The following is a 57671-nucleotide window of genomic DNA, read 5'->3' on the forward strand; positions in this document are numbered from 1 at the left end:
AGCATCTCCACGACCATGCCGAGCTGGACCTGCGACAGCGGGTACGCGTCGACCACCCCGGCCGGCAACGCGGCCCGGTCCTCGGCCGAGAGCAACGCGAACGGCGCCACGGTCGGCCCGTCGACGGTCGTACCCTCGACGGCCGCCTCCGGCACCGGACCGGCCAGCTTCTCGGCGAGTTCGGCGATGGTGCGGTACTGGAACACGTCCCGGACCGCCACCTCGAACCCGGCCGCCCGCAACCTCCCGACCAACGCCACCGCCCGGATCGAATGCCCACCCAGATCGAAGAAACTCTCCGTCACCCCAACCCGATCGAGCCCTAGCACCTCCCGCCACACCCCGGCAATCCGCTCCTCCACCGCGGTACGCGGCTCCACGAACACCGGCCCCGCATCCACCACGGCAGAATCCGGATCCGGCAACGCCCGACGATCCACCTTCCCGTTCGCGTTCAACGGCAGAGCATCCAACCCCACGAACACCGCCGGCACCATGTACTCCGGCAACCGAGACGCCACATGCCCCGTCAACCCGGCCACATCCAACTCACCCGACGAGGCCGGCACACAGTAGGCAACCAGGCGCCTGTCCGACGCCGCACCCACCGCCACCACCACCACGTCGCGGACCGCGTCGTCCTCCAACAGCACCGACCGGATCTCACCCAACTCGATCCGATACCCGTGCACCTTCACCTGATCGTCGACCCGACCAACAAACTCCACATCACCGGTCGGCAGCATCCGCACCAGATCACCCGTCCGGTACAACCGGGACCCGGCCGACCCGAACGGATCCGGCACAAACCGCTCCGCCGTCAACTCCGGCCGATTCACATAACCCCGAGCCACCCCCACCCCACCGACAAACAACTCACCCAACACACCCACCGGAACCGGGGCGAGGTCAGCGTCCAGGACGTACATCGACATGCCCGGCAACGGACGACCGATCGGCAGTACGTCGGCGCGCTGCGCGCCCTGCACCGGGTAGACGCAGGTGCCGACCGACGCCTCGGTCGGGCCGTACTCGTTGACCAGCTCCGCGTCCGGGGCGCACTCGCGCCAGCGCTCGAGGGTGTGCCGGGTGAACGCCTCGCCGGCCACCACGGTGATTCCGGCGAGCCCGCTGGCCTCGCCCGGTGCGAGCTGGTGCGCGAGGACCTCCAGGTGGCCGGGGGTCAGCTTCAGGAAGCTGAACGGACCCGCCGCCAACAGTTCGGGGCCGAGATCCGCCATGTCCAGCTCCGGACCCGCCAACCACACCCGCTGACCCGACACCAACGGCGCCCACACATTCGGCACCACCAGATCGAACGCCACCGACGAGAACAACGCCGAACCACCCACACCACGACCAGCCAACTCCCGCGCCGCCCACGACACATGGTTGACCAACCCACGATGCGACACCGCCACACCCTTCGGCCGACCCGTCGACCCCGACGTGAAAATCACGTACGCCAGACGGTCGAGATCGGTCGGGACCGAGAGCGGCGTCGCGGGCTGTTCCGCGATGGTCGGCGCGTCCCGGTCGACCAGGACCCGCACCGGGATCTCCGGGAACCGGTCGGCGTAGCCGGAGCCGGTCACCACCACCCGGGTGCCGGCGTCGGCCAGCATGTCTGCGAGCCGGTCGGCCGGGTGCGCCGGGTCGAGCGGGACGTACGCGCCGCCGGCCTTCCAGACCGCCAGCATCGCCACGAGCAGCTCCGGGCCCCGGTCCAGCAGCACTCCGACGACAGACTCCGGCACCACACCGCAGGCGCGCAGGTGCCGGGAGAGCCGGTTCGCCCGGGCGTCCAGCTCGGCGTACGTGAGCTGCTGACCGGCGCACTCGACCGCCACCGCGTGCGGGGTGGCCGACATCTGCGCGACGAAGCGCTCCGGCACGGCCGGTCCGGCCGGTTCGGCGGCGGTGCGGTTCCACTCCACCACCAGCCGCTGCCGCTCCTCGTCGGCGAGGAAGGTACCCCGGGCGTCGCCCTCCGGGTCCGCCGCCATCGCCTCCAGCACGGCCCGGTACATGGCGCCCATCCGGTCGCCGTTGGCCCGGCTCAGCACCCGGGGGTTGACCGCCATCGTCACGTAGCCGAGCCGGACCGCCACGGCGAGCGGGAACTCGGTCGGGCTGTCGTCGATGCTGGCCATGTAGTCGACGAGGTCCCGGTCGACCTGGTCGAAGTCGTGGTAGCTGAACCGGACGTCCATCAGCCGCTGGCCGTCACCGAACTCGCGCTGGATCTCCGGCATCGGGAACCGGCGGCGGGGCCAGATCTCCATCTCCCGGGCGTAGGTCCGCCCGACCAGCTCCAGCCAGGTCCGGGCGCCCCGGTCGTAGCCGAACGGCAGGCTGTTCAGGTACATCCCGTAGACCCGGTCGGCGCCGACCACCTCGGGTCGGCCGTGCAGCACCAGACCGGTCAGGAACGACTCCTCGGCGGTGAGCTGGCTCATCACCTTCAGGTGCGCGGCGAGCAGCACCGTCTTCAGCGACGCCTTCGCCCGGCTGGCCAGCTTGCGCAGGTCGGACTCCAGGTCGTGGAAGGGGACCCCGAGCATCAGCGACTCGCGCGGCGCGTCCTCGTCGCCCCAGCCGGTGGGCAGGGTGAACCGGGCGTACCGGCCGACGATGTCGCGCCAGTAGTCCCGGTCCTCCGTCGAGGCCAGCGAGCGCAGCTCGGCGCCGATGAAGTCGGCGAACCGCACCGGCGGCGCCTCGACCTCGGCCGGGGTGCGGCCGTCGCGGATCTCCCGGTAGAGGTCGAGTACCTCCATCAGCAGCGAGTGGTGGCTCCAGCCCTCGATGATGGCGTGGCACTCGGTGACCGACAGCCACCAGGTCTTGTCGTCGCAGACGTGCGCGTGCAGCCGCATCAGGGCCGGCTGGGTCAGGTCGAAGACGTCGGCCCGCTCGACCGCGGTGAACTCCCGCAGCGACCGGTCCAGCTCGGCGGCGTCCAGATGCCGCAGGTCCCGCTCGCCGACCGGCATCTCGGCGGTCGGGTACACCACCTGCATCGGCACCGAGTACGTGGTCAGGTCGATCGCGGTCCGCAGCACCTCGTGCCGGGCCACCACGATCCGGGCCGCCTCACGGAGCGCCTCCAGCGCGAACGGCTGCTCGTCACGGATCCGGAACGACGTCACGTTGTGGTACGCGTGCAGCTCCCCGTCGGAGAGCATCTCGACGACCATGCCGGCCTGGACCCGGGACAGCGGGTACGCGTCGCTGGCGCCGGCCGGCACCTTCGCCCGGTCCTCGGCGGAGAGCAGCTCGAACGGCGCCACCGGGCGCTCCTCGGCGGCCGGCGCCGACCGGCCGTCGAGGATCCCGCAGAGTTCCGCGACGGTGCGGTGCGCGAAGACGTCCCGGACGGAGACGTCCAGCCCGATCGATCGCAGCTCGCCGACCAGGGCGACCGCCCGGATCGAGTGCCCGCCGAGGTCGAAGAAGCTGTCGTGCACGCCGACCCGCTCGACCCCGAGCACGCTCCGCCAGATCGCCGCGACCCGCTCCTCGACCGGGGTACGCGGCGGCACGTAGGCCTGCTCCCCGGAGAGTGCGGCGCGGTCCGGTGCGGGCAGCGCACGGCGGTCGAGTTTGCCGTTGGCGGTCAGCGGCATCTTCTCCAGCGGCACGAACGCGGCCGGCACCATGTATTCCGGCAGGCCGCGAGCGAGGAACTCGCGCAGCTCGGCCGGGCTCGGCACCTGGTCGTCCTCGGCCACCAGATAGCCGACGAGTCGCTTGTCGCCGGGGATGTCCTCCCGGACCACCACCACCGCGTCCCGGACCACCGGGTGTGCGGCGAGCACGGTCTCGATCTCGCCAAGTTCGACCCGGTAGCCGCGGATCTGCACCTGGTCGTCGATCCGGCCCAGGAAGTCCAGCCCACCGTCGGGACGGCGCCGGGCCAGGTCACCACTGCGGTACATCCTGGCACCCGGCTCGGCCGCGAACGGGTCCGGCACGAACCGCTGCGCGGTCAGCTCCGGCCGCTTGAGATAGCCCCGGGCCACGCCGGGACCACCCACGTGGATCTCACCCGGGACGCCGACCGGCACCAGGTTGCCGTACCGGTCGAGGAGGTAGATCCGCAGGTCGCCGAGGGGGTAGCCGACGGGGTTGCCGGGGTCGCCGATGTCCTGCGGGCGTACCTGGTGGTAGGTGGAGTGCACCGTGGTCTCGGTGATGCCGTACATGTTGAGCAGGGCCGGGCGGTCCAGACCGAACCGGTCGGTCCAGGGGGCCAGCTCGGCCATCTCCAGCTTCTCGCCGGCGAAGACCACGGCCCGCAGCTCCAGGGCGGCGAGCCGGGGATCGTCGTCCCGGGCGAAGCCGACCAGGCTGCGGAACGCCGACGGGGTCTGGTTGAGCACGGTGACCCGCTCGGCGACCAGCAGCTCCAGGAACTCGTCCGGCAGCCGGGTCACCTCGCGGGGTACCACCACCAGCCGGCCGCCGTAGAGCAGCGCGCCCCAGAGTTCCCAGACGGAGACGTCGAAGGCGTACGAGTGGAACAGCGGCCAGACGTCGGCGGCGGAGAACCGGTAGTGGGTCTCGCCGACGGTCAGCAGCCGGAGCACGTTGGCGTGGGTCAGGCAGACCCCCTTCGGCCGCCCCGTCGACCCCGAGGTGTAGATGACGTAGATCAGGTTCTCCGGGCCGGAGAGCGGGGCCGGGTTCTCCGCCGGCTGCCCCGACAGGTCCTCCTCGTCCAGGTTGACCACGGTGCCGGCCGAGAAGCCGGCGACCGTACCGGCCAGGGACGACTGGGTCACGATCACCGACGCGCCCGCGTCGCCGACCATGAAGCCGAGCCGGTCCACCGGCTGCGCCGGGTCCAGCGGCAGGTACGCCGCCCCGGACTTCAGCACGCCGAGCAGGGTCGGCACCAGCTCGATGCCCCGCTCCAGGCAGACCCCGACCAGGGACTCCGGTCCGGCGCCGAGCGCGCGGAGCCGGTGCGCCAGCCGGTTCGCCCGGGCGTTCACCTCGGCGTACGTCAACGAGAGGTCCTCGAAGGTCACCGCGACGGCGTCCGGCGCGGTCGCCACCCGCTCCTCGAAGACCTGGTGCACGGTCCGGGTCGGCGCCACCGCGTCGATCCGGAACGGGTCGGCGACTCCGGTGACCTCGGCCCGCTCGGCCTCGTCGAGCAGGTCGACGGCGTGCAGCGCCCGGTCCGGGTCGGCGACGACGGCCTGGAGCAGCCGGACGAGGTGCCCGCCCAGCCGCCGCATCGTGGACGCGTCGAAGAGCGCGGTCGCGTACTCCAGGTGGGCGCGGAGGCCGCCGTCGGCGGCCTCCTGGATCTGGAGCGTCAGGTCGAAGCGGGAGACCTGGGAGAGCGCGTCCAGCGCCGAGACCGTCAGGCCCGGCATCGCGTACGCCCCGGCGCCCGCCTCGTGCATGGTGAAGGCGACCTGGAACAGCGGGGTACGGGACATGTCCCGCTCCGGCTGGAGTTCGTCGACGAGCTGCCCGAACGGCACCTCCTGGTGGTCGAAGGCGGCCAGCACGGTCTGCCGGTTGGCCGAGAGCAGCTCGCCGAAGGTGATGTCGGAGTCCCAGCGGGCCCGCATCACCAGGCTGTTGATGCCGTACCCGATCAGCTTGGACAGCTCGGGCCGGTTGCGCCCGGAGACCACCGTGCCGACCGGGATGTCGGTGCCGCCGGTGTACCGGGACAGCAGCGCCTGGTAGCCGCTGAGCAGCACCATGAACAGGGTGGCGTCGTGCCGCCGGGCGAGGTCGCGCAGCTGCCCGCCGAGCGCGGCCGGCAGTTCCACCTCGACGACCGCGCCGGCCCAGTCCCGGGTCGCCGGGCGGGGCCGGTCCGCCGGCAGGTCCAGCGGCGGTACCCCGACGAGCTGCTGCCGCCAGTAGTCCAGGTGCCGCTGGTGCTCCGCCTCCGAGCGGTTCCGCTCCCAGGCGGCGTAGTCGGCGTACTGCACCGGCAGCGGGGCGAGGGTGCTGGGCCGGCCGGCGAGCGCGGCCGCGTACAGCTCGCTGAGTTCCTCGGCGAAGACCCCGACCGACCAGGCGTCGCAGGCGACGTGGTGGAAGACCACGACCAGCAGGTGGTCGTCGTCGGCCAGCCGGACCAGCCGGGCCCGGACCGGCCACTGGGTGGCCAGGTCGAACGGGATCGACGGCTCCTCGGCGGCCCGCGCGAAGCCCCGGTGCTCCCGCTCCGCCTCGGGCAGGTCGGTCAGGTCCGTCACCGCCAGCTCGACCGGCCCGGCCGGGTCGATCACCTGGACCGGCTCGCCGCCGACCAGCGCGTAGCGGGTACGCAGGATCTCGTGCCGGCCGACCAGCTCGGTCAGCGCCCGGCGCAGCGCGGCGGAGTCCAGCGGGCCGCGCAGCCGCAGCGCCAGCGGTACCAGATATTCCCAGCTACCCGGGTCGAGCCTGCTCAGGAACCACATCTGCTGCTGCCCGAAGGAGAGCGGCAGCGGGCCGTTCCGGTCGACCCGGGTCAGCGCCGCGCGGCGACCGCCGCGCAGCCGCCCGGCGAGCCGGGCCCGCAGCAGTTCCTCCCGGGCTGCCTCGACACTGCGTTCGATCGTGCCCTCGCCCGTGCTCATCCTCTTTGCTCCTTCAGCAACGCCAGGCCGGCCAGCAGGTCGGACTCGGAAAGCTCGTCGATCTCGGCGCGGATCCGCTCCTCGACCGCCTCGGCGATCCGCGCGATCGTGGGCCGTTCGAAGACGGTCCGGACCGGAAGGTCGATCTCGAACTCCTCCTGGATCCGGGAGGCCAGCCGGACCGCGAGGATCGAGTGGCCGCCGACGGTGAAGAAGTTCGTCTGGGTACCGGCGTCGACGTCGAGCAGCTCGGCCCAGATCTCGGCGATCCGCTCCTCGACCGGTCCCTGCGGTGCGACGTAGCCGGCCGCGTCCACCTCGGCGACCGTCCGGGCCGGGGTCGGCAGCGCGCGACGGTCGAGCTTGCCGTTGGGGGTCAGTGGGATCTGCTCCAGCGGCACGAACACGCCCGGCACCATGTAGTCGGGCAGCCGGCTGCCGCAGTAGCCGACCAGCTCGGGGACGAGCGGTGGGTTGTCGGCGTCCGGTACGTAGTAGGCGACGACCCTCGGCTGGCCCGGCTCCGGCTCGTCGGTCAGCACGACCGCGTTCCGGATCCCGGGGTGTGCGGCGAGCACGGTCTCGATCTCGCCAAGTTCGACCCGGTAGCCCCGGATCTGCACCTGGTCGTCGATCCGGCCCAGGAAGTCCAGCCCACCGTCGGGACGGCGCCGGGCCAGGTCACCACTGCGGTACATCCTGGCACCCGGCTCGGCCGCGAACGGGTCCGGCACGAACCGCTGCGCGGTCAGCTCCGGCCGGTTCAGGTAGCCCCGGGCCACCGCCGGGCCGCCGACGTGGATCTCGCCGGGAACACCGACCGGGACCAGGTTGCCGTAGCCGTCCAGCAGGTAGATTCGGGAGTCGCTCAGCGGGTAGCCGATCGGGTTGCCGGAGCCGGTGATGTCCTGCGGGCGTACCAGGTGGTAGGTGGAGTGCACCGTCGTCTCGGTGATGCCGTACATGTTGACCAGTGCCGGCCGGTCACCGAACCGGGCCATCCAGGGGGCCAGCTCGGCCATCTCCAGCTTCTCGCCGGCGAAGACCACGGCCCGCAGCGACAGCCGGTCCAGCCGGGGGTTGCCGTCCCGGGCGAACCCGACCATGGCGCGGAACGCCGACGGGGTCTGGCTGAGCACGGTGACCCGCTCGGCGACCAGCAGCTCCAGGAACTCGTCCGGCAGCCGGGTCACCTCGCGCGGCACCACCACCAGCCGCCCGCCGTAGGCCAGGGCACCCCAGAGTTCCCAGACCGAGACGTCGAAGGCGTACGAGTGGAACAGCGTCCACACGTCGTCGGCGGAGAAGCCGTACCGCGGATGGGTGGTGGTGAAGAGCCGGAGCACGTTGGCGTGGCTCAGGCAGACCCCCTTCGGCCGCCCCGTCGACCCCGACGTGTAGATCACGTAGATCAGGTCCTCGGGGTGCGAGACCGGCGCCGGGTTCGCCACCGGCTGCCCCGACAGGTCCTCCCGGTCGAGCACCAGCAGGTCGCCGTCGAAGAACCCGGAGACCGTGTCGAGCAGCGACGACTGCGTCACGACCACCGGAGCGCCCGCGTCGCCGACCATGAAGCCGAGCCGGTCCACCGGCTGCGCCGGATCCAGCGGCAGGTACGCCGCACCGGACTTCAGCACCCCGATCAGCGTCGGGACCAGGTCGATCCCGCGCTCCAGGCAGACACCGACCAGCGAGCCGGGCCCGATCCCGCCGGCCCGCAGCCGGTGCGCCAGGCGGTTCGCCCGGGCGTTCACCTCGGCGTACGTCAACGAGACGCCCTGGAAGGTCACCGCCACCGCCGCCGGGGCGAGCAGCACCCGCTCCTCGAAGACCTGGTGCAGGCAGCGGTCCGGCGCACCGGTGCGGAACGGGTCGATCCGGCCGGTGCCGACCAGCTCGTCGACCGGGTCGAGGAAGTCCACCGCGCCGAGCCGCAGCTCCGGGTCGGCGGTGACCGCCTGGAGCAGCCGGACCAGGTGGCCGCCCATCCGGTCCACCGTGGAGCGGTCGAAGAGCGCTGTCGCGTACTCCAGGGCGCCGAGCATCGCGCCGTCTTCCTGGACCCGGACGAAGAGCGTCAGGTCGGTCTTGGCGATCTGCCACGCCTCGGTGAACGCGGCCAGGTCGTCGGCCCGCACCGCACCGCCGGTCAGCCCCTCGTCGTGCAGGTCGAAGGCGACCTGGAACAGCGGGGTGCGGGACATGTCCCGGTCCGGCTGGAGGTCGTCGACGAGCTGCTCGAACGGCAGCGTCTGGTGCGCGAACGCGGCCCGGCAGACCTCCCGGGTCGCCTCCAGCGCCTCGCCGAACCGCATTCCGGCGGTCAGGTTCGGCCGCAGCACCAGCGAGTTGAGGAAGAAGCCGACCATTTCCTCCAGCTCGGGCCGGTTGCGGCCGGCCACCGGGGTGCCGACGGCGACGTCCCAGCGTCCGGCGTACCGGGCGAGGAGCGTGCTGAACGCGGTCAGCATCGTCATGTACGGCGAGGCGCCGTACCGCCGGCCGAGGTCACGGATCGCGGCGGCCAGTTCGGCCGGGATGGTGAACGGGGCGAGCGCGCCCAACGGGTCGCGGCGGGCCGGGCGGGGACGGTCGGTCGGCAGGTCCAGCGGCCCGAGCCCGTCGAGGGTCTTCCGCCAGTACGCCAGCTCCGCCGCCAGCACCTCCTCGGTCAGCCAGCCCTGCTGCCAGCTCGCGAAGTCGAGGTACTGGATCGGCTGCTCCGGCAGCTCCGGGGCGCGCCCGGCAACCGTCGCCGCGCAGAGTTCCCGCAGCTCCCGCTCCAGCACCACCGACGACCAGCCGTCGCAGGCGATGTGGTGCAGGGTGAGCAGCAGCACCGATTCGCCGGCCGGGGTACGGCCGGCAGTGGCCGGGATCCGCACCGAGGTCGGCGGGGTCGGCGTCGGGGTGCCCGGGAAGCGGACCAGCAGCGCCCGCCAGACCGGGCCGGTGGCCAGGTCGAAGCCGCGCTCGAACTCGCCGCGGAACACCGTCTCCAGGTCGGCCGCGTCTGCCTCGACCACCCGCAGCTCGACCGGGCCGGGCGGGTCGACCACCTGGCGGGGCTCGCCACCGGTCTCGACGTAGCGGGTGCGCAGGATCTCGTGCCGTCCGGCCAGCGTGTCCAGCGCCCGCCGGACCGTGCTCTGGCTGACCTCCGGGCCGAGCCGGACGAAGAGCGGGGCGACCCACTCGGTGTTGCCCGGCTCCAGCCGGTCCAGGAACCAGAGCCGGCGCTGCCCGAACGACAGCGGCAGCGGCCCGGTCCGGGGCACCGGGACGATCGGCGGGCCGTCGTCGGTCGGCACCGCGATCAGCTTCGCCTGCTGCTCGACCGTGGGCGCGGTGAAGAGGCCGCGCAGCGGGACCTTGCTGCCGGAGGCCGCCCGGAGCTGGTTGGCGAGCCGGGTGAGCAGCAGCGAGGAGCCGCCGAGCGAGAAGAAGTCGTCGTGCGCGCCGACCCGGTCCACCTTGAGCAGTTCCGCCCAGGAGCGGGCGACCAGCCGCTCGGCGGCGGTACGCGGCGCCACGTACGGCGGGCGGCCGTCCTCGGCGCCGATCTCCGGGGCCGGCAGCGCCGCCCGGTCCACCTTGCCGCTGCTGTTCAGCGGGAACTCCGGCAGGGCCACGAAGGCGGCCGGGATCATCGGGTCGGGCAGCCGGTCCCGGAGGAAGGTACGCAGCCGGTCGGCGGTCGGCACCCGCTCGCCGGTGACGTACCCGACGAGCCGCTTGCCGCCCTCGGCCGCCTCCACGGCCAGCACCACGGCGGCGTCGACGTCCGGGTGGGCGACCAGCGCCGACTCCACCTCGCCGGGTTCGATCCGGACGCCGTTCACCTTCACCTGGTGGTCGAGCCGCCCGATGTACTCCAGGGTCGCGTCGGTCCGCCACCGCACCAGGTCACCGGTGCGGTAGAGCCGGGACCCCGGCGGCCCGTACGGGTCGGGGACGAACTTCTCGGCGGTCAGCTCCGGCCGGCCGAGGTAGCCCCGGGCCACCCCTACCCCGCCGGCGTGCAGTTCACCGGCGACCCCGACCGGCACCGGGTCGCCGTTTCCGTCCAGTACCAGCACCCGGAGGTTGGCCAGGGGCCGGCCGATCGGCACCGGTCCGGTCGGCAGCGCCGGGTCGTACGGGTGCGCGGTCACGTCGATGGCGCACTCGGTCGGCCCGTACGTGTTCCAGAGGGTGACCTTGAGCCCGTCGGTGAGCCGCCGGCACAGCTCGGCGTGCAGGGGCTCGCCGGCCGAGAAGAGCAGCCGCAGCGAGGTGCAGTCCCGCCAGCCCGGATCGTCGGCGACCAGCCGCAGCACCGACGGCACGCCCTGGAAGACGGTGACGCCGTACCGGTTGATCGCCCGGACCAGCGCCGCCGGGTCGCGCTCGGCGCCGACCGGGGCGAGCACCACGGCGCCGCCGCTGACCAGCGGGGCGAAGAACTCCCAGCAGGCCGCGTCGAAGGTCAGCGCGGTCTTCTGCAACACCCGGTCGGCCGGGCCGAGGCCGTGCTGCCGGACCGCCCAGTCGACCCGGTTGGCGATCGCCGCGTGGCTGATCATGACGCCCTTGGGTCGGCCGGTGGAGCCGGAGGTGTAGATCGCGTAGGCGAGGTCGTCCCCGGTCGCCGGGTTGACCGGCGCCTCGTCGGGCAGCCCGGCGAGTTCGGCCGCGATGTCGTCGAGGTGGAGCACCCGGGCGCCGGTGCCGGCCACGAGCTCGGCGTGCGCCGAGCCGGTGAGCACGATCCCGGCGCCGGTGTCGGTCAGCACCCAGGTCGCCCAGTCCCGGGGGTGGTCCGGGCTCAGCGGCAGGTAGCCGGCACCGGCCTTCCAGACGCCGAGCAGCGCGACGACCAGGTCGACGCTCCGGGGCAGGCAGACCCCGACCAGCGTGTCGGGCCCGGCACCGAGGCCGCGCAGGTACCGGGCCAGCCGGTTGGCCCGGCGGTCCAGTTCGGCGTACGTCACCTCGACGTCGCCGGCCAGTACGGCGACCGCGTCGGGCGTGGCCGCCACCTGGCGGGCGACCAGCGCCGGCAGGATGTTGGCGGACCCGGCGACGTTCGCCGGCCCGCTGGAGTCGCCGACCAGGTCAGTCCGGCTTCGATCGGGGTTCATGGGTGCTCCTCACCTCGTTGCGGGGGCGGTCAGCTCTGTGCCGCCGCCATCCGCTGGCGCAGGCTCAGCGGGCGCATGTCGGTCCAGACCTCGCCGATCCGGGCGAGGCAGTCGGCACGCGGGCCCTCGGTGCCCTCGGCGTGCCAGCCCGCGGGCAGATCCCGGTCGGCGGGCCAGATCGAGTACTGCTCCTCGTCGTTGCGGACCACCCGGTACACCCGGTCGTCGGTCTGCTCGTCAGCCATCGGAACTCCTTGTGGTTGGTCGAGGCTCCGGCCGGGGCCGGATCACCTGGGATTCGCGGTGCCGCCGGTGGCGGGCAGGAAGTCGTCGACGCGGATGCCGAGGCCCCGCTCGACGGCGGCGGCCCGGACGAACTCCGCGAGGGCGATGTCCAGGGCGCCGAGGCCGAACGGCGAGAAGACCACCGTCCGGTCGGGATCGCGGCGGAAGCCGCCGGTGCCGCGCAGGATCTGGCCGATCGGCGCGTCGATGAAGTCGCGGTGCCCCACCTGCTGCTCGGTCAGGTGCAGCGAGGTCCGCTCCCGGCAGACGTGGTCGGCGTCGTCGACCACGTTCTGGCTGGCCAGGATCGTCGCCGGGGTCAGGTCGCGCAGTGAGACGTGCAGCACGAGGGTGCCGGGGCGGGCCGGGCCGAGGTCGAGGTGCGGCTCGGCCGCCGTGGTGGCGATCGAGACCAGGTCGTGTGCCGCGACGGCCCGGCCGGCGTCGGCGGCGAGCGTCACGTGCAGGGTCGGCGAGAGGTCCGCGCACTGCCGGGCGAACGCGGCGGCCCGGGTGCAGTCGCTGTCGAAGAGGGTCACCTCGGTCAGCGTGGGCAGCGCGGCGAGCAGGAAGCGCAGCACCTCGAGGTTGATCACGCCGCAGCCGATCAGCGTCACCCCGCTCGGGCCCGACTCGCGGACCAGCAGCCGGGCCGCGAGTGCGGCACTGGCCGCGGTCCGCTTGGCCGAGATCACCGAGCCTTCGAGCAGCGCCGTCGGCGTTCCGGTGTCGAGGTCGTTGGTCACGATCGAGGCGCTGGCCCGGGCCAGTCCGCTGGCGATGTTCCCCGGCCAGGAGGCGATCCACTTCATCCCGGCGGCCGGCGACTTCCCGCCGACGTACGCGGGCAGCCCGATGATCCGGTTGCGGGGCTGGTCGGGAAAGCGGAGGAAGATCGAGTGCGGTACCGCGGTGGCACCCTCGTCGTGCAACCGGTACGCCTCGCCGACCAGCTCGATCAGCGCGAGTTCGCGCTCGGCGAGGATCTGTCGCACGTCGTCATGTCGAAGGATCAGCATCAGGCCTGATCACCCACCGGAGGCTTCCTTCCAGAGGTGCGAAACTTCACCGAAGCGGCTCCGTACCCAGTCGTCGGAATAGATCGTGTCGAGGTAGCGGTCGCCACCGTCGGGGAAGATGAGCACGCACTTCGCGTCCTCGGGGATGCTCGGAACGCGCCGCTCCAGGGCCGCCACGGTGGCCCCGGAGGAGCCGCCGGCCAGGATCGCCTCCCGGGCGGTGAGCCGGCGGCAGGCGGCGACGCACTCGAGGTCGGTCACGTGGATGACCTCGTCGGCGGCGTCCGGGTCGAAGAGTCCCGGCCGCAGCGACGCGCCGTGCCCGGGCAGCAGCCGCTCGATCGGCTGCTGCCCCTCGAAGATCATGCTGCCGACGGCGTCGACGGCGACGATCTTCGTGTTCATTCCGTGCTGGCGGACGTAGTCCGCGCAGCCGCGCAGGGTGCCGCAGGAGCTGACCGCGCAGAACAGGTAGTCGACGGAACCGTCGAGCGCGTCGACGATCTCGCCCATGGTCTGCCGGTGCGCGATCGGGTTGAGCGGGTTCGCGTACTGGTTGGGCCAGAACGCGTGCGGGGTGTTCGCCACCAGTTCGCGGACCCGGCGTACCCGCACCGGCAGGTACTCGCCGCTGTCCGGGTCGGGCCGGTTGACCACCTCGACCGACGCCTGGTACGCCCGCAGTATCGCGATGTTCTGTTCGGTCGTCTTCGCGTCCACGACACAGACGAACCGGAGCCCGAAATACCGGCAGATCTGGGCGAGCCCGACCGCCAGGTTTCCCGAACTCGACTCGACCACCACCGACCGGCCCGGCTGGAGTTCGCCACTGCGGATTTTCTCCAGCAGCATGCTCAGCGCGGTCCGGTCCTTGACGCTGCCGCCGGGATTGAACCGCTCCAGCTTGGCGAACACCTTGATTCGAGAATCGGGTACCAGGCGTTCGAGTTCCACCAGCGGCGTGTTCCCGACGGTCGCGAGGATGCCCTTCAGCGCGTGCGGTGAACCTTTTTCAACCTCCCCTTGAGGTTGGTCGTGGCCGCCGGTGAGGGCCGGCGTGCAGGCGCCGCGCTCTCCAGGTCGTAAAAGGTCCATTGGCACGGCTTTCCCTTCGCGGGTCAGTTACGTTCCCCGGAAACGTCACCGCCAGGTGCCGTTCCCACGGTTGGCGCCGGCCTGCTTCCTCGGCTCCTAGTCATCCTGCGACCCGCGGCTATACCAGCCCCATATCGAAACTATCTTCGAAAACGAACCGGGCTCCGCCACCTGAGAAAACAGGTGACGGAGCCCGGAAATAGTCCGGTGTGGACGGTTTATTCGCGTACGCCGGCCAGCTCGACCGCGCGGGACCGGAACGCGAGCCGGACCGGGACCACCGCACCGAGTACGGCCAGCGCGGCGCTGACCACGGTGATCACCGCGACGGTGCCCCACGGCACGCTGACCGGGGTGGCCCCGACGAGCTGCCCCAGGGCGAGCCGCAGCCCGGCCAGGTTCACCGCCGACGCCCCGACCGCGAGCAGCACCCCGACGCCGGCCACCAGCAGCGACTCGGCGGCGAAGACCCGCAGCACCTGTGGCGGGGTGGCGCCGGCCAGCCGCAGGATCGCCATGTCCCGGAGCCGGTCCGAGGTCGCCATCACCAGCGTGTTGACGATGGCGATGAAGCAGAAGACGATCGCGATGCCGAGCACCAGCAGCATGCCCAGCGTGCTGGCCTGGCTGTTCTCGCTGCTCTCCTCGCCGAGCCAGTCCTCGGCCGCGACCGCTCGGGCGCCCAGCCCGGCGGTGGCGCTGCCCAGGGCCGACCGGACGGCCGCCGGGTCGGTGCCCTCGCGCAGCGAGACGTAGACCCGGCGGGCCAGGCCGGTGAAGGCGTACTTGGCGGTGCCGGCGTACTTCGTGCTCAGGTAGGCGACGTCGTTGCTGCCCGAGGTGGTGTCGAGCACCGCCACCACCCGCAGCGGCACGCTGCTGCCGTCGGCCATGAAGACCTCGACGGTCTCGCCGACCCCGACTCCCCAGTCGTCGTTGACGATGATGGTGTCGTCGCGCAGCTCGGCCGGGTTGCCCTCGTCGACCGGCAGGGTCAGGGTGCCCGACAAGGCGGCCGGGTCGACCGCCAGTGCCTCGTAGTCGGCGAGCCGGGCGTCGTCCCGGACGTACACCATGGTCGGCAGCGCGGCGACCACGTCGACGCCGGGGATCGCCCGGACCCGCTCGGTGACCGCCTCGCTCACCCCGGGCGTACCGTCCGGGGTGACCACGAAGTCGGCGGTCACCTGGTTGCGCCGGCCGCTGTCCTTGGCCCGGTCGATGGTGGCGGCGGCGCCGAGCAGCGAGATGGAGAGCCCGACGGTGAGCAGCACCGGCGCGGCGGTGGCCGCGGTACGCCGCACCGAGGTCAGCGCGCTCTCCCGGACCAGCATCCCGGCGGCACCGCGGAGCCGGCCGAGCGGCCAGGTGATCAGCCGGGCGATCGGCTTCACCACCACCGGGGCGAGCAGCGCGAACGCCAGGATCGGCAGCATCAGCACCCCGATGTACCGGGTCGGCACCATCACCATGCCCGGGTTCACCACCGCCACCCAGCCGATGGTGACCAGTCCGAAGGCCAGCGCCAGCATCCCGTAGAGCCACCGGCCGGAGGTCATGGTGCGGGTGTCCACGGCGGCGTCCCGGAGCGCCTCGATCGGGCGTACGTCGCCGGCCCGGCGGGACGCCGCCCAGACCCCGGCCAGCGCCACCCCGAGCCCCACGCAGAACGCGATCAGCAACGGCACCCAGACCGCCGGCCCGGTGGAGAAGCCGACGGTGAACCACGGCGGGGCGAGCCCCAGGTCGACCATCCAGCCGGCCAGCAGCGGCGCGACGCCGAGCCCGAGCGCACAGCCGGCGATCGCGGAGGCGAGCCCGACCACGAACGCCTCCGCCAGCACCATCCGGCGTACCTGCCGGGGCGTGGCGCCGACCGTGCGGAGCAGGGCGATCTCCCGCCGCCGCTGGGCGACCGCGAAGGCGAAGGTCGAGGCGACCAGGAAGATCGAGACGAAGCCGGCGACCACGGCGGTGATCGGCAGCAGCGTCTGGGTGTTGTCGATCGCCTCCCGGTCGGCGTTGTAGCTCGGGTCCAGCACGTTGCGCCGCTCGCCGGTGAGCACCTCGGCGTCCCCGCCGACGGCCTGGCGTACCGCCTCCGGCGCCCCGTAGGAGACCAGCGCCTCGACCCGGGGCGAGAGCCGGGCCGCCTCGGCGTCGGTGAAGAAGACCGCGGACTCGAAGTCGGCCGGTGCCGTCACCCCGGCAACGGTGTAGTCGCGCGGCCCGCCGGTGGTGAAGACGGTGACCCGCTCGCCCGGCCCGGCACCGCCGCTCGGCACCACGACCTCGGTGTCGGCCTGCGGCGGCCGGCCGGCGGCCAGCGCGTACGGCGCGAACTCCGCACTCGACCAGCCGTGCCCGACCTGGTCCTCGGGGCCGCCGGCGAGCTGGGCGTAGAAGTTTCGGACCGGAACCGTGCGGCCCAGCGCGCCGACCTCGGCGGCCAGCGCGTCGGAGATGCCACGGGCCTGGATCAGCGAGCGGCTGCCCGGATCGTGCCGGGCCGGATCCCACTCCGGGTCGAGCGCGGCGACCACCACCGGGGCGGCGGCGAACCGCTGCGGTGCCCGCTCGGGCAGCCCCAGGGTGGCGCCGATCTCCAACCCCATCGCGGCGATCATGCCGGCGCCCAGGGTCAGCGCGACGAACGTCCCGACGAACGCGGCCCAGCGCACCCGAAGGGTCTGCAACGCGATGCTCAGCACGCGCCGACCTCCATGCGCGTCATCCGGGCGGCGATCGTCTCCGCCGTCGGGTTGACCAGCTCACCGGCGAGCACCCCGTCGGCGAGGAAGACCACCCGGTCGGCGTTGGCGGCGGTCACCGGGTCGTGCGTGACCATCACGATGGTCTGCTGGTGCCGGTCGACCAGGCCGCGCAGCAGCGCCAGCACCTCCCGGCTGGTGCTGGTGTCCAGCGCACCGGTCGGCTCGTCGGCGAAGAGCACCGCCGGCTTCGTGACCAGCGCGCGGGCGATCGCGACCCGCTGCTGCTGGCCGCCGGAGAGCTGCGCCGGCCGGTGTCCGCCCCGGTTGCCGAGCCCCACCTCGGCGAGTACCTCCGCCACCTCGGACCGGCTCGGCTTGCGGCCGGCCAGCCGCAGCGGCAGCGCCACGTTCTGCTCGGCGGTCAACGACGGCAGCAGGTTGAAGGCCTGGAAGACGAAGCCGATCTTGTCTCGCCGGAGCAGGGTCAGCGCGGTCTCGCTCAGCCCGGTCAGGTCGGTGCCGCCGATCACCACCCGGCCGCCGGTGGGCCGGTCCAGTCCGGCGGCGCACTGCAACAGGGTCGACTTCCCCGAGCCGGAGGGCCCCATGATCGCCGTGAAGCTGCCGGCCCGCAGATCGAGCGACACATCCTTCAGGGCGGTCACCGCGTTCTGACCCGAACCGTACGTCTTGCTCAGCGACTCCAGCCGCACAGCCTGCTCCATAGCGAGCATCCAATCACTGATCGTTAGATCGACACATGAGATACCACCCTGAGAACCCCCGGACCGGCGACCCTGAGGTGTCCCGGGTTTCGGGCGGTTCACCCCTGGTTTCGGGTGTTCCCAGGGTCACTGCCCGGGCGAGACCCCGCCGGTCCCGAACGCGAGCAGTTGTTCCAGTTGTGCGCTGTCGACAAGGGAGACCCGGTCGATCCGGCGCGTCGGGTCGGCGGTGGCCGCCTCCAGCAACCGGCGGTAGTGCCCGGTAAGCCGCTCTATGGTCGCACCGTCGAACAAATCCGTGTTGTACCGGAAGGCACCGGTGAATGAATCCTCCGCCTGGCGCAGCTCCACGTTGAGGTCGAACTGCCCCTCAAGCTGCGGTACGTCGAACGCGGCCAGCCGCAGTCCCGCGTAGGAGATCTCCGGTCCCACGACCGCGCCCTCCGGCACCAGCGGCAGCGGCGGGTCCAGCCGGTCCGCCGCCACCATCGTGAAAGCGATCCGGAACAGCGGCGACCGGGTGCTGCCCCGTGCCCCGCCGAGCATCCGGTCCAGCAGCGGGAACGGGTAGCCGACGTGGGCCAGTCCGGAGAGGAGTTCCCGGTGCGCCGCCGCCACCGCGTCGGCGAAGGTGGCCCCGGTGGCGAACGACGAACGCAGCACCAGGGTGTTGACCAGGTAGCCGACCACCTCCCGCAGCCCCCGGCCGTGCCGGGTCGCCACCGGGCAGCCGACCGCGAAGTCGTCCTGACCGCCGTACCGGTACAGGGTGGCCTGGAAGACCCCGAGCAGGAAGGCGAACGGGGTCACCCCGGCCGCCGAGGCCGCCGCCCGGACCCGGGCCGTCAACTCGTCGGGGAGCCGCAGGTGGTACGTCGCCCCGTCGAAGGTCTGCCGCTCCGGTCGGGGCCGGTCGACCGGGATCGCCCCGGCCGCCACCCCGGTGCAGCGGTTCCGCCAGTACCGTTCCAGCCGGTCCCGCCGGGGTGAGTCGAGCAGTACCCGCTCCGCCTCGACGTGGTCCAGGAAGCTGCCGGTCAGCGGCGCCCAGTCCGGGGCGCCGCCGGCCGCGATCCCCCGGTATCCGGCCAGCAGGTCCCGCAGCAGCAGCCACTGCGAGGTGGCGTCGCTGATGATGTGGTGGGTGACCAGGACCAGGGCGGCGTCGTCGGCGGAGCGGCGCAGCAGCACCACCCGGAAGACCTCCCCGGCACCGAGCCGGAACGGCACCTCGCCGACCGACCGGGCCAGCCCGAGCAGCGCCTCGTCGGTGCGGCCCGGGACGTCCCGGACCTCCAGCCACCGGGAGCCGTCCGCCGGCTCGGCGCCGGCCGGCGGAACGAACTGCCGGGGTACCCCGTCGACCTCGGCGAAGGAAGTGCCGAGCACCGGATGCCGGGCCACCAGCGCGCCGACCGCCCGGCCCAGCGCCGCGACGTCCAACGCGGACCGGACCCGGACCGCGAGCGTGATGTTGTACGCCGGGCTCTCCGGCGCGAGCTGGTAGAGGAACCAGAGCGCCTCCTGCCCGACCGAGAGCGGGTGGCCGGGCCCGGAGCGCGGATCGGCCGGCCCGGCCGGCGACTCCTCCGGGCGGATGCCCTGCACGGTCATCCCCGGGCGCCCAGCACGCCGTGCAGGTGGTTGGCGAGGGCGTTGACGGTCGGGTGGTCCCAGGCCATCGTGGGCTCCACCTCGATGTCGAACCGCTCCTCGACGTCCCCGCTCAGGGTCATCGCGTAGACCGAGTCGAGGCCGATCTCGACCAGCGGCGCGTCGGCGTCGATCTCCTCGGCCGACCGTTGCAGGTAGAAGGCGATCCGGCCGACCAGCCAGCTACGGATGGCGTCGACGGACGTGTCTTGGATGGTTCCGGACATGGTGCACTCCTTTGGCGTACGGACGGAGACGGTCAGCCGGCGAGACGCCGGTTGACGAGATCGAAGCCGCGGTTGTCCTGGTGCCGCGCCAGCAGCTCGATGAAGAGGTGCCGCTCCAGCCCGTCCGGTGCCGCGCCCGGGTCGAGGCCCAGCCGTCCGGCCAGCCGGGTCAGCGCGGCGAGCAGCCACGGGGTGTCCCGCAGGAACGGGTCGTCCTGGTTGTGCCGCCACACCCCGAGGCAGGCGGCGGCGGCCAGCACGGTCGCGTACCGGTCGGTCAGCTCGAAGCTGCGCCGGCCGGCGATCACGGTACGGTCCCGGGGCGGCAGGTCGGCGCAGACTCCGGCGAGCCGGCCGAGTTCGGCGGTGAAGAGCCCGCAGAGCCGGGCGACGGCCGGGTCGGTACCCGGTTCGGCGCCGTGTTCCCGGAGCGTGCCGGTCAGGCTGTCCACCCCCCGGGCGGAGAGCCCGAGGCCGGCGAAGTCCAGCGGGGGCAGCGCGCCGCCGAGCCGGAACAGCTCCGGCGGCGGTGGCGGCGACGAGCGCCAGCCCTGCTGGGCCAGCCGGGGCAGCTGCGGGATGATCGTCGCCTGGCAGACCGCCGCGCTGGCGTGGGTCAGCGTCGCGGCGAGCAGGTCCCGCAGGTTCTTCTGGAAGATCGCGTACGGGCCGTCCCGCAGGTACGACCGGGCGCCCAGCACCACCGAGAGCCGGTACGCCGCGTCCTGCAACATCTTCGGCACCAGGTATTTCACGGCGGCGCTGTAGACACTGGTCTGGCCCGGCAGCACGTGCAGGGCCCGGGCGACCACGGTGGCCAGACAGTCGCTGATCAGCAGGTCCAGGAAGGCGTCGACCAGGGTGGTCCGGGCGTGCGGCAGCTCGGCCACCGGCAGCCCGTACAGCCGGCGGTCGAGGGCGAACCGCAGCACCGTACGCAGTTGGGTGTCGACGATCCCGACGGCCATCCCGGGCAGTACGCCCCGGGTCACCTGGAACGCCCGCAGCACCGTCTCCATCGCGCCACCGAGGTCGCCGACGACCGCGTCGGCCGGCACCGGGCAGCCGGTGAACTCGAGCCCGCCGAGCAGCACCCCGCGCACCCCGGCGGTGCGGTAGCGGCGGAGCTGCCGCAGGTGCTCCGCCGGCAGCGCGGCCATGTCCAGCAGCAGGTGCGAGTGGCTGCGGCTGCCCGGCCGGTCGTCGGTGCGGGCGAAGAGCGTCACCGCGTCCGCCCGGCTCAGGTTGCCGACCATCTCCTTGCGACCGGTCACCAGGAAGCGGTCGCCGGTGAGGTCGGCTCGCAGCTCGGCCCGGCCGAAGTCGGTGCCGTGCGCCAGCTCGTTGTAGCCGGCCGACGCCTTGCCGTGCCGCAGCAGCAGGTCGGCCATCCAGCGCCGCTGCTGCGCGGTGCCACTGGTCCAGACCGGGGTGGCGGCGATGAAGGTGGTGACCCCGTAGCCGACCCCGAGGGTGGTGTCCCGGCGGAACACCGCGCGCAGCACCTGGGCCAGCCGGTCCGCCCGGTCGAACCGGCCGCCGAGGGCCCGGGGCACGAACTCGGCGTTCAGCCCGTACCCGTCGAGCGCCCGCTCGCCGTCGGCGAGCAGTTCGCCGCGCTCGTCGGCGGCGAGCACCGCCGGATAGCCGACCGGGTTCGTCGGATCGTGCGGATCTCCGAGGTACGTCTCCAGGTCCGGCTCGGCCTCCGGGACCGGGCCGGGAACGCGGGCGGTGTCGACGCTCATCGGGCCACCTCGGGAAGCTCTGCGGCCGGCTCGGCGGAGCGCGTCGCAGGCTCGGCCGTCTGCGGGGCCGCCTCGGCGAGCCGGGCCGGAAGCAGCGAGAAGAGCCGGCCCTCGCGGTGCTGGGCCCGCAGATCCGGCAGCAGCCGGTCGTAGTCCTCGCCGTCGTCGGCTTCGGACCCGGTCTCGGCGGCCGGGCCGAGCTGCCCGATCAGCCGGTGCAGGCAGGCGCGCAGCCAGCGGGCGTCCGCCCAGAGCGGGGCGGTCGGGCCGTCGGAGAGCCAGTGCCGGTTGCGCAGCCACAGTTGCAGGCAGGCGGCGGCGGCGAAGGCGAGCGCGTACTCGCCGGCCATCTCGAACGCCTCGGCCGGCACCTGCCGGGGCTGCGGCCGGTACGCGGCCATCCGCTCGTGCAGCCGGTCGACCAGCCCGGCCAGCGTCTCGGCCTGGGCGGCCAGGGCCTGCGGGGCGATGCCGGCGTCGACCAGTTCCAGTACCTCGGCGACGGCGACCGGCAGCCGCTGCACCACGCTGCACCCGGTCCGGGAGAGCAGCGCCAGCCGGCTCCGGTCGAAGTCGGGCAGCGGCCGGGCCAGCTCGACCGTGTCGGCGAGCCCCGGGTCGACCACCCCCCGCCGGTAGCCCCGGACCAGGCCCGGGAACTGGTTGACCAGGGTGTTCAGGTTGACCAGGGTGTTGCCGTCGAAGATGCCGACGATCCGGTGGTCGCGTTCGATCTTCTGGAACAGCCCGTCGGCGTGGTCGGCGGTGAGCAGGGCGCGGGCCCCGAGCACCTGGCCCAGCCGGGGGATGGTCCGGTCCATCATCGTCGGCACCAGGTATTTGGCGACCGCCGAGGTGACGCTCAGCTCGCCGGGGGTGGCGTGGATGCCGCGCGCGGTCAGCATGCTGGTGGCCTCGCCGATCAGCAGGTCGACGTACGCCTCGGTGAGGGTGCGGTTCGCGTGTGGCAGGTCGACCAGCGGCCGGTCGTAGAGCCGGTGCCCGGTGGCGAAGTCGAGGACCAGCCGCAGCGCCTGGTCGGCCAGGCCGAGCGACATCGCCGCGCACATGGTGCGGGTGAGCTGGACACTCTTCAGCACGATCTCCGGGCCGGCGCCGGGCGTGCCGACCAGTGCGTCGGCCGGCACCTCGGCACCGGTGAAGGCGATGCCGCTGATGTCCGCGCCGCGTACCCCGTGGGTGTGCTCCTTCGGCAGGCAGCGGAAGGTGCCGGGGGCGAGCCGCCGCTTGTCCACCATCAGCAGGCTGAAGCCCCGGGTGCCGCCGGCCGGATCGGTCCGGGCGAGGACGCAGACCAGGTCACCCCGGCTGGCGTTGTTGATCAGCCACTTCTCGCCGTCGACCCGGTAGCCGTCGCCGGCCGGCACCGCCGAGACCTCACCGGCGAGCAGGTCGCTGCCGTGCTCCCGCTCGGTCAGCGCCAGCGAGATGACGCTGCCGGCGAGCACCTCGGCACCGACCCGGCGAGCCTGTTCCGGGGTGGCGCCCACCCAGGCGGAGACGGCACCGAGGTAGGTCTTGCCGTGCCCGATCGCGACGGTCAGGTCCCGGCGGGCCAGGATCCGTACCGCGTGCAGCAGCTCCTCGTAGTCGCGCAGCTCGCCGCCGAACTCGGCCGGCACGTACCAGCGGGGCAGGCCGAGCCGGTCCAGCTCGGCGCAGATCTGCGCCGGGAACTCCTCCCGGGTGTCCAGCGCGACGCAGCGGGCGAACGAGGCCGGCCGCTCCGGGTCGTGCGGGTCGCCGAGGCCGTGGTCGAGCCGCTCGGCGAGGGCGAAGGCCGGATAGCGCATCCCGGTCACCCCCGCCCGGCCGGCACCGGCTGCGCGGCCCGCCCGGCCCGGTAGCGGTCCCGGACCTCCGGATCGAGATCCTCGTACGTCGCGTCCAGCACGCCCGAGACGAAGAGTTCCCGCATCATGGTGCGCTGGATCTTCCCGCTGGTGGTACGCCGGACCTGACCGACCCGGACGAAGACGACGTTCGCCACCCGGAGCCCGAGGATCCGGCTCAGCGTCGACTTGACCGCACCGGCCAGGCCGGCGATCTCGGCGGCGTCCCGGGCCCGGGTGCGAAGCTCCTGGACCACCACGATCTCCTCCCGGGGCGCCGGCACCGAGAAGACCGCGCAGGGCAGCCCGGCGAACGCCTCGGCGACCTCCCGGACCTCGCGCTCCACGTCGTGCGGGTAGAGGTTGCGGCCGTGCACGATCATCATTTCCTTGATCCGGCCGGTGACGTACAGCTCGCCGTCGTCGAGGATGCCGAGGTCACCGGTACGCAGGAAGCCGCCGTCGCCGTCCGCGGTCACCGCGCCGAAGGCCCGCCGGGTCGCCTCCGGGTCCCCCCAGTAGCCCCGGGTCACGCTGCCGCCCCGGATCCACACCTCGCCGACCCGGCCGTCCGGCAACACGGTGGAGGTGCCGGGGTCGATGATCCGTACGTCCAGCGCGTTGACCCGGCCGCTGCCGACCAGGGCCAGCCCGGAAGGCGTACCGGCGGGCAGCGGGGTGAAGACGTCCCGGGCCAGCTCGGCGGGGTCGACGTACGCGGTGACCGGGGCGCCGGCCGGGCGGGCCCCGGTGACGCAGAGCGTCGCCTCGGCCAGCCCGTACGTCGGCAGGAACGACTCGTAGCGGAAACCGGCCGGGGCGAACCGGTCGGCGAACCGCTCCAGGGTGGCCGGGTCGATCGGCTCGGCACCGTTGCAGGCGTACCGCCAGCGGGACAGGTCCAGCGCGGCGACCTGCTCGTCGGTGAGCAGCCGGGCGCAGAGGTCGTAGGCGAAGTTCGGCGCGCAGGCCACCTCGGCGCCGTACCGGTCGATCGCCTCCAGCCACAGCTGCGGCCGCTTGAGGAAGTCGTTGGGCCGGATCAGCACGGCGGTGCTGCCGAGATAGAGCGGCGCGATCAGCATCGCGATCAGGCCCATGTCGTGATAGAGCGGCAGCCAGCTGCAGAACCGGGTCTGGTCGGTCCAGCCGAGGGTGCGGTGCACCGAGCCGATGTTGTGCAGCACGTTGCCGTGGGTGACCATCACGCCCTTGGGGTCGCTGGTCGAGCCCGAGGTGTACTGGAGGAACGCGATGTCGTCGGGGCGGGCCGGATAGGGCAGCCACCGGTCGTCCGTCGCCGGCCCGGCCGGTCCCGCGCCGTCGGTCGGGTCCGCCGCGCCGCCGACCCCGGCCGGGGCGTCCAGGTCGGTCGCCGCGAAGGCCAGGTGGTCCAGTCCCTCCTGGAGCATCCAGTCGTCGACCGCGCCCAGGTTCCCCGGATCGGTCAGCACCACGGCCACGTCCGCGTTCCGGGCGATCGCGCTGGTCCGGTCGGCGTGGTGCCGGTAGTTCGCCGGCAGCGGCACCGGGACCGGGATCACACCGGCGTAGAGGCAGCCGAGGAAGCCGGCCACGAACTCCAACCCGGTCGGATACAGCAGCAGCGCCCGGTCACCCGGCCGGCACCGCCGGCCCAGCCAGGCCGCCGTCGACCGGGCCGCCCGGTCGAGTTCGGCGTACGTCAGCGACGTCTCGACGAACCGCTCCCCCGCACCACGGCAGAACACCACCGCCTGCCGTTCCGGCGATCCGGCCACGTTGTGCCGGACCGCCTCGACGATGCTTCCCTTGGACACGTTTGTTTCCCCGGCTTCTCCGGTACGGCATCACCACCGCGCCATCGGCGTTTCCGTGGCAGACCGTACGATCGACGTCCATATTCGGGCTATATCAACGGGCTCAGCCGCAGCCGCCGGCATGCCCCTCGTCGGTCCGGCCCGGCGCACCCACCAACGCCGGCTCCGGTGCCGACCCGCTCTCCGGCACCTGGGTCGGCTCGGCCGTACCCCGCTCGGCGTCACCGCGCTCGGCGTCACCGCGCTCGGCGTTACCGCGCTCGGCGGTAGCCCGCTTGGCGGCGACCGAGGCGGCGAACGCGGCCAGTCGGTCCACTCCCCAGAAGCGGTCGAAGCCGTGCACGAAGAACGGCACCCCGAAGACGCCGTCGCGGTAGATGTCGAGAAGCGCGCCGACGCCCTGGCGGCGTACCTCCGGATCGTCCGCCGCGCCGGAGACCTCGGCCGGGTCGAGCCCCAGCTCGGCGGCGATCTCGGCGACCGTGGACCGGTCACAGATGTTCCGCGCCTCGACCCACCTGGCCTGGTACGCCCGCGCCAGGTAGGCCGGCCCGACGCCGTGCCGCGCCGCCACCAGGTAGCCGAGGTGCGGGATCTCCCAGACCGGCTCCCGGTCCACCGGCCAGCGCAACGTCAGCCCGCGCTCGGCGGTGAGCCGCCGGACGTCGGCGAGCACGTAGAGGTGCTTGGCCCGGGACATCGCGGTGTAGACGAACTCGCCGCCGGCCTCGGCGAGCAGCCGCGAACTCAACTCGTCCGGCTCCCAGAACGGCACCCAGTCCAGCTCGGACACCAGCTCCGGGTACCGCTGGTGCAGGTCCCGGTAGGCGAGCCAGGAGTACGGGCTGCGCAGGCTGAAGTAGAACCGTGGGGTGCGGCGCACCGCCATGGGAAACTCCTCGGGTGCTTCGGGGCGGTACGCGCTACAGCGCGATGCCGCCGTCGACTTGGAAGACCTGGCCGGTGACGTAGGAGGCCCGGTCCGAGACGAGGAAACCGACCAGGTCGGCGGTCTCCTCGGCCCGGCCGAACCGGCCCAGCGGGATCCGGCCCAGCATCTCCTTGGTGACCGCAGGCGGCAGCCCGGCGGTCATGTCGGTCTCGATGAAGCCGGGAGCGACGACGTTGGCCCGGATGCCGTACCGGCCCATCTCCTTGGCCAGCGCCTTGGTGAAGCCGATGATCCCGGCCTTGGACGCCGAGTAGTTGGTCTGCCCGGCGTTGCCGGCCACCCCGGCAACTGACGAGAGCGTCACCACCGCGCCGCGCCGCCGCTTCATCATCGCGAAGACCGCGGACCGGCACACCGTGTAGGTGCCGTCCAGGTTGGTCCGCAGCACCGCGTGCCACTCGTCCTCGCCCATCAGCACCAGCGGCCGGTCCCGGGTCACCCCGGCGACGGTCACCACCGCGTCGATCGGGCCCAGCTCGTCCTCGGTGGCGGAGACGAAGTCGCGTACCTGTGCCAGGTCCACCACGTCGACCTGCCGGGTCAGTACCCGGGCCCCGGCCTCGCGGGCCGCCTTGGCCGCCAGTTCCGCCGCCTCCGCGTTGGCCTGGAAGCAGAAGGCCACGTCGAACCCGTCGGCGGCCAGGCGGCTCACCACCGCCCGGCCGATGCCCCTGGATCCGCCGCTGACCAGCGCGACCCGTCGCTCGTTCTCGCTCATGCCAACACTCCGCTCCGCTCGCTCATGTCGCTCCGCTCCCTACACCGAGACCGGGGTCGGCTCCGCCGGGCGCAGGGCGTCCAGCGGGCGCAGGGTCTGCACGAACTGGCCGAGCCGCATCACCGTCTCGCCGCCGACCACGGTCTCGCCCTCGAGGATCACCGTCTCGCCGACGACCTTGGTCAGCCGGACCCGGTGTTCGAGGACGTCCCCGGGGTAGACCGGGTTGCCGAAGGTGACGTTGCTGATCGACCCGGCCAGCACCACCTTCCCGGCCAACACGTCCGGGTTGGGGGTCTCCCAGCTCGCCAGCAGCACCGCCGCCTGGGCCCAGGACTCGACGATCAACGTCCCCGGGTACGCGTAGTCGCGGTCCACGGACGCCTCGTCGAGCAGTTCGTAGCAGGCCTCGCTACAGGTCACCGCCTTGAGCGCGGCCAGCCGCTCGCCCGGCACCAGCTCGACCACCCGGTCGAGCAGCAGGATCGGATACCGCTGGGGTATCACCTTCCTGATCCCGGCAACCCCGATCATCGGTTCTCCTCGAATCGGTAGCGCAGGCGCAGTTCGGCGGCCGGACCGCGACCCGTATTGATCTTGGCCGAGCAGCGCAGTTCCGGCCCGGACCAGGACAACGCCGCCTCGATCCGCAGCTCGTCGCCGGGGGCGACCGGGCTGAGAAAACGGCACCGGTCCATCGCGGCCAGCTCGGGGCGGTGGCCCTCACCCAGCGCCGCCCGTACGGTCTGGCCCACCAGTTCGACCACGTACACCCCGGGCAGCACCGGAAAGCCCGGGAAGTGCCCGGTGAAGACCGGGTCGCCGGGATCCACCTTGGCGGTCGAGACCGCCGAGGTGTCGTCGGCCTCGACCAACTCCACCAGGTCGGCCAGGGGGGCGCAGCGCGGCGTCACGAGCCGCCCCGCAGCTTGCCCTCGAGGAGCTGGTAGGTGCTGTCCAGCGTGCTGACCGCGATCAGCTCGCTCTCCTCCATCTTGACGCCGTACCGCTTCTCCAGCCGGACGGTGATCTCCAGGGCCATCAGGGAATCCACCTCCAGGTCGTTGACGAAGTGCGCCTCGTCGGTGACGTCGGAGAGGTCGACGTCGATGGTGTCGGCGATGAGCTGCCGGAGGTCTTCCTTGTCGAGCCTCGTGGTGAGCTGGTCAGACATGACTTTCCGTCCTTTCGGTGTGGATCTCGTGGTCCTCCCCGTGGGCGTCCTCGCCCGGGGATGGCTCGGCGAGCACGGACTCGACGACGCCGAGCTGGTAGTCGCCGGAGCGGAAGCCGGGATGGCGCAGCAGCCGGCGGTGGAAGCCGACGTTGGTGGTCACCCCCGCCGACCGGTACTCGGCCAGCGCCCGGTCCAGCCGGCGCAGCGCCTCCTCCCGGGTGGCGCCGTGCGTGACGACCTTGGCCAGCAGCGAGTCGTAGAACGGCGGTACGACGTAGCCGTCGTAGAGGTGGCTGTCCACCCGTACGCCCGGGCCGGCCGGCATCCGCAGCCCGTGCACCCGGCCGGTCGAACCGGCCCAGTCCCGGTCGACGTCCTCGGCGTTGATCCGCGCCTCGATCGAGTGCCCCTCGAACCGGACGTCGGACTGGGTCAGGTCCAGCCGTTCCCCGGCGGCGATCCGGATCATCCAGGCGACGATGTCGATCCCGGTGCGTACCTCGGTGATCGGGTGCTCGACCTGGAGCCGGGTGTTCATCTCCATGAAGTACGCCGCACCGTCCGGCGCGACCAGGAACTCGAAGGTGCCGGCGCTGACGTAGCCGATGTCCCGGGCCCCGGCCACCGCCGCCGCGCAGAGCCGCTCCCGCAGTCCCGGGTCCAGCGCCGGGGACGGGGACTCCTCGACCAGCTTCTGGTGCCGGCGCTGGACCGAGCAGTCCCGCTCGCCGAGGTGCAGCACGGTGCCGTGCCCGTCGGCCAGCACCTGCACCTCGATGTGCCGGGCGGCCGGCAGGTAGCGCTCCAGGTAGACCCGGTCGTCGCCGAAGAGGGTCCGGGCGGCGGACCGGGTCGTCTCGTACGCCAGCGGCAGGTCCTCGGCCCGGTGCACCACGGCGATGCCCCGGCCACCGCCGCCGGCCACCGCCTTGACGATCAGCGGGAAGCCGATCTCGCCGCCGACCGTCACCGCGTCGCCGAGCGAGTCGACGGTGCCGTCCGAGCCGGGCAGCACCGGCACTCCGGCGGCCCGCATCGCCGCCCGGGCCGCCACCTTGTCGCCCATCAGCGCGATGTGTTCGGCGGCCGGGCCGACGAAGGTGAGCCCGACGCCCCGGCAGGAGGCGGCGAAGACCGGGTCCTCGGAGACGAAGCCGCAGCCCGGGTGCACCGCGTCGGCGCCGGACTTGGCGGCGGCGTAGAGGATGGCCGGGATGTTGGTGTAGCTGCGGGCGACCGGGCCGGGTCCGATGTGTACGGCGTGGTCGGCGAGCTGCACCGCCAGGCTGTCCCGGTCGGCGGAGGAGTAGACCTGCACGCTCTCCAGGCCCAGGTCGCGGCAGGCGCGGATGATCCGGACGGCGATCTCGCCCCGGTTGCAGATGAGTACCCGGTTGACCATGTCCGCCCGCCTCAGCCCGGCTCGATGCTGAGCAGCGGCTGCTCGTACTCGACGACCTCGCCGTCGGTGACGTGCACGGCCCGGACGATCCCGCCCCGGTCGGTGACGACCGGGTTCATCATCTTCATCGCCTCCACGATCGCGACCTGGTCGCCGGCCTCGACCCGCTGGCCGATCTCGGCGAAGGGCGGCTGGTCCGGCCCGGGAGACCGGTAGAAGACCCCCATCAGCGGTGCCGTCACCGCCACGGTGCCGGCCGCCGGGGCGACCGCCGTGGCGACGGCGGCCACGGCCGCACCCGGTACCGCCGCCACGGCCGCGCCGGGTACGGCGGAGAGCGCCGCGCCGGTCACCGCCGGGTCGCCGGTGACGGTGAGGACCGCCTCCCGACCCGCTTCGGCGGCCTCGACCTCGATCTGGACGTCGGCCACCGTCACCCGGACCCGCCGGATCGCCGGGTCCCGGACCAGCTCCGCCACCTCGGCGGCGGCCCGTACCGCCCCGCGCAGCGCGGCGTCGGTCGGCCCGGCATCGGCCGGCGGTGCCGGTTCGACGGAGTGCGCCCCGCCGCCGTTCGCGGTCACCGCGCTCCCGCTGTTCGCGGTCGTCGGCGTCCCGCCGTTCGCGGTCACCGGAGTGGCACCGTTCGCGGCCGTGGATCCGGTGCCATTCGCGGACGCCGGACCGGTGCCGTTGGCCGCCCGGACGACGGCCGCCTCGCGGACCTGCTCAGACATGCACGCCTTCCTTCCAGGGTTCCGCCACCGGGCTGCCGGTGGCGGTGCCGTCCGGGGCCAGCACGCCGTAGCCGCGCAGCCGGCGGTAGCGGGCGGCCAGCAGTTCCTCGACCGGGATCCCGGCGAGCTGGCGCAGCAGCCGGCCCACCGCCTCGGCGACGAGTCCGGCGGCCCGCTCCGGGTCACCGGGCGGCTCCGGCAGGATCTCGTCGACCACACCGAGCCGGCCGAGGTCCTCGGCGCGCAGCCGCAGCGCGCGGGCGGCCACCGGCGCCTGCCCGGCGTCACCGAAGAGGATCGCGGCGCAGCCCTCCGGGCTGATCACCGAGAAGACGCCGTTCTCCTGGATCAGCAGCCGGTCCGCGACCGCCAGTGCCAGGGCGCCACCGCTGCCGCCCTCGCCGGTGATCACCGCGACCACCGGGGTACGCAGCCCCGCGGCCAGGGCCAGCGTCTCGGCGATCGCGGCGCTCTGGTTGCCCTCCTCGGCGGCGAGCCCCGGGTACGCCCCCGGGGTGTCCACCAGGGTCACCACCGGTACGCCCCAGCGCTGCGCCAGCTCGAAGAGCCGCATCACCTTGCGGTAGCCCGCCGGGTGCGGCATCCCGAAGTTGTTTGCCACGTTCTCCCTGGTGTCCCGGCCCTTGGCGTGTCCGACCACCACCACCGGGCTGCCGTCCAGCCGGGCCAGCCCGCCGACGATCGCTGCGTCGTCCCGCTCCCAGCGGTCACCGTGCAGCTCGACGAAGTCGCCGAAGATCCGCTCGATGTGCTCCCGCACCGTCGGCCGGTCGGCGGCCCGGGCCCGGCCCACCGCCGTCCAGGCGTCCACCGAGCGTTCGGGCCGCTCGTCGTGGCCCGGAGCACGGGACGGCCGCCCGCCGGCGACCGCCACCGGGCTCCCGGCGGAGGCGCCGGCCGCCGCCGCGCAGAAGCCGACCAGCCGGGCCAGCACGCCACGCAGTTCCTGACGGCGTACCACCAGGTCGACGTGGCCGTGCTCGTGCAGGAACCGCGCGGTCTGGAAGCCCGCCGGCAGCGGCTGCCGGATGGTCTGCTCGATCACCCGGGGTCCGGCGAACCCGGCCCGGGTCCCCTCCTCGGCGATGATCACGTCACCGAGGCTGGCGAATGAGGCGGCCACACCGCCGTAGACCGGGTCGGTGAGCACGCTGACGTAGGGCACTCCGGCGTCCCGGAGCAGCCGGATCGCGGCGGCGGTCTTGGCCATCTGCAACAGGGAGAGCACGCCCTCCTGCATCCGCGCCCCACCGGAGGCGCTGACCGCGACCAGCGGTACCCCGTGATCCAGCGCGGTCTCGGCAGCCCGGGCGACCTTCTCCCCGACGACCGAGCCCATGCTGCCGCCGAGGAAGGCGAAGTCGAGCACCACCAGGGCGACCCGGTGGCCGCCGATGGTCGCCATCCCGAGTACGGCGCCGTCGGCCCGGCCGGTCCTGGCCCGGGCCCGGGCCAGCCGCTGCGGGTACGGCATCCGGTCGGTGAACTCCAGCGGGTCGGCGGCGGCGAGTTCGGCGTCGTGCTCGACGAAGCTGTCCGGATCGACCAGCAGGGCGATCCGGTCGTCGGCGCCCAGCGGCAGGTGGTGACCGCACTCCGGGCAGGTGTGCAGGGCCCGGGCGAGCCGGTCCCGGTGCAGCAGCGCCGCGCAGCGCGGGCACGGCCGCCACGCGCCGTCCGGCAGCCCGTTGATCAGGTCCAGTGTGGAGGCTCCCACGACTCAGCCCACCGCGCCGAGCAGGGTCGCGCCGACCTGGCCGTCCCGGTCCACCCCGGTCACCAGCGCGATCCCGTCGGGACGGTCGGTGAGTTCGGCGAGTGCACCGGCGAGCTGGAACGCCGACGAGGCCGCCGAGGTGTCGCCGAGCAGCGCCCGGCAGTGCACCCGGGTCGGCCGGGCCGCACCGAGCACGTCCGCCAGCGCGGCCTCCTCCTGCGCGCCGAACTCGTCACCGCTGTCCGAGGCGGCCAGCACCGTCACGTCCGCCGGGCTCAGGCCGGCTCCGGCGAGCGCCTCCGCGACCGCCCGGGCCAGCACGGTACGGACCGCCGCCGGGTCGGCGAAGGCGAGGAACCGGGAGCCCCGGACCGCCGCCAGCGGCCGGCGCTGCTGCCGGACCGCGCTGGAGTACGACTCCAGCAGGAAGATCGCGCACCCCTCGCCGAGCGGCGTCGTACCGTCGGCCGGGGCGGCGCCGTACCGGCACCGGGCGTGCCACTCCAGCCAGCCGCGCGACACCGAGTACTCCTCGACCGCGCCGCAGAGCACCGGCTCGGAGTGGCCGCACCGATGCAGCCGTACGGCGTAGTTCAACGCCAGCAGGCCGGTCAGCGAGCCGCCCGCGATGGTGGTGTTCGGGCCCTTCAGCCCGTACCAGATCGCGCTCTGCCCGGCGGCCCGGTTCATCACCGTGTTCGGGAAGCGCGCCGGGTCGACGTGGAACGGCTTCGCTCCGGTCAGCGACTCCCGGGTGAAGTCCATGATGCTCTGCACGCTGCCGGAGTTGGTGCCCAGCACCAGACCGAGCCGCTCCGGCTCGCCCAGCCGCTCCCGGCCGTACCGGTCGAGCAGCATCCCGACGGTGGCCACGGCGATCCCGGTGGCCCGGTCCATCGACCGGGTGCCCTTCTTGCCGAGCACCTCGGCGACGTCGAAGCCGGGGATCAGCCCGGCCCGGTCGTACGGCCCGGGCCAGACCTGGCGGTCCAGCGCGGTCACCGCGGCGGTCCCGGCCCGCAGGCCGGCGGTGAACCGCTCGGCGCCGAGCCCGAACGCCGACGCGGCCGACCAGCCGGAGAGCACCAGTTCGTCCGCGGCGATGGTGGTGACGGTCATCTGTCCCTCTCCCCTCAGACCGCGGCCGGCGCCGCGACCGGCGCCCCGTTCGGCTCCGGCGTCGCGTTCGGCACCGGCAGCACGTCCGGCCCGGATGTCACGTCCGGCTCGACCGCCTCGGCGTGCCGGGGACTCCAGGCCGGAATTCCGGCGATGTTCTCGGCCCCGTCGACCCCGATCGTGTTGCCGGTGATCCAGGACGAGTCGGTACGGGACAGCAGCAGGATCGCCTCGGCCACGTCCTCCGGCTGGGTGAGCCGGCCGTGCGGGTTGGTGGCGCCGGCCTGGGCGACGAACTGGGTGTGCTCCGGGATCCGCTCCAGCGCCGGAGTGACGGTGACCCCGGCACAGAGCGCGTTCACGGCGACGCCGTACCGGGCGAGTTCGCAGGCGAGCTGCCGGACGTGCGACTCCAGCGCGCACTTGGCCGCCGACACCGCGCCGTAGCTCGGCATCACCGAGGTGGCGCCGGAGCTGGTCATCGCGTAGACCTTGGCGCCCCGGTGCAGCAGCTTCGCCGCCATCAGGTCCTGCACCCAGTAGACGAGGCTGTGCGCCATCACGTCGACGGTCATCTCCATCTGCCGCTGGCCCAGCGTCCGGTCCCAGCCGGCGCGCGGCAGGTACGGCAGCAGCGAGCCGAACGCCAGCGAGTGCAGTACGACGTGCAGCCCGCGCGGGCCGGTCAGCTCGGCGATGGTCGGCAGCAGTTGCTCCCGGGTCGACCGGCTGGACGCGTTGACGTTGAAGAAGTGCGCCTGTACCCCGTACCCGCGCAGTTCCGCTTCGAGGTCCCGGGCCGCCTGGGCCCGCTCGCCCATGTCGAGGTGCACCCCGATGACGTTGCCGCCCTCCCGGGCCAGTGCCAGCGCGGTCGCCCGCCCCATGCCGCTGGACGCGCCCAGCAGCAGACTCCACGTGCCTTCCAGGGGAATCAGCATCCCGCGCTCCTTCGTGTCGATCCGGCGGTACGCCAGATCCGGACCATGGCCACGTTTCCGGTGCCGGCCGCGGTGACCAGCAGGCTGTCCCCGTCGGCGGCACGCAGCCGGTCGGCCAGCCGGAGCATCGGGGTGAGGCTGCCGGCGGCGGGCGGACCCGCGTCGCGCACCGGGCCGACGGCGGCCGGCACCGCCCCGGCCACCAGCTCGCTGACCGGCGAGTCGTCCAGCAGCGCGTAGACCGGGACCTGGTCGGCGCCGAGGTCGCGTGCCGCCTCCCGGAGCACCGCCACGGCCCGCTCCCGGGACGACCCGGTGCCGAGCCGGTGCGGCGGCAGCAGCAGGGTGCGGACCGCGCACCGGCCGTAGCCGGTGGCGCCGCGCGCCGCCGCCCGCTCCGGCGGCTCCAGCACCAGCACCACCGCCCCCTCCTCCGGTGCCGCCGCCTCGGGCGCCGGCACCGCCTGCTCCATCGCCCCGGCGAGCAGCAGGTCGGCGCGGCCCGCCGCGAAGGCCCGCGCCCCGACCTGCACCGACTCCAGGCCGGCGACGAGCGGCGAGATCAGGGTGAGGCTGATCCCGGTGAAGCCGTGTTCCATCGACAGCCGGCTGGTCAGCACGTTGACCGCGCCGTACGGGGCGGTGACCGGGCTCAGCTCACTGGCGTGCTCGGCGATCACCGTGCGGTCCTGCTCGTCGTGCAGCGCCGCCGCACCGTTGTTGGTGCCGATCACCACGCCCCGGTCGTGCTCGGCGGCGCCGTCGAGGCAGTCGCCGGCGTCGTCGAGAGCCTGCCGTCCGGCGACCAGCAGGTACTGGCAGGCGGCCGGCAGGTACTTGTAGCCGCGCCGCCCGAGCTGGGTGCGTACGTCGAACCAGGCCCCGTCGGCCGCCGGCCGCTCCACCGGCGGCGCGCAGACGCCGATCCCGGTCACCACGACCTGGCCGGCCGGCGGCATCCGCCCGGCCACCCGGCCGACCGACGGCAGCGGAGCCGGCGGGTGGTCGACCACCCCGACACCGTCCCGGCTCATCCGCCGGCCCCCGCGAGCACCAGCGACACGTTGTTGCCGCCGAAGGCGTACCCGTTGACCATGATCCGGTCGGACCCGAGCGGGGTGACCATGCCCTGCGGCAGCCAGACCCGGCACTCCGGGTCCTGCTCGGCGATCGGCACGTTCGGCGGCACGGTCCGGTGCCGCAGGATCAGCGCCGCCGCCACCGCGGCGACCGCGGCCGCCGCCCCGCCGGTGTGCCCGATCAGCGCCTTGAGGCTGTAGAGCGGCACGTCGGCGCCGAGCACCTCGTTGAGGGCACGGCTCTCCACCACGTCGTTGAGCTGGGTCCCGGTGCCGTGTGGCAGGACGCAGCCGATCCGGTCCCGGTCGGCACCGGTGGAGTCCAGCGCCGCCCGCATCGCCCGGACGATCTGGGTGCCCGCAGGCTCCGGCGCGGTCAGGTGGTAGGCGTCGCAGGTCCAGCCGGAGCCCTCCACCATGGCCTGCACGGTGGCGCCCCGGGCCCGGGCGTGCTCCGCCGACTCGACCACCAGGGCGCCGGCGGCCTCGCCGAACGACGTACCCCGGCGGTGCAGGTCGAACGGGCGGCACCGGACCGGGTCCACCGCGCCCATCCGGTTGAAGCAGGCCAGCATCACCCGGCTGTACGCGTCCGCGCCGACGGTCAGCACCACGTCCGCCTCGCCGGAACGGACCAGGTCGGCGGCGGCACCGAGGGCGAACCCGCCGGCCGCGCAGGCGTTGCTGATCGTGGTCACGACGCTCAGCGGCCCGAGCCGGTCGGCGACCGCCGAGGCGACGCCGACCTCGGTGGTGAACCGGGCGGCCGGCTTGCCGCCGTCCGCCCGCCACTGTTCGTGCAGGCTCGCGTCGCCCATGCAGGTGCCCAGGGCCAGGCCGATCCGGGTCCCCGTCGTCGCCGGCCCGCCCAGCGGCAGGCCGGCGTCGGCGATGGCCTCGTCGACGGCGCTCAGCGCCAGCCGGGACGTCCGGGCGAGCGCCTGCGACTGCGCCGGCAGGTCGGCGTCGGGGACGCCCTGCACCGCCGGCACGTCCATGTTCGCGTACGGGTCCGGCACGGGACCCGGGTCGGTAACCGGTGCCGCCATCATCGCGTCCCAGAGGGCGCGCGTACCACTGCCGTGGCACGTGACGACACCGAGGCCGGTGATGGCGACGCCGGTCATCGACGCGTACTCGGAGCAGCCGGCGTGCCTTCCAGCGCGCTGGCGAGCCGGTCGTCGAAGTCCACCAGGCTCCAGTCGCGACGGTTCTCGATCACCGCGTACCCGTGGGTGATCTTCCCCGTCGCGGTCGGCACCAGGATGCCGTCGCGGAGCACGTAGCAGTCCATCCGGGAGGTGTAGGTGAGCCGCTTGAAGACGTTCTCGACGGTGAAGACCGTGTAGAGGTCCTCCTCCATCCGCGCCTCGTCCAGGATGGTGATCCGGGAGTGCGGCACCACCGGGATCCAGTCCTGCTCGTCCAGCAGCCGCTTGATCGAGACGTTCCGGTCGGCCAGGAAGAGGTCGACGACCTCCTCCATCTGCCGCAGGTAGCCGGACATCTGCATCCGCTCGGTGAAGTGGCAGTAGAAGTACGGGATCCGCCACTTCCAGGCGTACGCGTTGCGGCCGGCGGTGAGCCCGGCCAGCAGGTCGCCCTCGGGCGCCGGGCCGGCGGCGGCCGGCCGGGTCACCTTGACCGGCGACTGGCCCAGCCGCGACACCGTGTACGGGGCCAGCTCGGCCGGCACCTGCTGCGCCGGGTGCCCGTGCGGGTCGAGCCGCAGCTCCACCCGGACCTTGGCGCTGACCGCCTTGATCGGCGGTGCGCCGTTGACCGAGATCTCCACCGCGAAGGCGAGCGCGTCCCCGGGCAGCGGCCGGACCTCGGCCGTGGCCACGTCGTCGATGTGGAAGGCGTGGGTGATCCGGCTGTCGATGTCGACGATGTCGACGCAGAGGCCGTGCCGCTCGTAGAGCCCGCCGGGCGCGAAGCCGCGCTGCCGCAGGTGGTCGAGGACGGCCTCCTCGACCAGGTAGTTGACGTGCTTGAAGCCGATCCAGGTGCAGATGTTGGACCCCTCGTACCGGGGCCGCAGCTCCACACGGGTCACGCCGTCCGCGGCTGGTTCGGAGACGGGACGGGGTGCCAGGGTCGTCGAGTTCACGTGCGCTCCAGGTGTGTGTCGAGGATCGGTTCCGGGGTTGTGTCGGGGGGCGACAGCGGATGGGCGAAGTCCGCCACCAGGGCGGCGAACCGGTCGGGATGCTCGGCCATCGCGAAGTGGCCGCAGTCGGCGAGCAGGGCGTACCGGCCGGCGGGTGCGGCGTCGGCCAGCGCCCGCCCGTCGCCGGGCCGGGCGGCGAAGTCACCGTCGCCGGAGATCACCAGCAGCGGCAGCGCCAGGTCGGCGACGGGCAGGAACGGGGTACGCAGGTAGGCGTCGAAGAAACGCATCCAGCCGTACGGGCCGATCCGCTCCCGGACCCGCTCGCCCATCGCGACGCGTACCTCGGCGGGCAGCCCGGCCGGGGCACTGACCCGGATCCCCTCCTCGAGAATCCGGTGGAAGTGGTTCAGGTAGAAGTCGATCGCCGCCCAGTCGAAGTCGTCGGTGGCCGGCCGGTAGAACGGCGAGACCAGCACCACCGCCCGGGGCAGCGGCACCGGGACCGTGGCCGCCGGGGCCATCGCCGGCCGGACAGCCTCCGGCTCCGTCCCGGTGCGGGCCCGGCCGAGCAGCTCCAGCAGGGTGTTCGCGGCGAACGAGTGCGCGACCACCAGGTCGGCGCCGCCGGGCACCCCGGCCAACGCCTGCGCCGCCGCGCCGGTGACGTCGGCCCGGTGGCTCCAGCCGGTGTCACCGGCGCTTGCCCAGGGCAGCTCGGCGTCCCACAGCTCCAGCCACGCCGGCGCCCGCGACTCGAAGCGGTCCCAGACGGCCCGGCTGCTGCCGAGTCCGTGCAGCAGCAGGGTACGCACCGGCCGGGTACCGGCGCCGGGTCGCCGGCACCGGACCGGTACCCCGGCCCCGTGCGGTACGGCGCGGTCCGGTCTCGGCGGCGCGGAGGTGCTCATCGCCGGTCTCCGCCGACGGTGAGCAGCAGCGCGGCCGCCGCGTCCGAGCCGTCGGCGTCGGCGGTGGCGAGTACGGCACCCCGGTCGTGCCCGTTCAGCCAGGCGGTACCGGCGACGCACTGGAGCACGCCGAGCGCCCCCGAGCAGTGCCCGTGGTACTCGGTCAGGTCGTGGCGGGTCTGCTCGGTCATCCCGGCCGGTCCACCCGCACCGGCACCGAACCACATGTCCACCGGACGCGGGTCGGTACGCCGGATCGCGTCCACCGCCGCCGGCTGGTCCGCCTTGCGGGCGTACGGGCCGAGTTCGGCGAGCGCCTCGACGCCCCGGTCCCGGACCGCCGTCGCCGACTCCAGCACCAGCGCCGCGGCACCGTCGAAGAGCCGCAGGTCGTCGTCGCCCTTGCTCCGGCCGCCGCTGACCAGGTGCCGGACGGGCGCGTTCGCCGGTTCGACCCCGACCACCAGCACCCGGTCCACCCGGCCGGCCAACACCAGCAGCCGGCCCCAGTTGACCGCGTCCAGCCCGGAGGTCGCCCCGTTGCACATGGTCAGGTTGGCGCCGCGCAGCCGGAACCAGATCGCCAGCCAGGACGCGATCACGTTGCTCGCCGTCGCCGGCAGGTTCATCGGGCTCAGCCCGACGTAGGTCTCCTCGGCGATCGTCGACACCGTGTCGCAGACCGTGTCGACGTTGCCGTAGTTCGAGCTGACCACCACGCCGACGGTCTCGCCGGGGACGGTCAGGCCCGGGTCGCCGAGCAGCCCGGCGTCGGCGAGCGCGTCCCGGCCGGCGCAGAGGGCGAGCCGGGTGGCCCGGTCCTTGTAGCGCAGACCCTTGCGGGGCAGGCGGCGGGTCGGGTCGTCTCCGTCGGCGCCCGCCGGGGTACGCCGGAGCAGGTCGTCGGGGCCGGCGATACCGGAGACCGCCACCCCCACCCCGCTGACCACCACGTCGACCGGAGCCATCAGGACACCTTCTCCACGATCGCGACGGCGTTCAGTCCGCCGAAGCCGAACGAGTCCACCTGGGCGACCCGCAGGGTGGCCAGCTCGGCGTGCTCGCGTACCAGTCGGAAGCCGTCGACCTCGTCGATCGGGTTGTCCAGGCCGAGGATCGGCGGCACCACGCCGGAGCGCAGCGCCTCGACCGCCACCACCAGGCTGTGCAGCCCGGAGGCGCCGGCGGTGTGCCCGGTCATCGACTTGATCGCGGTCATGTACGGCGAGGGCGCCACCCCGGAGAAGACCTCCCGGACGGCCTGCGCCTCGGCCTCGTCGTTCAGCGCCGTCCCGGTGCCGTGCAGCATCAGCAGGTCGACGTCGGCCGGCTCCACCCCGGCCCGCCGGTGCGCCTCCCGGGTGACCAGCGCGATGCTCTTGGCGTCCGGCGCCGACGGGTGGTAGGCGTCGCAGTTCACCGCCACCCCCCGGACCCGGGCGTGCCGGTGCCCGGCGTCGGGGCCGTCCGCCTCCCGGCGCAGTACCACGGCGACCGCGCCCTCGCCCTGGAGCATGCCCCGGCGGTCCCGGTCGAAGGGCCGCACCTGCGCGGGCGCCTCCGGGTAGCAGCGGTCCAGCAGCCCGTAGGTGCTCTCGGTGATGGTGTCGACCCCGGCCACCACGACGGTGTCGGCGACACCGAGGTCCAGCAGGTCCATGCCGAGCCCGAGCGCGTAGAGCGAGGCCGAGCAGGCGTTCGCCACGGTGTGCGTGTTGGTGGCACCGAACCGCTTCCGCAACGCGCTGCCGAAGTGCAGGTCGCGGGCGTCGAACGGCACGCCGTCGCGCCAGCTCAGCTCGACGGAGCGCAGCTCCCGCAGGGTGGTGCCGACCAGCACCGGGGTGTCGCCGAGGTCGTCGTCGAGGCCGGCGTCGGCCAGCGCGGCGGCGACCGCCTGCTCCAGCCACCGGCTGGCCCGCAGGGTCTCGTCGCAGCCGGGACCCGGCCGGTCGTCGATCTCGTACGCGTGCTGCGCCCGGTACCGGCTGCGGTCGAAGCCGCGCAGTTCGGCCAGCCCGCTGTAGCCGGCGCAGAGCGAGTCGAAGAACTCGACGGTGCTGCCGCCGATGCTGGCCACCGCACCCATTCCGACCACCAGCGCGGTCATGCCGTCACCTCGTCGTACCTGCCGAGGATCAGCACCGCGTTGTTGCCGCCGAAGGCGAGCGCGTTGTTCTGCACCACCCGCAGCTCGGCGTCCTGGGCCACGTTCGGTACGCAGTCGAGCCCGCACTCGGGGTCGGTCTCGACGTGGTTGATGGTCGGCGGGATGAACCTGTGGGTGATGGCCAGCGCGCAGGCGGCCGAGGCCAGGGCGCTCGCCGCCCCCATGGTGTGCCCGATCATCCCCTTGATCGAGACCGTGCGCGGTGCCCCCTGCCCGAAGACCTGCCGGATGGCACCGGCCTCGGTGACGTCGTTCGCCTTGGTCCCGGTGCCGTGCGCGGAGATGAAGTCGATGTCCTCCGGCTTCACTCCGGCGTTGCGGTGGGCCAGCTCGATGCAGCGGGCGATGCTGTTCTGGTCCGGCGCGACCGGGTGGTACGCGTCGCAGTTGAGCCCGTAGCCGAGCACCTCCGCGTAGATCCGGGCACCCCGGGCCCGGGCCGAGTCGAGGCTCTCCATCAGCAGGATGCCGGCGCCCTCGCCGGTGAGGATGCCCTTGCGGTTGCGGTCGAACGGCTGGCACGCCTCCGGGGCGATGGTGCCGAGCCGGTAGAAGCCGGTGAAGGTCTTCCGGCACAGCGCGTCGGCACCGCCGCAGAGGGCGACGTCCACGTCGCCGCTGCGGATCGCGTCCAGGCCGTACCCGACCGCGTAGTTGCCGGCCGCGCAGGCGGTCGGGATCGTCACCGCCTCGACGTCGGTCAGCCCGAGTTCGGCGACGATGCTCGACGAGAGGCGGCCGGCGGGAACCCGACGCGCCACGACCGGGTCGAAGTGCTCCGCCCCCCGGTCGACCTGGACCCCGACCAGTTGGTCGAGGTCGTGCGATTCGCCGTCCGTGGTCCCCACCGACACCAGCGCGCGGCGGGACCGCAGCTCTTCGAGAGACATGCCCGCGTCCGCGACCGCCATGCCGGCGGCGGCGGCCGAGAGCTGGCTCGCCCGGCCGAGCTGTGCCGGGTCGACGTTGTGCAGCCAGCGGGCCGGGTCGAAGTTGGTGATCTCGCACCCGTTGGCGTACGCGAACCCGGTCGTGTCGAACGCGGTGATCGGCTTGACCCCGCTCCGACCGGCCCGCAGCCCGGCGAGAAACTCCTCGACCCCGATTCCGATGCTGGTCACCACGCCGAGCCCGGTGACGACCACCCGGCGGGGCGATCGAGCATCGCCTGGCAGAACGCTCATCATCGCGCCTCACTCACCTGTAGTCCTCCGACCCGACTCCGCCGTCCGCGCGACGCGCTCAGACGTTCGACGCCTCGCCGACGACGGCGTAAACGCCCTGCAGATTCACCATTCGGCTCAGTTCCGCCTGGTCGATCGTGACGTGCAGATTCCGCTCCAGCGCGGCGAGAATTTCGATCGCGAGCAGCGAGTCCGCACCGTGGTCCTCTTTGAACAGACTGGTCTCGGTGACCTCGTCGGCGTCGATTTCGAGAATCTCGCAGACGATCTCCTTGACCTGCTCGCGGTCGATGTCGGTGCTGGTGGTCGGGGTCGTGCTGCTCATGTCGCCTCCAGAAACGGATCGGTTGAGTGAATATCTCGATGACTGACCTTGGCTGGCGGCGCCGTGCGCCTCATCGCCCGATACCGTTTGCCGCCTCGGCCGTCTGGCGGCACCATCGGATCGCGGTACTGTCCCGAGTCTGTGAGCCGCGACTATATTTCTCCTATATGGCGACGGGCGGTCCGCCATATCCGGCGCCGGACTCCGGTAACGACTGAAGCGATCGCCGCCCGCACGGATGGCAGGGTGGGGACATGGCGGTCGACATCGTCTACGAGACGCACGCGACGACCACTGACAATGAGGCCGGGCTGGCCACCGGCTGGCAGCCCGGCCAACTCTCCGGGCCCGGCCGGCGGGAGGCCCGCGAGCTGGGTGAGCGGCGCCGCGACGACGGGCTGCGGGTCGTCTTCTGCTCCGACCTGGCTCGGGCGGTGCAGACCGTCGAGATCGCGTTTCCGCAGCGGGAGTTGCCGGTGCACCGGGACACCCGGCTACGCGAGTGCGACTACGGTGACCTGACCGGCCGGCCGGTGGCCGAGCTGGCCCCGCTGCGTGTCGGATATCTGGACGAGCCCTTTCCGGGCGGGCAGAGCTACCGGCAGGTGGTGGAGCAGACCCGCGACTTCCTCCGGGACCTGGCCAGCGCCTGGGACGGGTCCCGGGTGTTGATCGTGGCGCACTCGGCGAACCGGTGGGCGCTGGACCACCTGCTGCACGGGGTACCGCTGGCCGAGCTGGTGGCGGCGCCGTTCGACTGGCGCCCGGGGTGGACGTACCGGCTGCCGTCGGGCTGGGGCACGGACCGTCCGGCACCGGCCCGACGGCAACCCGGGCAGCCGGCGCCGGAAGGTCGGTAACTCGCGGGCGGTCACCGCCGGGGCCTGCCTATTCTTGGCGACGACATGCAGACGCCACCGCCCGCCCCTGCCGTACCCGCCGCCGACCTTCCCGCGCTCCGGCGCCGGCTGCCGGAGTTGATGTTCCGCGACCAGCGCCGGATCCAGCGCCGGCTGGACGGGCTCGCCAAGATCCGTGATCTCGGGCGGCGGCAGGCGGCCACCGCCGAGATCGCCGCCGAGATCGGTACCGCGGAGGAGCGGCTCGCCCGCCGCCGGGCCGCCGTACCGGTGATCACCTATCCGGCCGGGCTGCCGGTCAGCGAGCGCAGGGACGACCTGCTCGCCGCGATCCGGGACCACCAGGTGGTGATCGTGGCCGGCGAGACCGGCTCCGGCAAGACGACCCAGTTGCCGAAGATCTGTCTGGAGCTGGGTCGGGGGGTCCGGGGGCTGATCGGGCACACCCAGCCGCGCCGGCTCGCCGCCCGTACCGTGGCGGACCGGATCGCCGACGAACTCGGCACCGAACTGGGCGGGGTGGTGGGCTACAAGGTCCGCTTCACCGACCAGGTCGGCGACGGCACCCTGGTCAAGCTGATGACCGACGGCATCCTGCTCGCCGAGCTCCAGCAGGACCGGATGCTGCGGCAGTACGACACGCTGATCATCGACGAGGCGCACGAGCGCAGCCTCAACATCGACTTCATCCTCGGCTACCTCCGGCAGCTCCTCCCCCGGCGGCCCGACCTCAAGGTGATCATCACCTCGGCGACCATCGACCCGGAACGGTTCGCCCGGCACTTCGCCGCAGGCGACGAGCCGGCGCCGGTGCTGGAGGTCTCCGGCCGGACCTATCCGGTGGAAACCCGCTACCGGCCGCTGGTCGAGCTGGCCGAGGGCGAGGACCCGGACGACGACGGGGAGACCGTACGGGACCAGATCCAGGCGATCGGCGACGCGGTGCAGGAGCTGGCCGCCGAGGGGCCCGGGGACATCCTGGTCTTCCTCAGCGGAGAACGGGAGATCCGGGACACCGCCGACGCGCTGGGCAGACTCGTGCAGAATCGCCCGGCCCTGCGGGACACCGAGATCCTGCCGCTGTACGCCCGACTCTCCACCGCCGAGCAGCACCGGGTCTTCCAGCCGCACCGGGGCCGCCGGGTCGTACTGGCCACCAACGTCGCCGAGACCTCGCTCACGGTGCCCGGCATCAAGTACGTGGTGGATCCCGGCACGGCCAGGATCTCCCGCTACAGCCATCGTCTCAAGGTGCAGCGGCTGCCGATCGAGCCGGTCTCCCAGGCGTCGGCGAACCAGCGCAAGGGGCGCTGCGGACGTACCTCTGACGGCATCTGCATCCGGCTCTACGACGAGCCGGACTTCCTGTCCCGGCCCGAGTTCACCGACCCGGAGATCCTGCGCACCAACCTCGCCTCGGTCATCCTCCAGATGACCGCGATCGGGTTGGGCGACATCGCCGCGTTCCCGTTCATCGACCCGCCGGACAAGCGCAACATCGCCGACGGGGTCAACCTGCTGCGCGAGCTGGGCGCACTGGAGGAGACCGGCGAGGAGGCCGGGCACCGGCTGACCCCGCTGGGCCGCCGGCTGGCGCAGCTTCCGGTCGACCCCCGGCTGGCCCGGATGGTGCTGGAGGGCGAGCGCAACGGCTGCGCCACCGAGGTGTCGGTGATCGCCGCCGCCCTCTCCATCCAGGACCCCCGGGAGCGGCCCGCCGACAGGCAGGCCCAGGCTGACCAGGCACACGCCCGGTTCACCGACAAGGAGTCGGACTTCGCCGCCCTGCTGAACCTCTGGCGCTATCTCCAGGAGCAGCAGCGGGCGCTCTCGTCCAGCGGTTTCCGCCGGATGTGCAAGGCCGAATACCTCAACTACCTGCGGGTCCGGGAGTGGCAGGACATCCACTCGCAGCTCCGCCAGGTGCTGCGGACCACCGGCGGCGCGGCGCCCGACGGCCGGCCGGGCCGGGGCCGGGGCGGCGGCGACTCCGCGACCGACGGCCCCGCCACGGGTACGCCGACGGCACCGGCCGGCGACGCGACCCCGGAGGACGTCGACACCGACCGGATCCACCAGTCGCTGCTCGCCGGACTGCTCTCGCACGTCGGGCTGAAGGAGACGCAGAAGAACGAGTACCTGGGCGCCCGGGGGGCCAAGTTCGCCCTCTTCCCGGGCTCGGCGCTGTTCCGCAAGCCGCCGCGCTGGGTGATGGCCGCCGAGCTGGTCGAGACGTCCCGGCTCTGGGGCCGGGTCGCCGCCCGGATCGAGCCGGAGTGGGTCGAGGCGCTGGCCCAGCACCTGGTGAAGCGGAGCTACAGCGAGCCGCACTGGGAGAAGAAGCAGGCCGCGGTGGTGGCCTTCGAGAAGGTCACCCTCTACGGCATCCCGCTGGTCAGCGGCCGGAAGGTCAACTTCGGCCGGATCGACCCGGTGCTGAGCCGGGAGCTGTTCATCCGGCACGCACTGGTGGAGGGCGACTGGCAGACCCACCACCGGTTCTTCCACGACAACCGCGCCCTGCTCGACGAGGTCGAGGAGTTGGAGCACCGGGCCCGGCGCCGGGACATCCTGGTCGACGACGAGACGCTGTACGCCTTCTACGACCAGCGGATCCCCGCCGAGGTGGTCTCCGGCCGGCACTTCGACGCCTGGTGGAAGAAGACCCGCCGGGACCGGCCCGACCTGCTCACCTTCGACCGGCAGATGCTAATCAACGAGGGACGGGGCGCCCTCGACGCGGCCGACTACCCCGACGAGTGGCACTCCGACGGGGTGGCGCTGCCGCTGACGTACCGGTTCGAGCCGGGGACGGAGACCGACGGGGTGACGGTGGACATCCCGCTGCCGATGCTCAACCAGGTCGACGCGGAGAGCTTCGACTGGCAGGTACCCGGGCTGCGCGAGGAACTCGTGGTGGCGCTGATCCGGTCGCTGCCGAAGGCCGTACGCCGCAACTTCGTCCCGGTGCCGGACTACGCCCGGGCGGTGCTGGCCTCCATCACGCCCGGCCGGGAGCCGCTGCTCGACGCGCTGACCCGGGAACTGCGCCGGATGACCGGGGTGACCGTGCCCCGGGACGCCTGGGACGTCGAGCGGCTGCCGGCGCACCTGCGCCCCACCTTCCGGGTGGTCGGCGAGGAGCGGCAGACCGTCGCCGAGGGCAAGGACCTGCCGGCGCTGCAACGGCAGCTCACCACCCAGGTACGCCGGATGGTGGCCGCCGCCGCCCCGGACGTCGAACGGTCGGGGCTGCGGGAGTGGAGCATCGGCACGCTGCCGCGCTCGATCGAGCAGGACCGGGCCGGCTACCTGGTGACCGCCTATCCGGCCCTGGTCGACGAGGGCGACACGGTCGGGGTACGGGTCTTCGAGACCGAGGCCGAGCAGGGCCGCCAGATGTGGGCCGGCACCCGGCGGCTGCTCCGGCTGACCCTCGGCTCGCCGCAGAAGTTCGTCTCCGGCCGCCTCTCCAACGAGGCGAAGCTGGCGCTGAGCCGCAACCCGCACCGCAACGTGCAGGAGCTGCTCGACGACGCCGCCGACGCGGCGGTGGACAAGCTGATCGCCGATGCCGGCGGGCCGGCCTGGGACGCCGAGGGTTTCGCCGCGCTGCGCGACCGGGTCCGGGCGGATCTGGTCGACACCACCGTCGAGGTCGTCGACCGGGTACGCCGGGTGCTCGCCGCCGCCTACGCGGTCGAGCAGCGGCTGGCCCGGACCAACAACCTGACCATGGTGGCGGCGCTGGCCGACATCCGGGCCCAGCTCTCCGGGCTGGTGCACCGCGGCTTCGTCACCGAGACCGGTTACGCCCGCCTCGCCGACCTTCCCCGCTATCTGACCGCGATCGAGCGCCGCCTCGACCGGCTGCCGCAGAACCCGCAGCGGGACCGCGACCAGCAGGCCCGGATCGCCCAGGTGCAGCAGGAGTACCGGGAGATGGTCGACGCGCTGCCGCCGGCGCGCCGGGGTGCCGACGCGGTACGGCAGATCCGCTGGATGATCGAGGAACTCCGGGTGAACGTCTTCGCCCAGGCGCTCGGTACGCCGTACCCGATCTCGGAACAGCGGATCTACCGGGCGATGGACGTCGCCGAGGCGGGCTGAGCCCCCGCACCGGCCGGGCGGCGCGGCGGGGTGGGTGGCGAGCGACACAGCCATCCCGGCCCTGACCAGTTGGAATGTCGGGGACCTGGTTGAGTAGGCTGTGCTCCGGCCATCCAGAGCGACCGAGAGACCTGGCTCGTCGACGTCGCAGCAACCCCCCACCGTGGGTGCGGGTGCTACCGCCAGGATCGATGGAGGTTCCGTAGTGCGCAGCATCCGAGCCGGGCGGGCGAGCCGGCTGCACGTCGTCTGGCACCGGTGGCGTCGACACGTCGACCTCTGCCGGACCAGCACCATGCTCTGTCGGGCCTCGGCCTGACCGCGACCGCCGGTCGGCGGCATTCCGACCATCTCGTCAGCACCCCCTGAGCGACGCCGTCCCGCACTGCCCATGACCTGACCGGTCGGGTGGTCCTTCGGCACACCGTCGCCGGATATTTCATGGAGTTTCAGCACAATGCGCATCAACTCACTCGCCACCCGCCTCCTCTCCGGGGTCGCCGCCGTCGCGCTGCTCGGTGCGGTCGCCGCCTGCGGCGGCTCGTCGTCGGGCGACACCGCCGACAACCCCTACGACCTGCTGCAACCCGGGACCCTGCGGGTCGGCACCCTGACCGACGCACCGCCGAACGTCTTCCTGAAGGACGGCAGGTTCACCGGCTTCGACAACGATCTGATGACCGCCGTCGCGGGCAAGCTCGGGCTCAGGGTGGAGTTCGTCGGCACCGAGTTCTCCGCGCTGCTCGCCCAGGTCAACAACCACAAGTTCGACGCCGGCTCGTCGTCGATCACCATCACCGAGGCGCGGCGCAAGACCGTCGACTTCAGCAACGGGTACGACTTCGGCTACTTCGGACTCGACGTGCCGGCCGGCTCGCCGATCAGGAGCTTCGCCGAGCTGAAGGGCAAGCGGGTGGTCGTGGTGCAGGGCACCGTGCAGGACGACTACGCCACCAAGGAGGGTCTCGACCCGGTCCGGGTACCCGACTACAACGGCGCGATCAACCAGCTCAAGTCGAAGACCGCCGACGCCTGGATCGCACCCGCCGAGATCGGCGAGAAGTCCGCACAGGAGAGTGGCGGCAAGATCGTGCTGGTCGAGAAGCAGCTCAGCTCGGCGCCGACCGCGTTCGCGGTGGCCAAGGGCGCCGACCCGCTGCGCGAGGCGCTGAACTCCGCACTCGACCAGGTGATCGAGGACGGCACCTGGACCCGCCTCCAGGAGCAGTACTATCCCGGGCGGCCGGTGCCGGAAAGCTTCAAGCCGGGCAGCGGCACGGTGACGTACCCGCCGGTCAAGGCCGGTCCGACGAGCCCGGCCGCCACCCCGGCGAGCTGACCCGGCCCGCACACCAGACAGTCGCCGGCCGGCCGCCCCCGGCCGGCCGGCGACTCCGGATCCGAGACAGGCGAGGCGATGGAGACCCTGGCGACGCTGTGGGAGACGTTCTTCGACTGGGAGTCGATGCGCGAGGCACTGCCCGAGATGCTCACGGTCGGGCTGCCCAACACGCTGCTGCTGGCGCTGCTCTCCGCCATCGTGGGGACGCTGCTCGGCATGCTGCTGGCGATGGCCGGGCTGGCCCGGACCCGGTGGCTGCGCTGGCCGGCGCGGATCTACACCGACGTGTTCCGGGGACTGCCGGCCGCCGTCACCATCCTGCTGATCGGGGTCGGGCTGGCACCGCTCGGGCTCGCCTGGTGGGGCCCCAACCCCTATCCGCTGGGCATCCTGGCGCTGTCGCTGATCGCGGCGGCGTACATCGGGGAGATCTTCCGGTCCGGCATCCAGAGCGTGGAGGCCAGCCAGCTGGAGGCGACCCGGGCGCTGGGACTGTCGCACGGCGCCGCCATGCGCCTGGTGATCATCCCGCAGGGCGTACGCCGGGTCCTGCCGGCCTGGGTCAACCAGCTCATCGCACTGATCAAAGACTCCAGCCTGGTCTACTTCCTCGGCCTGGTGGCCAGCCAGCGGGAACTGTTCCGGATCGGCCAGGACTATGCGGCGAACACCGGCAACGAGTCCGCGCTGCTGCTCGCCGGGCTCTTCTACCTGGTCATCACCGTGCCGCTGACCCACCTGGTCAACTGGGTCGACCGGCGGCTGCGCGACGGCCGGGCCGGTGGCCCGGAACCCGACGAGGAGGATCCGGTGGCGCTCGCCGGCGAGACCGCGCTACCGACGGGTGGAAGGGGAACCCAGCATGCCTGAGTCTGTCACTCCGACGGTGTCGGCCCGACCGGACGGGGCAGGTCCCGGATACGAGTCGGTCAGCGTCGCGACCCGCGACGTACATCTCGCGTTCGGCCGGAACCAGGTGCTGCGCGGCATCGACCTCGAGGTCGGCCGGGGCGAGACCGCCTGTGTGATCGGCCCCTCCGGCTCCGGGAAGTCCACCCTGCTCCGGGTCGTCAACCGACTGCTGGAGCCGGACCAGGGCGACGTACTGCTGGACGGTGTGAGCGTGCTCGACCAGGATCCGGACGCGCTGCGCCAGCGGATCGGCATGGTCTTCCAGCAGTTCAACCTCTTCCCGCACATGACGGTGCTGCGCAACGTCACGCTCGCGCTCCGGCAGCTCAGGAAGCTTTCCAAGGACGAGGCCACCGAACTGGCGCTGCGCCAGCTCGACCTCGTCGGGCTCCGGCACAAGGCGGACGTACGACCCGGCCGGCTCTCCGGCGGCCAGCAGCAGCGGGTGGCCATCGCCCGGGCACTGGCGATGTCGCCCCGGGTGATGCTCTTCGACGAGGCGACCTCGGCGCTCGACCCGGAACTGGTCAAGGGCGTGCTCTCGCTGATGGCGGACCTGGCCGGTCAGGGCATGACGATGCTGGTCGTCACCCACGAGATGGGCTTCGCCCGGCAGGTCGCCGACCAGGTCGTCTTCCTCGACCGCGGTCGGGTGGTCGAGGCCGGCCCGCCGGCACAGATCTTCGAGGACCCGCGCAGTGCCCGGCTCGGGCAGTTCCTCTCCCAGGTCCTCTGATCGGTCCGGTGTGCCGTCTCGGTGTGCCTTCCCCGGTCAGCCGCGCGGCCTGACCGGGAGCGCCGACAGGCCCCGGAGCAGCAGGCTGGACCGCCAGCCGATCTCCTCCGCCGGTACCGCCAGGCGCATCCCGGGAAACCGGCGGGCCAGGGCGCCGAAGGCGATCTGCCCCTCCAGCCGGGCCAGCGGTGCGCCGAGGCAGTAGTGGATGCCGTGCCCGAAGGCGAGGTTGGGGGTGGGCGGGCGATCCAGGTCCAGCCGGTCCGGCTCCGGGAACCGGTCCGGGTCCCGGTTGGCCGAGAGCAGGGCCACCAGCACCGACGCGCCCTGCGGAATGGTCCGGCCGCCCAGCTCGACCGGCTCCATCGCGGTCCGGAACGAGGCGTTCTGCACCGGGCCCTCGTAGCGCAGTACCTCGTCGATCGTCCCGGGTAGCAGCGCCGGTTCGGCCACCACCCGGGCCCAGCGCTCCGGTTCGGCCAACAGCAGCAGCATGCCGTTGCCGATCAGGTTGACCGTGGTCTCGTGCCCGGCGATCAGGAAGAGGTAGACCATCGAGACGAGTTCGTCGTCGGTGAGCCGGTCACCCTGCTCGTGCACCGCGATCAGCGCGGAGAGCAGGTCGTCGGCCGGCTGCTCACGCTTGGCCGCCAGCAGCGTACGGATGTAGCCGACGATCGCGGTCAGCGCGGGCGGCAGCCCGGCCGGGTTCATCGGGCCGGTCACGATCGCATCCGTCCAGCGCCGGAAGTCGGCCTGGTCCTCGGCCGGTACCCCGAGCAGCTCGCAGATCACCTGGATCGGCAGCGGGAAGGCGAACCGGTCGATCAGGTCCACCTGTTCGGCGTCGGCGATGCCGTCCAGCAACTGCTCGGTCAGCTCCTCGATCCGGGGGCGCAGTGCGGCGACCCGGCGTGCGGTGAACGCGCCGGAGACCAGCCGCCGCAGCCGGGTGTGGTCGGGCGGGTTCAGCGCCAGCATGTGCCGGCCCACCGCCCGGGCCACGTCGTCCGGGATCATCCCCCGGTAGTTGAACCCGCCGGCCGAGGTGGCCTTGGCCAGCCGCGGGTCGCTCAGTGCCCGCTGGGCGTCCTCGTAACGGGTGACGACCCAGGCGGTGACGCCGGTCGGCAGCTCGACCTCCACGACCGGGTTGTCCCGGCGCAGCTCGGCGAGGACCCGGTGCAGATCGGCGGCGATCCCGAACGGATTGGCGATGGTCGACATTCGTCTCCCCAGACGACGAGTGGACGGCCCGCGGCCGGAGCGGCTCCGGGCTCCCTCCCATGCTGCCACTGTCGACGCCGGGCGCGGTGACACGGCGACCCGGCACCCCTGCCCCGGCGGGTGCGCCGCCGCCGGTACGAGCCCGGTCGTCGGAGCGCGTGCAGCGCCCGTACTCGTCGAGAGTGCCGGCTATGATCTTGCGCATGGCGCTGCTGCACCGGGCCGCACTGCATCCCGGCAAACTCGAACTCCTGGCGAACTGGCTGCCCGGCCGGCGCTGGTACCGGGGCCCCGCCGACGTCGTCCGCGTCGCGAGTTTCCGGTTCGACGACCCGGACGGAGCGGTCGGGATCGAGACTATGCTCGTCAGGTCCGGCGACGGGCCGGTGCACCAGGTGCCGCTCACCTACCGCGCCGCGCCGCTACCCGGCGGCGACGACTGGCTGATCGGCACCACCGAGCACTCGGTGCTCGGCCGCCGCTGGGTGTACGACGCCTGCGGCGACCCGGTCTACGCCAGCGCGCTGGCCGCCGCGATCGTCACCGGCAGCGGCCAGGCGGAGGAGTTCTTCGAGGTCGACGGGGTACGCGAGGTCCGCCCGCCGAGCATGACCGTGACCGGCAGCGGCACCCCGGGCAGCACCGTACCGCCGGTGCACGTGATCCGTCGGGTTGTCGAGGACGAGCCGACGACGATCGTCACGGACGCCGCGGAACTCACCGTCCTCCGCCGCCCCGAGAACGGAGCCGGCGGGCTGACCGGCGCCACCCCGAGCACCGCCGCCCTGACCGGCAGCTGGCCCGGCCAGCCGACCCCGGTGGCGCTGGCCTACGCCGTCCTGCGCTGAGGCCGGACCACCCACGGCGGCACCACGGCCGGGGGCCTGTCGACCACCGGCCCGGCGGCACTACCCTGCGGGTGGTGGCGGCGGGAAGTAGTCGCGGAGCTTCGCGATCCGGCCGTCGCGTATCCGGAAGATCTGCACCAGGGACATGGTCGTACGCTGCCCGGTCGGCGCGACGAGGACCGTGTCGATCTCGACGACGAAGACGTCCGGGTCGGCGGTCTCGTGCAACGAGTATCCGGACTCCGCCAGGTCAGCCGTGCCCTGGTAGGCCGGCTCTCTGTGGTAGGCACCCATCCCGGCCCGGATCGCCCTCCGGCCGACCAGCCGGCGCGGCAGCGGATGACCGGCCGGCAGCAGCGGCGCCTCGTATTCACCGTCCTCGGTGAACAGTGCGGCGACCGCCTCCGGATCCCGGCTGATCGCGCCGGCGTGGAGGTACCGTTCGAAGATTTCCCGGTGGGTGAGGGTCACTTTCTCCAGCCTATCGGCAGTCGTCAACGGCAACCGACGTCGTGCAGCCGGACGGTCCCGATCGGGCAGCTCCGCCAGGCTGCTACCACCGCGTCCCAGCCCAGATGCACGCGGCGAACTAGCCGTTGCGCGCGGGTCGACTTCCGGCTACCTCGCCACCGGCGGGCGCGACACCTCCGCTGGTACGCCGGGCTGTGCTGGTTGTCCGTCCTCTGATCGTTACGGTCGAGACGATGGCCGCAGGGCCGGAGGCGGAAGGGGTGGATGGTGGAGGGCCGGGATGAGCTGATCGGTGGGTTGGTGGAGGAGATGCCGCGCTACATCTCCGCCGCGGTGAGATTTCAGGTCGCGGTCGCCCATCAGCTCGACATGTCGGTTTCTGATGTGCACGGGCTGGCCGCACTGTTGGAGACCGGACCGGCCGGGGTCAGACAGCTGGCCGATCTGATGGGAATGACCACGAGTGCGGTGACCCGCCTCGTGGACCGGCTCGAACGCGGCGGGTATGTGCGGCGGGAGCCTGATCCGGCGGACCGTCGGCGGGTCGTGATCCATGTGGTTGAGGAACGGGTCGCGCAGGTCGCGGGCTACTACGAGCGGTTGAACGTTCGCTGGCAGCGGCAGATCAGCCAGTACTCCGACCCCGAGTTGCGGTTCCTGCTCGAGTTCCTGCGGCAGGGACGCCAAGACGCCCGGGCCGAGACCGTCAATCTGCGCGCTGGGGGCCGGCAGCACGCCACCCGGGGGCGCCGGGTCCTGCGACCACCCTCTGCCGAGCCCCCGGAGGGCGATAAGGGAGCACCCTGATCTACCCCGGATAGCTGCTGCGAGAACTTGCTGCTTGCAGCAGCGAGTCGGTTGACTGGTTGGCGGACGGCAGGAGCCGTCGCTACTTGTCGATGGAGGGTGGACAGTCATGCACGTGCGAGGCTTCCGGTTCGGTCAGTTCGTCGTCGCGTCGGTCGTCGCCGTGGCCGCGTTGGCGGCGTGTGGCGCGGACAACGACCGAGACCGCGACAAGTCGGTGCCACCGTCAGCGAGTGCCGGTACGGGAGCGGCGACCGGAGCCGACGAGACCGAGGTGCGAGGACTGCTCGACAAGATCAATGAAGCGTGGGCGCGGGGCGACGCCACCGCGTACGCCTCGTACCACACCGCCGACGCCGATCTGATCGACTTTCGCGGCATCCATGCCGCCGGCCGGCAGGCGATCGTCGACCTGCTTCAGCCCGCGTTCGACGGCGTGCTGAGGAACAGCAAGGTGGAAGCGCGGATCGTCGACCTGCGCTTCCTCTCCGCCGACGTCGCGATTTTCCACACCAGGGGCAAGATCGTTCCAATGGGCGAGGATTCGATCCAGACCTTCGTGGCCAGCAAAGGCCCCGGCGGCTGGCTGATCGCGGCCTTCCAGAACACCCGGGTCCAGACCGACGGCTAAGGGCGTGCCTCGAAGCAAAGCAGGTCTGCCAGGCCGAGCGGCCCCGTCGCCACCAGGTGTCCACGAGAGTTCCGGTCTTGGTTCTGCTCGTTGAACCTCCACCGGAGACCTCGCCGCAGCACGACCTCCCACCCGGCAGACCCGCACACCAGTTCGGACCCCGGCACCGACTTCGACATACGCCTCAGCGGCGACCGAGGAGTTCGGCGACCCGGAGGAAGCCGTCCGTGCCGTGGCCGAGCCCGATCACCCGGCGGGTCAGCCCCTCGACCGCCCGCATCACGCTTGCGTCGATCCCGTGCGCCTCGGCGGTGTGCACGACGTGCGTCATGGTCGAGGCGGCCGAGGTGATCGGGTTGTCCGCGCCGGAGTAGCTGCCGTCCTCGACCTCCGCCGCCGTCTGCTCGAAGATCGGCGGCAGTATCGCGCCGATGCCCTGGGCGAAGGGGGCGAGTTCCCGCGCACTGATCCCCTCCGCCCGGGCCACCGCCACCGCGTGCGCCCAGCCCGCCATCGAGGTCCAGAAGATGTCGAGCAGGGCGATGTCGTACGCCGCCGCCCGGCCGATCTCCTCGCCGACGTGGGTGTGCGTGCCGCCCAGCCTCTCCAGCACGGGCCGGTGCCGCCGGTAGAGATCGCTCGGACCACTGTGGATGAAGACCCCGTCCGGCGTACCGATGGTCGTGGTCGGCGTCATGATCGCGCCGTCCAGGTAGCCGATGCCGTGCTCGGCCGCCCACGCGGCGATGTCCCGGGCCCGCTGCGGCGTGTCGGCGCTGAGGTTCGCCACCGTACGCCCCCTGAGCGCCTCGGCGGCGGCGTCGGTCCGGACGACGGCGTCCACCGCGTCGTTGTTGACCACACAGACCACGGTCAGGTCACTCGCGGCGACCGCCTCCGCGACCGAGCCGGCACCGACCGCGCCCCGCTCGACCAGGGCGGTCTCCCGGCCCGGGGTCCGGTTCCAGACCGTGGTGGGCAGGCCGGCGTCCAGGAAGGCGCCGGCCAGGGCCCGACCCATCGGTCCGAGACCGAGTACCGTGACAGCGGGCTGTTCGGGATGCGAGGACATGGTCGAGTACTCCTGAACTAGTGTGAACTGGGGTAAAGAGGACGTAGATGACGCGCAGCCGTGCCCGTGACCTGAACGTCTGCGGGGTCACCGCCGCGATCGCCGTGATCGACGGCAAGTGGAAGACTTCGCTGCTCTGGCTGTTGGAATCCGGCCCGCACCGCCCCGCCGAGCTACGGCGGCGGCTGCCCGGCCTCACCGAGAAGGTGCTGACCCAGGCGTTACGCGAGATGGAGAGCGACGGGCTGGTGCACCGGGAGGTGCACGACGTACTGCCGCTGAAGACGGTCTATTCGCTGACCCCGTTCGGCCGCGACCTCGCCGAGGCGGTGGGGCCGCTCTCCGACTGGGGACACCGCCGCCTGGACAGACTCAACGCCGCCCAGTCGTCGGCCTCCTGACGCACCATCGACCTCCCGTCGAGCCGGTTTCGGCGGTCCGTCCGACCGCCGCAACCAGACTCGTACGACGGCTGTGGCCCGACAAGTACGCACAAAAAAGTGGCTACCCGCGACGGCGCGGACGGCGGCCCCGCCCGTGGTTGCGGAGGGGCCGCCGAACCGCACCCGGAACGGTTACGCCGAAGGCGTCCCGTCCTTCAGCGACATCGTGAAGGCCGCCCAAGCGGTCGGGCCGAACGTCAGCACCGGGCCGGGCCGGTCCTTGCTGTCCCGCACCAGAACGACGGCTCCGAGGTTGTCGGCAACCTCGACACAGTTGCCATTGGCACCCGATCGACTGCTCGTACGCCATGTGGGATCGGGCGGAGCAAATTCATACATCTTCCTCACCTCCTTCCGTCAATCCTGCTCAGCGGCACGGGCGATCAAGCGGACCGAAGCCGCCGGATTGAGCGCTGCCGCGCGTAGATGCTCGAAGAGATCGGTGTAGCTGGCGATGTCGCTGTCGCGCTCAAGGAACAGGGCGTTGACTCGGTTCTCGATGTAGACGAGGTCCGAATCGGCCGGATCCGGAAAGCCCATGATCGCGAATGCGCCGTACATGCCCGGGTGCGCGCCGACCTCGTACGGCAGCACCTGGACCGTGATGTTGGGCAGCTTGGTGAGCTTCGCGAGGTGTTGCAGTTGGTCGCGCATCACTTCCATGCCGCCTACCTTTCGGTGCAACACACCCTCGTCGAGGATCGCCCACACCTTGAGCGGCTCTGCCTTGCTGATCGACTCCTGGCGCTTGAGTCTCGCCTCGACTCGCCGTTCGACCTCGTCCGCCGTTCCGTCCGGCAACAGTCCGGCCGTAACGGCTCGGGCGTACGCCTCGGTCTGGAGCAGGCCCGGAACGAAGAGCGACTCGTAGTTGCGGACCGACTGGGCCTCGGACTCGAACGAGATGTAGGTGCTGTACTCGTCGGGCAACTGATCCTCGTACGCCTGCAACCAGCCCAGTTGCCCCGCGTCCTTGGCCAGGTCCACCAGTTCGAGCCGGCGTTCGAGATCAGCGACGCCGTAGACGTCGAGCAGACCGAGCAGGGTGCGCCGTTGGGGGCGGGCCCGTGCCGTTTCGAGCCGCCAGAGCGTGGCGGGATTCATGTGGGTCCGTTCCGCGACGTCTTCCCGGGTAAGTCCGGCGTCGTGCCGCAGTGCGCGGAGTTCCGCCGCCAGTCGGCGCAGTCTGACGGTCGGCGGTTGCTTTCGTGCCGCCACGTTCATGCTCCTTCGCTCCTCTCCAGTCTCCGGTGGCTTGCGTTTGCAAGGCAATGGAAAAGCCGCGCGATGTGAACAGTGCGGGCACTTCGCAAGCCTTGCGTTCGTGCATGACGCTCCAGCAACATGACCCACGGTACGGCTCTGGTCACGCGTTGGCTGACCCGTACCGGCCACGGCGCACCGCGCACCCTCCCCGCTGGGGCACGCCGTGGCCGCCCCACCCTCGGATGGGCGTCCCGCAACCGGGATGCCGGGCAGATCCTCTGGCGGCAACCAGCTGCCCGGCATCCCTCCGATCAGGAGGTCGCCATGCTGCTGCGCCTGTTCTGCACGGTCGTCGGCTGCACCTTGCTCGGCTTCCTCGCCGGGCTCTTCGCCTTCAGAATCAAGTCCCGCTGGTGTCCACGCTGCGGCACGACCACCTCCGAACTCGCCGGCCAGCACCACGCCCGGCCCTGATCGCGGTAACCCGGCTCCCGCCAGAGAGGAACGGCCGATGAGCCTGGAGGAACTGACCCACCGGAAGCCCTTCTACGCGGCGATGAGGCTGCTGACCGAAACGGCGTGGCGGCGGAACATGACGGTCGAGGCCCTGCTGACCCTGACCGAACTGCTCGACCCGACCGACGACACGCACACCGAACGAACGACCGGCGACCGACCGGCAAGCGAGCGACCGACCGGCGAGACGCGGACGTCGGGAACTCCTGGGCCGCCCGACTGAGCCGGCCGGGCTTCTGTACCCGTCGACCGAACCGTAGTGTTGGTCGGGTGAGTGGTGACCTGGTCCCGCCGAGGCGGGAGGTGCGCCTGTCCGACGCCGAGCGGGAGGCCGTCGTCTCCCGGTTGAGCGCTGCGGTCGCGGAGGGTCGACTGACCCTGCCCGAGTTCGAGGAGCGCGTCGACGGCGTGTTGCGCGCCCGGACCGACAGCGAGGTGGCGCCCTACGTCGCCGACCTGCCGGCCATGGCCCCGAGCGTCACCCCCGACGAGGTCGTCGAACTGAACAGCTTCGCCGGGGAGATCAAGCGCTCCGGTCGGTGGGCCGTACCCCGGAAACTCGTGGTGCGCAGCAAGGCCGGCAGCGTCAAGCTCGACCTGCGGCACGCCGTGATCAGTCACCGGGTGGTCGAGATCGACCTCGCCACCCAGGCCGGCTCCACGACCATCGTGCTGCCGGCGGGCGCGACCGCCAACATCGACGGGGTCAACACGAGCGCCGGCACGGCGACGGCGAAGGTGCCGTCCACTCCCGAACCGGGCTCGACCGCCCCGCACCTCGTCGTCACCGGCAGTACCGCCGCCGGGACGTTGGTGGTGCGCTACGAGCGCCGCTTCTGGCGCTGGCGCTGGTAAACCGAGCCGCGACGAGTCTCGACGCGCGTTGGGTGGCGAGCCCGCAGATGTGGCTCGGGTCACCACGGTCAGCGCCGGTCTCGACTGAGCCGGCGGTTCTGCGAGTCTGCACGGATGCAGGACTGGGAGCGGCGGGTCGCGCAGGCGTGGGCATCGATCGACGAGTATGAGGACCGGGAGGACGAGTTCCGGGCCCTGATCGAGAGTTTGGCGGCGGAGCTGCCCGACG

At 72.5% G+C, this 57671-nt stretch carries 48 protein-coding genes and 1 riboswitch (1 of these 49 running past the window's edge); of the genes, 13 read left to right on the plus strand and 35 right to left on the minus strand.

Annotated elements, in window-relative coordinates; genetic code table 11:
* The 30 genes from V1634_RS32555 to V1634_RS32700 all read right to left on the minus strand — a co-directional run.
* On the minus strand, window positions 1–6599 hold a 6599-nt coding region (locus V1634_RS32555; RefSeq protein ID WP_331211458.1), incomplete at its 3' end, for an amino acid adenylation domain-containing protein.
* Window positions 6596–11722 carry an amino acid adenylation domain-containing protein gene (locus tag V1634_RS32560; protein WP_331211459.1) on the minus strand — a complete coding sequence of 1709 codons (5127 nt, stop codon included), beginning with the start codon at window positions 11720–11722 and terminating at the stop codon, window positions 6596–6598. The genes V1634_RS32560 and V1634_RS32555, both read right to left, overlap by 4 nt.
* Before the next feature lie 29 nt (window positions 11723–11751).
* The gene (locus V1634_RS32565) at window positions 11752–11967 is read right to left on the minus strand and encodes an MbtH family protein (protein ID WP_101365415.1); all 216 of its coding nucleotides are present in this window, start codon (window positions 11965–11967) and stop codon (window positions 11752–11754) included.
* Between the two features lie 42 nt (window positions 11968–12009).
* On the minus strand, window positions 12010–13026 hold the full coding sequence (gene sbnB / locus V1634_RS32570; RefSeq protein ID WP_331211460.1) for a 2,3-diaminopropionate biosynthesis protein SbnB: 1017 nt from the start codon (window positions 13024–13026) through the stop codon (window positions 12010–12012).
* Between the two features lie 9 nt (window positions 13027–13035).
* A complete protein-coding gene (gene sbnA, locus V1634_RS32575; RefSeq protein ID WP_331211570.1) occupies window positions 13036–14010 on the minus strand; it encodes a 2,3-diaminopropionate biosynthesis protein SbnA in 975 nt (324 codons plus the stop codon).
* Between the two features lie 329 nt (window positions 14011–14339).
* Window positions 14340–16832 (minus strand): FtsX-like permease family protein, encoded by a 2493-nt coding sequence (locus V1634_RS32580; RefSeq protein WP_331211461.1) that lies wholly within the window; start codon window positions 16830–16832, stop codon window positions 14340–14342.
* Window positions 16826–17569, minus strand: coding sequence for an ABC transporter ATP-binding protein (locus tag V1634_RS32585; protein ID WP_331211462.1), 744 nt, complete (start codon window positions 17567–17569; stop codon window positions 16826–16828). Before V1634_RS32585 ends, V1634_RS32580 begins: the two co-directional genes overlap by 7 nt.
* Window positions 17570–17686: 117 nt before the next feature.
* Window positions 17687–19174: a condensation domain-containing protein gene (locus tag V1634_RS32590; RefSeq protein ID WP_331211463.1), complete on the minus strand. Its 1488-nt coding sequence runs from the start codon at window positions 19172–19174 to the stop codon at window positions 17687–17689.
* Entirely contained in the window at window positions 19171–19440 is a 270-nt protein-coding gene (locus V1634_RS32595) for an acyl carrier protein (RefSeq protein WP_331211464.1), read from the minus strand. The genes V1634_RS32590 and V1634_RS32595 overlap by 4 nt, the downstream gene beginning before the upstream one ends.
* Window positions 19441–19472: 32 nt before the next feature.
* The gene (locus V1634_RS32600; protein ID WP_331211465.1) at window positions 19473–21188 is read right to left on the minus strand and encodes an acyl-CoA dehydrogenase family protein; all 1716 of its coding nucleotides are present in this window, start codon (window positions 21186–21188) and stop codon (window positions 19473–19475) included.
* Window positions 21185–23002, minus strand: a complete 1818-nt coding sequence (locus V1634_RS32605) for an acyl-CoA dehydrogenase family protein (protein ID WP_331211466.1) — start codon at window positions 23000–23002, stop codon at window positions 21185–21187. Before V1634_RS32605 ends, V1634_RS32600 begins: the two co-directional genes overlap by 4 nt.
* Window positions 23003–23007: 5 nt before the next feature.
* Complete coding sequence (locus V1634_RS32610) at window positions 23008–24840, minus strand: fatty acyl-AMP ligase (RefSeq protein ID WP_331211467.1); 1833 nt, start codon at window positions 24838–24840, stop codon at window positions 23008–23010.
* A 103-nt stretch (window positions 24841–24943) separates the two neighbouring features.
* A complete protein-coding gene (locus V1634_RS32615) occupies window positions 24944–25729 on the minus strand; it encodes a 2-hydroxychromene-2-carboxylate isomerase (protein WP_331211468.1) in 786 nt (261 codons plus the stop codon).
* 34 nt (window positions 25730–25763) lie between these two features.
* On the minus strand, window positions 25764–26510 hold the full coding sequence (gene fabG / locus V1634_RS32620; RefSeq protein ID WP_331211469.1) for a 3-oxoacyl-[acyl-carrier-protein] reductase: 747 nt from the start codon (window positions 26508–26510) through the stop codon (window positions 25764–25766).
* Window positions 26511–26549: 39 nt separating this feature from the next.
* On the minus strand, window positions 26550–27044 hold the full coding sequence (locus V1634_RS32625; protein ID WP_331211470.1) for a 3-hydroxyacyl-ACP dehydratase FabZ family protein: 495 nt from the start codon (window positions 27042–27044) through the stop codon (window positions 26550–26552).
* A complete protein-coding gene (locus V1634_RS32630) occupies window positions 27041–27424 on the minus strand; it encodes a 3-hydroxyacyl-ACP dehydratase FabZ family protein (RefSeq protein WP_331211471.1) in 384 nt (127 codons plus the stop codon). The genes V1634_RS32625 and V1634_RS32630 overlap by 4 nt, the downstream gene beginning before the upstream one ends.
* Window positions 27421–27684: an acyl carrier protein gene (locus tag V1634_RS32635; RefSeq protein ID WP_331211472.1), complete on the minus strand. Its 264-nt coding sequence runs from the start codon at window positions 27682–27684 to the stop codon at window positions 27421–27423. Before V1634_RS32635 ends, V1634_RS32630 begins: the two co-directional genes overlap by 4 nt.
* Window positions 27677–29089, minus strand: coding sequence for an acetyl-CoA carboxylase biotin carboxylase subunit (locus tag V1634_RS32640; protein ID WP_331211473.1), 1413 nt, complete (start codon window positions 29087–29089; stop codon window positions 27677–27679). The genes V1634_RS32635 and V1634_RS32640 overlap by 8 nt, the downstream gene beginning before the upstream one ends.
* A gap of 11 nt (window positions 29090–29100) precedes the next feature.
* The gene (locus V1634_RS32645) at window positions 29101–29826 is read right to left on the minus strand and encodes an acetyl-CoA carboxylase biotin carboxyl carrier protein (RefSeq protein ID WP_331211474.1); all 726 of its coding nucleotides are present in this window, start codon (window positions 29824–29826) and stop codon (window positions 29101–29103) included.
* Window positions 29819–31564: an acetyl-CoA carboxylase, carboxyltransferase subunit beta gene (gene accD, locus V1634_RS32650; RefSeq protein WP_407951892.1), complete on the minus strand. Its 1746-nt coding sequence runs from the start codon at window positions 31562–31564 to the stop codon at window positions 29819–29821. The genes V1634_RS32645 and accD overlap by 8 nt, the downstream gene beginning before the upstream one ends.
* Before the next feature lie 3 nt (window positions 31565–31567).
* Window positions 31568–32683, minus strand: a complete 1116-nt coding sequence (locus V1634_RS32655; protein ID WP_331211475.1) for a beta-ketoacyl synthase N-terminal-like domain-containing protein — start codon at window positions 32681–32683, stop codon at window positions 31568–31570.
* A gap of 14 nt (window positions 32684–32697) precedes the next feature.
* Entirely contained in the window at window positions 32698–33624 is a 927-nt protein-coding gene (locus V1634_RS32660) for an SDR family oxidoreductase (RefSeq protein ID WP_331211476.1), read from the minus strand.
* Entirely contained in the window at window positions 33618–34658 is a 1041-nt protein-coding gene (locus V1634_RS32665; RefSeq protein ID WP_331211477.1) for a beta-ketoacyl synthase N-terminal-like domain-containing protein, read from the minus strand. Before V1634_RS32665 ends, V1634_RS32660 begins: the two co-directional genes overlap by 7 nt.
* Complete coding sequence (locus V1634_RS32670) at window positions 34655–35830, minus strand: beta-ketoacyl-[acyl-carrier-protein] synthase family protein (protein ID WP_331211478.1); 1176 nt, start codon at window positions 35828–35830, stop codon at window positions 34655–34657. The genes V1634_RS32665 and V1634_RS32670 overlap by 4 nt, the downstream gene beginning before the upstream one ends.
* Entirely contained in the window at window positions 35827–36762 is a 936-nt protein-coding gene (locus tag V1634_RS32675; protein WP_331211479.1) for a thioesterase, read from the minus strand. The genes V1634_RS32670 and V1634_RS32675 overlap by 4 nt, the downstream gene beginning before the upstream one ends.
* A 50-nt stretch (window positions 36763–36812) precedes the next feature.
* Window positions 36813–37727 (minus strand): alpha/beta fold hydrolase, encoded by a 915-nt coding sequence (locus tag V1634_RS32680; protein WP_331211480.1) that lies wholly within the window; start codon window positions 37725–37727, stop codon window positions 36813–36815.
* Window positions 37724–38695 (minus strand): beta-ketoacyl synthase N-terminal-like domain-containing protein, encoded by a 972-nt coding sequence (locus tag V1634_RS32685; RefSeq protein WP_331211481.1) that lies wholly within the window; start codon window positions 38693–38695, stop codon window positions 37724–37726. The genes V1634_RS32680 and V1634_RS32685 overlap by 4 nt, the downstream gene beginning before the upstream one ends.
* Window positions 38695–39837 (minus strand): beta-ketoacyl synthase N-terminal-like domain-containing protein, encoded by a 1143-nt coding sequence (locus V1634_RS32690; protein WP_331211482.1) that lies wholly within the window; start codon window positions 39835–39837, stop codon window positions 38695–38697. Before V1634_RS32690 ends, V1634_RS32685 begins: the two co-directional genes overlap by 1 nt.
* Entirely contained in the window at window positions 39834–41081 is a 1248-nt protein-coding gene (locus V1634_RS32695) for a beta-ketoacyl-[acyl-carrier-protein] synthase family protein (protein ID WP_331211483.1), read from the minus strand. Before V1634_RS32695 ends, V1634_RS32690 begins: the two co-directional genes overlap by 4 nt.
* A gap of 58 nt (window positions 41082–41139) precedes the next feature.
* Window positions 41140–41406: an acyl carrier protein gene (locus V1634_RS32700; protein ID WP_331211484.1), complete on the minus strand. Its 267-nt coding sequence runs from the start codon at window positions 41404–41406 to the stop codon at window positions 41140–41142.
* A gap of 254 nt (window positions 41407–41660) precedes the next feature.
* On the opposite strand from V1634_RS32700, the gene V1634_RS32705 reads away from it, so the two are divergent.
* From V1634_RS32705 to V1634_RS32725, 5 genes are all read left to right on the plus strand, one after another.
* Window positions 41661–42266 (plus strand): histidine phosphatase family protein, encoded by a 606-nt coding sequence (locus V1634_RS32705; protein WP_331211485.1) that lies wholly within the window; start codon window positions 41661–41663, stop codon window positions 42264–42266.
* 45 nt (window positions 42267–42311) lie between these two features.
* A complete protein-coding gene (hrpA, locus tag V1634_RS32710) occupies window positions 42312–46376 on the plus strand; it encodes an ATP-dependent RNA helicase HrpA (RefSeq protein ID WP_331211486.1) in 4065 nt (1354 codons plus the stop codon).
* A gap of 106 nt (window positions 46377–46482) precedes the next feature.
* Window positions 46483–46574, plus strand: a riboswitch (SAM riboswitch).
* Between the two features lie 259 nt (window positions 46575–46833).
* Window positions 46834–47715 carry an ABC transporter substrate-binding protein gene (locus tag V1634_RS32715; protein WP_331211487.1) on the plus strand — a complete coding sequence of 294 codons (882 nt, stop codon included), beginning with the start codon at window positions 46834–46836 and terminating at the stop codon, window positions 47713–47715.
* A 78-nt stretch (window positions 47716–47793) separates the two neighbouring features.
* Entirely contained in the window at window positions 47794–48588 is a 795-nt protein-coding gene (locus V1634_RS32720; protein ID WP_331211488.1) for an amino acid ABC transporter permease, read from the plus strand.
* Complete coding sequence (locus V1634_RS32725; RefSeq protein WP_331211489.1) at window positions 48581–49366, plus strand: amino acid ABC transporter ATP-binding protein; 786 nt, start codon at window positions 48581–48583, stop codon at window positions 49364–49366. The genes V1634_RS32720 and V1634_RS32725 overlap by 8 nt, the downstream gene beginning before the upstream one ends.
* Before the next feature lie 36 nt (window positions 49367–49402).
* On the opposite strand, the gene V1634_RS32730 is transcribed toward V1634_RS32725, so the two are convergent.
* Window positions 49403–50593 (minus strand): cytochrome P450 family protein, encoded by a 1191-nt coding sequence (locus V1634_RS32730; protein WP_331211490.1) that lies wholly within the window; start codon window positions 50591–50593, stop codon window positions 49403–49405.
* Window positions 50594–50796: 203 nt separating this feature from the next.
* On the opposite strand from V1634_RS32730, the gene V1634_RS32735 reads away from it, so the two are divergent.
* On the plus strand, window positions 50797–51441 hold the full coding sequence (locus V1634_RS32735; protein WP_331211491.1) for a CG0192-related protein: 645 nt from the start codon (window positions 50797–50799) through the stop codon (window positions 51439–51441).
* A gap of 60 nt (window positions 51442–51501) precedes the next feature.
* Here the strand turns inward: V1634_RS32735 and V1634_RS32740 are convergent, their stop codons facing one another.
* Window positions 51502–51912, minus strand: a complete 411-nt coding sequence (locus tag V1634_RS32740) for a nuclear transport factor 2 family protein (RefSeq protein ID WP_331211492.1) — start codon at window positions 51910–51912, stop codon at window positions 51502–51504.
* A 264-nt stretch (window positions 51913–52176) separates the two neighbouring features.
* On the opposite strand from V1634_RS32740, the gene V1634_RS32745 reads away from it, so the two are divergent.
* Both V1634_RS32745 and V1634_RS32750 read left to right on the plus strand, forming a co-directional pair.
* Entirely contained in the window at window positions 52177–52719 is a 543-nt protein-coding gene (locus V1634_RS32745; RefSeq protein ID WP_331211493.1) for a MarR family winged helix-turn-helix transcriptional regulator, read from the plus strand.
* A gap of 115 nt (window positions 52720–52834) precedes the next feature.
* Window positions 52835–53350 (plus strand): SgcJ/EcaC family oxidoreductase, encoded by a 516-nt coding sequence (locus V1634_RS32750; protein WP_331211494.1) that lies wholly within the window; start codon window positions 52835–52837, stop codon window positions 53348–53350.
* 184 nt (window positions 53351–53534) lie between these two features.
* Here the strand turns inward: V1634_RS32750 and V1634_RS32755 are convergent, their stop codons facing one another.
* Window positions 53535–54422 (minus strand): NAD(P)-dependent oxidoreductase, encoded by an 888-nt coding sequence (locus V1634_RS32755; protein WP_331211495.1) that lies wholly within the window; start codon window positions 54420–54422, stop codon window positions 53535–53537.
* A 47-nt stretch (window positions 54423–54469) separates the two neighbouring features.
* On the opposite strand from V1634_RS32755, the gene V1634_RS32760 reads away from it, so the two are divergent.
* Window positions 54470–54823 (plus strand): winged helix-turn-helix transcriptional regulator, encoded by a 354-nt coding sequence (locus V1634_RS32760; protein ID WP_331211496.1) that lies wholly within the window; start codon window positions 54470–54472, stop codon window positions 54821–54823.
* Between the two features lie 174 nt (window positions 54824–54997).
* On the opposite strand, the gene V1634_RS32765 is transcribed toward V1634_RS32760, so the two are convergent.
* Together V1634_RS32765 and V1634_RS32770 are read right to left on the minus strand one after the other, a co-directional pair.
* On the minus strand, window positions 54998–55204 hold the full coding sequence (locus V1634_RS32765) for a DUF397 domain-containing protein (RefSeq protein WP_331211497.1): 207 nt from the start codon (window positions 55202–55204) through the stop codon (window positions 54998–55000).
* An 18-nt stretch (window positions 55205–55222) separates the two neighbouring features.
* On the minus strand, window positions 55223–56089 hold the full coding sequence (locus tag V1634_RS32770) for a helix-turn-helix domain-containing protein (protein WP_331211498.1): 867 nt from the start codon (window positions 56087–56089) through the stop codon (window positions 55223–55225).
* 306 nt (window positions 56090–56395) lie between these two features.
* Between V1634_RS32770 and V1634_RS32775 the strand changes: the two genes are divergently transcribed.
* The 4 genes from V1634_RS32775 to V1634_RS32790 form a co-directional block, all read left to right on the plus strand.
* Window positions 56396–56545, plus strand: a complete 150-nt coding sequence (locus V1634_RS32775) for a hypothetical protein (protein WP_331211499.1) — start codon at window positions 56396–56398, stop codon at window positions 56543–56545.
* A 37-nt stretch (window positions 56546–56582) separates the two neighbouring features.
* On the plus strand, window positions 56583–56810 hold the full coding sequence (locus V1634_RS32780; RefSeq protein ID WP_331211500.1) for a hypothetical protein: 228 nt from the start codon (window positions 56583–56585) through the stop codon (window positions 56808–56810).
* A gap of 47 nt (window positions 56811–56857) precedes the next feature.
* A complete protein-coding gene (locus V1634_RS32785; protein WP_331211501.1) occupies window positions 56858–57442 on the plus strand; it encodes a DUF1707 SHOCT-like domain-containing protein in 585 nt (194 codons plus the stop codon).
* Between the two features lie 114 nt (window positions 57443–57556).
* On the plus strand, window positions 57557–57671 hold the 5' portion of the coding sequence (locus V1634_RS32790; protein WP_331211502.1) for a tetratricopeptide repeat protein. Its footprint extends 410 nt past the window's final position; only the first 115 of its 525 coding nucleotides appear in the window; its start codon is at window positions 57557–57559; its stop codon lies beyond the right edge, outside the window.

The organism is Plantactinospora veratri, assembly GCF_036421995.1.
Taxonomy (GTDB): domain Bacteria; phylum Actinomycetota; class Actinomycetes; order Mycobacteriales; family Micromonosporaceae; genus Plantactinospora; species Plantactinospora veratri.

Excerpts from the sequence above, each read along its gene's own strand:
- sbnB (WP_331211460.1), bottom strand. The coding sequence starts at position 13,026 with ATGCTGATCCTTCGACATGACGACGTGCGACAGATCCTCGCCGAGCGC.
- V1634_RS32585 (WP_331211462.1), bottom strand. The coding sequence starts at position 17,569 with ATGCTCGCTATGGAGCAGGCTGTGCGGCTGGAGTCGCTGAGCAAGACG.
- V1634_RS32725 (WP_331211489.1), top strand. The coding sequence starts at position 48,581 with ATGCCTGAGTCTGTCACTCCGACGGTGTCGGCCCGACCGGACGGGGCA.
- V1634_RS32595 (WP_331211464.1), bottom strand. The coding sequence starts at position 19,440 with ATGTCCGGAACCATCCAAGACACGTCCGTCGACGCCATCCGTAGCTGG.
- V1634_RS32625 (WP_331211470.1), bottom strand. The coding sequence starts at position 27,044 with ATGATCGGGGTTGCCGGGATCAGGAAGGTGATACCCCAGCGGTATCCG.
- hrpA (WP_331211486.1), top strand. The coding sequence starts at position 42,312 with ATGCAGACGCCACCGCCCGCCCCTGCCGTACCCGCCGCCGACCTTCCC.
- V1634_RS32765 (WP_331211497.1), bottom strand. The coding sequence starts at position 55,204 with ATGTATGAATTTGCTCCGCCCGATCCCACATGGCGTACGAGCAGTCGA.
- V1634_RS32635 (WP_331211472.1), bottom strand. The coding sequence starts at position 27,684 with ATGTCTGACCAGCTCACCACGAGGCTCGACAAGGAAGACCTCCGGCAG.
- V1634_RS32735 (WP_331211491.1), top strand. The coding sequence starts at position 50,797 with ATGGCGCTGCTGCACCGGGCCGCACTGCATCCCGGCAAACTCGAACTC.
- V1634_RS32660 (WP_331211476.1), bottom strand. The coding sequence starts at position 33,624 with ATGCTGATTCCCCTGGAAGGCACGTGGAGTCTGCTGCTGGGCGCGTCC.
- V1634_RS32720 (WP_331211488.1), top strand. The coding sequence starts at position 47,794 with ATGGAGACCCTGGCGACGCTGTGGGAGACGTTCTTCGACTGGGAGTCG.
- V1634_RS32590 (WP_331211463.1), bottom strand. The coding sequence starts at position 19,174 with ATGACCGTGCAGGGCATCCGCCCGGAGGAGTCGCCGGCCGGGCCGGCC.
- V1634_RS32600 (WP_331211465.1), bottom strand. The coding sequence starts at position 21,188 with ATGAGCGTCGACACCGCCCGCGTTCCCGGCCCGGTCCCGGAGGCCGAG.
- V1634_RS32690 (WP_331211482.1), bottom strand. The coding sequence starts at position 39,837 with ATGACCGCGCTGGTGGTCGGAATGGGTGCGGTGGCCAGCATCGGCGGC.
- V1634_RS32770 (WP_331211498.1), bottom strand. The coding sequence starts at position 56,089 with ATGAACGTGGCGGCACGAAAGCAACCGCCGACCGTCAGACTGCGCCGA.
- V1634_RS32605 (WP_331211466.1), bottom strand. The coding sequence starts at position 23,002 with ATGCGCTATCCGGCCTTCGCCCTCGCCGAGCGGCTCGACCACGGCCTC.
- V1634_RS32700 (WP_331211484.1), bottom strand. The coding sequence starts at position 41,406 with ATGAGCAGCACGACCCCGACCACCAGCACCGACATCGACCGCGAGCAG.
- V1634_RS32775 (WP_331211499.1), top strand. The coding sequence starts at position 56,396 with ATGCTGCTGCGCCTGTTCTGCACGGTCGTCGGCTGCACCTTGCTCGGC.
- V1634_RS32655 (WP_331211475.1), bottom strand. The coding sequence starts at position 32,683 with ATGACCGTCACCACCATCGCCGCGGACGAACTGGTGCTCTCCGGCTGG.
- V1634_RS32745 (WP_331211493.1), top strand. The coding sequence starts at position 52,177 with ATGGTGGAGGGCCGGGATGAGCTGATCGGTGGGTTGGTGGAGGAGATG.
- V1634_RS32705 (WP_331211485.1), top strand. The coding sequence starts at position 41,661 with ATGGCGGTCGACATCGTCTACGAGACGCACGCGACGACCACTGACAAT.
- V1634_RS32670 (WP_331211478.1), bottom strand. The coding sequence starts at position 35,830 with ATGACCGGCGTCGCCATCACCGGCCTCGGTGTCGTCACGTGCCACGGC.
- V1634_RS32760 (WP_331211496.1), top strand. The coding sequence starts at position 54,470 with ATGACGCGCAGCCGTGCCCGTGACCTGAACGTCTGCGGGGTCACCGCC.
- V1634_RS32665 (WP_331211477.1), bottom strand. The coding sequence starts at position 34,658 with ATGAGCCGGGACGGTGTCGGGGTGGTCGACCACCCGCCGGCTCCGCTG.
- V1634_RS32645 (WP_331211474.1), bottom strand. The coding sequence starts at position 29,826 with ATGTCTGAGCAGGTCCGCGAGGCGGCCGTCGTCCGGGCGGCCAACGGC.
- V1634_RS32680 (WP_331211480.1), bottom strand. The coding sequence starts at position 37,727 with ATGAGCACCTCCGCGCCGCCGAGACCGGACCGCGCCGTACCGCACGGG.
- V1634_RS32560 (WP_331211459.1), bottom strand. The coding sequence starts at position 11,722 with ATGAACCCCGATCGAAGCCGGACTGACCTGGTCGGCGACTCCAGCGGG.
- V1634_RS32565 (WP_101365415.1), bottom strand. The coding sequence starts at position 11,967 with ATGGCTGACGAGCAGACCGACGACCGGGTGTACCGGGTGGTCCGCAAC.
- V1634_RS32755 (WP_331211495.1), bottom strand. The coding sequence starts at position 54,422 with ATGTCCTCGCATCCCGAACAGCCCGCTGTCACGGTACTCGGTCTCGGA.
- V1634_RS32615 (WP_331211468.1), bottom strand. The coding sequence starts at position 25,729 with ATGGCGGTGCGCCGCACCCCACGGTTCTACTTCAGCCTGCGCAGCCCG.
- V1634_RS32715 (WP_331211487.1), top strand. The coding sequence starts at position 46,834 with ATGCGCATCAACTCACTCGCCACCCGCCTCCTCTCCGGGGTCGCCGCC.
- V1634_RS32730 (WP_331211490.1), bottom strand. The coding sequence starts at position 50,593 with ATGTCGACCATCGCCAATCCGTTCGGGATCGCCGCCGATCTGCACCGG.
- V1634_RS32640 (WP_331211473.1), bottom strand. The coding sequence starts at position 29,089 with ATGGTCAACCGGGTACTCATCTGCAACCGGGGCGAGATCGCCGTCCGG.
- fabG (WP_331211469.1), bottom strand. The coding sequence starts at position 26,510 with ATGAGCGAGAACGAGCGACGGGTCGCGCTGGTCAGCGGCGGATCCAGG.
- V1634_RS32685 (WP_331211481.1), bottom strand. The coding sequence starts at position 38,695 with ATGGCTCCGGTCGACGTGGTGGTCAGCGGGGTGGGGGTGGCGGTCTCC.
- V1634_RS32695 (WP_331211483.1), bottom strand. The coding sequence starts at position 41,081 with ATGAGCGTTCTGCCAGGCGATGCTCGATCGCCCCGCCGGGTGGTCGTC.
- V1634_RS32780 (WP_331211500.1), top strand. The coding sequence starts at position 56,583 with ATGAGCCTGGAGGAACTGACCCACCGGAAGCCCTTCTACGCGGCGATG.